Genomic DNA, 44,986 nt, shown 5'->3' with positions numbered 1-44,986 from the left:
CATCAAAGTGATAAAAGAGGCAACGGGGTGGACTGCGGTGAAATATCCGGGCTAGGAGTTCAAAAATGATCGAGATCGAAAATAGCAGCGGCAACGTGTATGCAGACTTGCAACTGGCCGACGCCGAGGCGATGCGCGTCAAGGCGCAACTGGCCAGCAAGATTGGCGACATCATCCGGCACCGTCATCTGACGCAACAACAGGCGGCGGAGATCCTCGGCATGCCGCAGCCGAAGTTGTCAGGCCTGCTGCGTGGTCAGTTCCGTGGTGTCAGCGAAGCCAAGATGATCGAATGCCTCAACCGCTTGGGGCGTGATGTGGAGATTGTGGTGCGCAAGGCACCCCGCAGCCACGCGCAAGGGCATACGCAGGTTGTGTTCGCCTGATTTCTGGGTTTACCCAGCGTGCAGGGTGGCCATCTTCGATCATTTGGGCGGGCGCAAGTGGCGCGGATCGATGCCCAGCACCTCGCACGCCATGTGCAGGCGGCGGTGGCTCACCGGCTCCCCGGCCACGAACAGTTCCACCGCGCGCTGCGCCCAGCGCGTGTCGCGCCCTTGGTGGGTGGATGACGACATTGCACCGCAGCGGTCGTGGCGGTTGGCGTTGAAGCTGGCCGCGTACTGGCGCAGCTGCGCGCGGTGCTCCTGCGCAGCCTGGGCCTGTGCGGCTTGTTCCTCGGGCGTGAGCACGGCGGGCGGTGGCTGCAGACGCACAATCACCCGCGCTGCGGCCAGCGCATAGGCGCTGGGTGGTTCAGGCGTTGCCGTTGCCGGGGGCGTGTAGAACTCGGCCTTGAAGAAGTTGCGCTGGGGCTTGGCCAGCACCCATTGCGCGGCCTGCATGGGCGACAGGCCCGCCGTGGCGGCCTCGGCCTGCAGCTGCACGATGTCGCGCCGCGTGAGCGGGTCCTTGCCGTTGCGCTGGCGCTGCGCGTTGAGCTGGCCGACGGTGTCGGCGTCGATCTCGGTGGTGGTGCTGGTGGTGGGTGCCGCCGTGGGTGTTGCTGCCTGCGCTGGCGTGGTGACTGGTGCTGGCGCCGCCGATTGAAGTGGTGGCGGTGCATCCGCATCTTGCTGGACAGCCAAAGGGGAAGGGGGGAGGGCGGTTGCCGCAGGTGCAGCCATGGCCGGGCTGGCTGCTGGCAGTGCCTCGCGCACGCCTTCTTCCTTCCCTTCTGATTCAAACCCTTGTTCCCACCCTTCTTGGTACGCGCCATCTGCGTGGGGGCCAAGCGGCTCCTGCGCGGGGGGCGCGCAGCTGGCGCCTGGGGGGTGTGCGCCATCTGCGTGGGGGGCTGGTACCGGGCCTGAGCCGTACGCGGCGTCGTGCGGTGCGCCGTCGGTGGGCAGTTGCTCCAGTCGCACCTGGTAGATGCAGGTGCCGCTGTGGTGGACGCCAACCAGGCTCAAATAGCCCAGTTGCTGCAGGCGCGTGAGGTGTTCGGTGACGGTGCGGCGCGACCAGCCGCTTTCGCGCGCCAGCGTGCCGACGCTGCAGAAGCACTGGCGCCGATCCTTGCTGGCGTGCATGCCCACGGTGAGCAGCACCGAGCGGCTGGTGCCGTTCAGGCCGTTGCAATGCAAGATGCGGCGCACCAGGTCGATATTGATGAATTGCTGCCGTGGCGCGGCCACGGGCGTGCGGGTGTCAGCCATGATGAGGCTCCGTTTTGAACTGGTTGTAGTCCTCCTGCCCCACACCGACGCCAATCGGTGGTGGGCGGGCACGTGCGGGGTTGGCGTGCCGGCAAAACGGAACCGGTGAGCCTTGCGGCTCCCCCACACGGCCCGACCCAGAAAGCGGGGCCATGCGCGCAACGCATGGGGAAATGTGTAGTGCTGTGCCGTGCCCCACATGGGCGGTGGCGGTGTTGCGCCGTTTTGCTTACGAGACGCCAATCCCGGTGCGGCGGATTTTAGCGGAAAGCCCCCACTACCGGACACAGGCTGCACAACGTTCCCTTGTCCAACCAACAAGCAGTGAGATACTTGTGCCTCCGTTGGCCTAAGAGCGTTCCCGTGTGAGTGCCGTATCTCTGCGCCTGCCTGATGAAATTTCCACCTGCCTGCAACACCTGGCCGACGCGACTGGGCGCAGCAAGACTTTCTACATGATCAGGGTCACTCATGACCACCTGGACGATCTGGAAGACCTCTACTTGGCTGAACAGCTGCTACTAAACGCACATGCGGGAAATTCCAAATTTTTATTGATGAAATTATTAAAAAATTTTATTTTTGAAAATGCTATTCGTTGTATTTTGTGTAAATTTATTTGGTTTCTATTGATATGTTTTTCGTTCGTAAAGCATTTCTGTTTTTTGTTCTTGGGTTTGCTGCACCAGTCTCTGCCTTGGATTTTTACGAAAATCATTTATCAGGAGAAATATTTGCTACTGGTGAAGTTGAGAAAGATGATGCAGAAAAAATTGTGAAGATAATTAACCTTGAATATAAGCAAAAGCATAATATTGTTAGGGATTTAGTCACTATAAGTTTTGATTCATTAGGAGGGAATTTAATTGGTGGCTTGCGGCTTGGCTATGCTATACGCCAGCTTGGAGTGCATACAAATATTAAATATAATCAATCATGTATGTCTGCATGTGCGCTTGCGTTTTTGGCTGGGCAGGAAAGAACGGTAGAAGGAAGTTTTGGAGTCCATGCTGCCAGTTTCGATAAAAAAAATAAAACAACCAAAGATATTGATCAGATTAACTCCGTTCAAAAATTAAGTGCCATAATAAATTCTTATGTTAATGAAATGACTGGACGCAGCGACGTTGCTTTTCGAGCTCTTTCTACATCAGCATCTGATATTTCAATTTTGAGTGATGCAGAATTGGTGTCAATGAATGTAATTACAATTGCGCGTCGCCCAAGCCAGTTTGGTCGCCCTGGGTTTAAATGTCCAGCATATCATAATTTTACTGTTTTAAGTACTGTTTGTGTTCATATGGACATTTCCATGATGGATAAAGAACTTAATGATCTTTATTTAAAAATTCAAAAAGAAAGTTTTAATCGTGAACTGGAGGTCGAGCAAAATCATTGGAGGCGGTATCGAAATTCTTGTATTAACAATGGTCAACCCAATGGATATGCAAGTGTTGTGTACTGTATTCGTGAGGCTTACACAATAAGGCGCGATCAATTAATGTCTATTTGGTTGAGTATAACCACAAAAAAAAGTGCCCCAGTCTCGCAAAATTGGAAACCGATAACAGAGTAAAAATGTTTTTATCTATTTGATTCAAGCCACTCTGGAACGGGTTCATTGCGGCTTTTGTAGCCTTTTATTTTTTCGAGTTGAGTAAAATCTGTAGTTGCGCTTAATATGTTTTTTCCATTGCGTGTTAATTTAGCATACATAGAAAAATCTTTAAAGTGGCAAATTTCGTATAAATTAATGTCTTTTTCGCAATATTCTTCTCGCCCATATCTTTGATTAAATTTTACCTTTAGTATAGGATTGTTATAAACTATTTGAACACTTGATACCAAAAAAGATGCCTTGCATTCATTTTTTACATTTTTTATTTCTTCTTTTTCGATTGAGTGTGCACAAAGAGTATTCTCTGCAATTTCTTGAAAAATATTTTTACCTTTATTTTTGTTAGATAATTTACTTGAAAGTTCATCTATTGTAATATATCGGGGCCCAAAATTTTTAGATTCTAATGTAAATACAGCATTAATTTTATTTATTCCCAGTCCTGATATTTCAATCATTTTTTCTTTTTCTTTTAGTAATGCTGAGTTTATATTTTTATAGTTTGCGTGTGGGTATTTTTCTATAACTTCTTTCAGGGTGTCATGAAACTGAATATCGTAAAATATTTCTGCTTTTGCCGTAAATGAGGTTAATACAATAAATATAAAAATTAATAATTTTTTCATGTTTTTGAATTTATTGATTTTCATTTGTTGATCATCATGTTTTCAGGGAAATCTTCTGCCAACACCTGCGTCATGGGCCACGGGCAGTCTTCCGGAAAGCTGTCCAATCCGATCCCGTCGATGGCCTTGGTCACTGCATCGGCCCAAACGCCCGCCAGCCAGTCGGCGTCGGTGAGTGATGCCTTGAGGCTTGGGGTCTGGCGCAGTGCCGCCGCAATGGCCTTGCGCTGTTCCTTGAGCGTGCGTGTCCAACTGCTGCCGCGCCGACCCGGTTGGTGTTGCCACTTCAGCAGGTGCGCCAGCAACACCGCCACCCGGCGGGCCAGCTCGCGTTGTTCCGCTTTGCCCACATCTTCGATCTCTTCGGCCATGTGTTCAATGTCCAGGGCCGAGAGCTGGCCCGAACGCAGCAGCGCGGCCTGTTCTCTGGCCCATGCCACGATGTCGGTTGCGTAGGCTGTACCCACGCCAGGTTTCACAGCAGCTCCAGGTGCTCGGTGCCGGCGCCCAGGTCGGCGTTGCGCGCGCGCTGGCTGTTGAGCTTGATGTTGAGCTTGAGGTCGTTTTGCGAGTCGGCGTTGCGCAGCGCGTCCTCGTACGAGATCAGGCCGGACTCGAAGGCGTCGAACAGCGATTGGTCAAAGGTTTGCATCCCCATTTCACGGCTTTTTTTCATCGTCTCTTTGATCTGGGTGATCTCGCCTTTCATGATTTGGTCGGCAATGAGTCCGCTGTGCAGCAGCACTTCGACCACGGCGGTGCGGCCTTTGCCATCTTGACGCGGTATCAGGCGCTGCGCAATGATGCCTTTGAGGTTGAGCGACACGTCCTTGAGCATTTGCGCGTGGCGCTCTTGCGGAAAGAAGTTGATGATGCGCTCCATGGCCTGGTTGGCGCTGTTGGCGTGCAAGGTGGCCATGCACAGGTGGCCGGTTTCAGAAAACGCAATCGCGTGTTCCATGGTCTCGCGGTCGCGGATTTCGCCCATCAGGATCACGTTGGGCGCCTGGCGCAGGGTGTTCTTGAGCGCGGCCTCCCAGCTGTCGGTGTCCAGGCCAATCTCGCGCTGCGTGATGATGCAGTTCTTGTGCTGGTGTACGAATTCCACCGGGTCTTCCACGGTGATGATGTGGTCGTAGGCGTTCTCGTTGCGCCAGTCCACCATGGCGGCCAGGGTGGTGGACTTGCCCGAGCCGGTGCCCCCCACCAGGATGCAGATGCCGCGCTTGGCCATGGTCACGTTCTTGAGGATCTGCGGCAGGCCCATCTGGTCGATGGTGGGGATTTTGGCCGGGATGGTGCGCATGACGATGCCGACTTTGCCCATTTGGATGAACGCGTTGACCCGGAAGCGCCCGATGCCCGTCGGCGCAATCGCAAAGTTACATTCCTTGGTGCGCTCGAACTCGGCGGCCTGGCGGTCGTTCATGATGGCGCGCGCCAGCGCCTGGGTGTGCTGGCCGGTGAGCGGCTGGGGCGAGACTTTGGTGACTTTGCCATCGACTTTGATGGCGGGCGGAAAGTCGGCGGTGATGAACAGGTCGCTGCCGTTGCGGCTGACCATGAGTTTGAGCAGCTCGTTGACGAACTGGCTGGCCTGGTCGCGTTCCATGGGGCGTGTCCTTGTGCTGGTGCTTAGCCGGGAAAGTTTTCGGGGATCTTGGCCTTGCTGCGCGCCTCGGCGGGCGTGATCTGGCCGCGCTTGACCAGGTCGGCCAGGCTTTGGTCCAGCGTTTGCATGCCAAAGCCGTTGCCGGTCTGGATGGAGGAGTACATCTGCGCCACCTTGGCCTCGCGGATGAGGTTACGGATGGCGGGGGTGCCCAGCATGATCTCGTGCGCGGCCACGCGGCCATTGCCGTCCTTGGTCTTGCACAGCGTCTGCGAGATCACGCCCACCAGCGATTCCGACAGCATGGCGCGCACCATTTCCTTTTCCTCGGGCGGGAACACGTCGATGATGCGGTCGATCGTCTTGGCCGCCGACGAGGTGTGCAGCGTGCCAAACACCAGGTGGCCGGTCTCGGCGGCGGTCATGGCCAGGCGGATGGTTTCCAGGTCGCGCATTTCGCCCACCAGGATGGCGTCGGGGTCTTCGCGCAGGGCCGAGCGCAGCGCGTTGGCAAAACTCAGCGTCATGGGGCCCACCTCGCGCTGGTTGACCAAGCACTTTTTGGATTCGTGGACGAATTCGATCGGGTCCTCAATGGTCAGCACGTGGCCGTACTCGTTTTCGTTGAGGTGGTTCACCATCGCGGCCAGCGTGGTGGATTTGCCTGAGCCGGTGGGGCCGGTGACGAGTACCAGCCCACGTGGTTTGAGCGCCAAATCGGCAAAAATCTTGGGGCAGCGCAGTTCTTCGAGCGTCAAGATTTTGGACGGAATGGTGCGGAACACCGCCGCCGCGCCCCGGTTCTGGTTGAAGGCGTTGACCCGGAACCGCGCCAGTCCTTCAATCTCGAACGAGAAGTCCACTTCCAAGAATTCTTCAAAGTGCTTGCGCTGCGCGTCGTTCATCACGTCGTACACCATGGCATGCACTTGCTTGTGGTCCATGGCTTCGACGTTGATGCGGCGCACATCGCCATGCACCCGTATCATGGGTGGCAAACCCGCCGACAGGTGCAGGTCGGACGCTTTGTTCTTGTAGCTGAAGGCCAGCAGCTGGGTGATGTCCATGCCGATAAATCCGTTGAATTCAAGGTGATGCCCATTATGACGACGATTGCCGACCAACTCCAACACGTGCGCGCCCGCATGGCGCAGGCCTGCGCCCAGGCGGGGCGCGACCCGGCCACGGTGCGGTTGCTGGCGGTGTCCAAAACCTTTGGTGCCGATGCGGTGCAAGCGGCAGCCGCCGCAGGCCAGACCACCTTTGGCGAGAACTATGTGCAAGAAGGTGTGGACAAGGTGCTGGCGCTGCGTGCCGCCGGGGTGGACGGGTTGGAATGGCACTGCATAGGCCCGTTGCAAAGCAACAAGACGCGGCCCGTGGCCGAGCATTTCGACTGGGTACACACCATTGACCGGCTCAAGATTGCCCAACGGTTGAGCGAGCAGCGCCCTGCGGATTTGCCACCGTTGCAGGTGTGTGTGCAGGTGAATGTGGACGGTGGGGCCAACAAATCCGGGGTGACACTGGCGGAGTTGCCGGAGCTGGCGCGTGCGGTGGCGGCATTGCCGCGCTTGCGTTTGCGCGGGCTGATGTGCATCCCCGAACCCGCGCCGGACTTTGCCGCCGCGTGCGAGGTGTTTGGCCGTGCCCGCACCGCGTTGGCGCAATTGCAGCAGGCCGGGCTGGCGTTGGACACGCTGTCGATGGGCATGAGCGACGACCTGGAGGCCGCCATTGCCAGCGGCAGCACGCTGGTGCGTGTGGGCAGCGCCATTTTTGGCCGCCGCAGTTACGCTGCGGGTTGAATGGTGGTGGGGGCGGGCGTGGTGGCGCTGCCGTTGCCCGGTAACGAGAAATAGAAGCTGCTGCCCACGCCGGGCGTGCTCTCGGCCCAGATGCGCCCGCCGTGGCGCTCGATGATGCGCCGGCACAGCGCCAGCCCTATGCCGGTGCCCTCGAACTCGCTGGCGCGGTGCAGGCGCTGGAACACGCCAAACAGCCGCTCGGCGCGCCGGGGGTCAAAGCCGACGCCGTTGTCGTGGACTTCGAACACCGCGCTGCCGTCGGGTGTGGTGTGCCAGGCGATGCGGATCTCGGCCAGCTCGCGCTTGCGCGAGTACTTGAGCGCGTTGGCCAGCAGGTTGTCCCACACCTGGCTGAGCAGCATGTTGTCGCCGGGCAGGGTGGGCAAATCATCGGGCAGCGTCCAGCGCAGTCGCTCGGGCGGGCGGTGCAGCGTGGGGTCGTGCAGCACGCGGTTGATGCTGGACTGCAGCAGCGCGCCCATGGCCACCGGGCGGCGCGTCAGCGGTGCGCGGCCCAGGCGCGAGAACGCCAGCAGCCCCTCGATCAGCTGGCCCATGTAGGTGGCCGATTCGCCCAGCGTGGCCAAGTATTGCTGTGCGGTGGCGTCGGCGTTGCCGCCCAGGTGCTCCTGCAGCATCTCGACAAAGCTGGCGATGTGGCGCAGCGGCGTGCGCAGGTCGTGTGACACCGAGTACGAGAAGGCTTCGAGATCTTGGTTAATGTCTTGCAGCTGCTGCGTGCGTTCCTGCACCCGGGCTTCGAGTTCCTGGTTCCATTGCCGCAGCAGGTCTTCTAGGCGCTTGATCTCGGTCATGTCGCGCATCAGGCAGGCGTAGCCCAGCAGCTCGCCGCTGTCGGGGTCGTGCAGCGCGGTCAGGCTCAGCTGCGACCAGAAACGTTGCCCGCCGTGGTGCAGGCGCCAGCCGGTGGAGTCGCAGTGGCCCAGCAGGGTGGCGCGCTCCAGCGCAACCGGGGTGTCGGGGGCGTCGCCGGGCGGGTCGGTGGCGTCAAAGCACTGCACGCCGTTGCCCAGCACGCTGGGGGCCGGGTGGCCCAGCAGGCGTTCGGCGCTGCCGGGCCAGTCGCTGATGCGGCCGCTGGCGTCCAGGAAGAAGATCGCCGCCTCGCGCAGGTGTTCGGCCATCAGGTGCAGCTGGGCGGCGTGCTGCGGCGTGCCGTGGCCGGGGGTCTGGGCGTCTTGCTGGGCCTGGTGGGTCTGGGCCAGTTCGGTGGCCAGGTGGATGTCGGTGCTGTCTTGCAGGTGCAGGAACACGCCCGTGACGTGGTCGCCCAGCTGGTCGGGCTGGGTACGGATGGACAGGTTGCGCCAGCCCAGCGTGGGGTGCTGGAACTGGTCGTCAAACGCCAGCTCCATGCCGCGCAGCGCCGCCGACAGGTAGGGCAGCAGGGCTTCGAGCAGCGCGGGCGCCAGCAGCTCGGGCAGCGGGTGGAGCTGGCCATCAGTCCAGACGTCGGGGTTGAGCGGCTGGCACCAGGCGCGGGCCTCGCGGTTGGCCAGCACGCAGCGCAGCTGGGCGTCCAGGCAGAACACGGCGCCGGGCCAGTGTTCGATCAGGCGCGCCAGCCGGTCGCCGTGCTGCAGCAACGACACCGCCTCCGGCGCTGCGACCGGGGTGTCGAGCTCGGGGTACAACGTGCTGAAAAACGATTCCGGCAGCTTGTCGTCGGACGGCGGAAATGGCATGCGGCAACTGTACCTTATGCCACAGGCGTTGCGCCCTATTTGAATACCACGGTGCGGTGGCCGTTGAGCAGCACGCGGTGTTCGCTGTGCCACTTGACGGCGCGGGCCAGCACCTGGCTTTCGGTGTCGCGGCCAATGGCGGTCAGGTCGTCCACGTCCATGCTGTGGTCCACGCGTGCCACGTCCTGTTCGATGATGGGGCCTTCGTCCAGGTCGGCGGTGACGTAGTGGGCGGTGGCGCCAATCAGTTTCACGCCCCGGTCGTGGGCTTGGTAGTAGGGTTTGGCCCCTTTAAAGCTGGGCAAAAAGCTGTGGTGGATGTTGATGGCCTTGCCCGCGAGTTGACGGCACAGGTCGTCGCTGAGGATTTGCATGTAGCGCGCCAGCACCACCAGCTCGGCGCGCTCCTGTTGCACGATCTCGAGCTGGCGCGCTTCCACCTGCGCCTTGGTCTCGGGCGTGACGGGCAGGTGGTGGAACGGCACGTTGTAGCTGGCGGCGAGCTGGTAGAAGTCGCGGTGGTTGCTGATGATGGCCCGGATATCGAGCGGCAGCAGGCCGCTTTTCCAGCGGAACAGCAGGTCGTTGAGGCAGTGGCCCTGCTGGCTGACAAAAATCACCGTGGGCATAGGCTGGTGCAGCGGGTGCAGGCCGGCCTGCATGGCGTGCTCGCGCGCAAACAGTTGCACCGCGCGTTCCAGGTCGGCGGGGGCCAGGCGCTGGCACACAAACTGCACCCGCATGAAGAACAGACCGGTGCCGTGGTCGTTGTACTGCGCGGCTTCTTCGATGTTGCCGCCCTGTTCCAGCAAAAAGCCCGACACGGCGTGCACGATGCCAGGCTTGTCCTGGCAGGAGAGGGTAAGGACGTAAGTGGCGTTCATGGTGCGGCCATTGTCGCAGCACGGCGCGCGGTTTTTTGGGTGTAGGATGAAAGCCTCGTGTTGCAACCACCAGGAGTGTCGTATGGGCAAGAAATCTTCCGCCGTCGCTTTCAGCATGGACATCGGCATCAGCGACAAGGACCGCGCCGCCATTGCGCAGGGCTTGAGCCGTTTGCTGGCCGACACCTACACGCTGTACCTGACCACGCACAACTTCCACTGGAACGTGACGGGGCCGATGTTCAACACCCTGCACGTCATGTTCATGGCGCAGTACACGGAGTTGTGGAACGCGGTCGATCCGGTGGCCGAGCGCATCCGCGCGCTGGGGCATGTGGCCCCGGGCTCCTACGCGCAGTACGGTGAACTCAGCTCGCTGCCCGACGCGCCCGCGCAGCCGCCCAAGGCGCTGGAGATGGTGCGGATCCTGGCCCATGGCCATGAGGCGGTGGCGCGCACCGCGCGCAGCCTGTTCCCGCTGGTGAGCAAGGCCGACGACCAACCCACCGCCGATTTGCTGACGCAGCGCCTGACGGTGCACGAGCAAACCGCCTGGATGCTGCGCAGTTTGCTGGAGGAATGAGGCCCTACTGCACCAGGATGGGGTTCTGCGCCAGCGTGGCGTAGCCTTCAAGCAGGGTTTCCACTTCCTCGCGCGTGGGGGTGTCGCGCTGCCAGGCCTGGATCTGCTGCTGGAACATCTCGGCCCACGAGCCGTCGAGGTAGAGCCCCTTGCCGGAGCGTTTGTCCACGATCTCGAAGCCGTGGCGCAGCAGGTGCGGTGTGGCGTGGTCGGCGTCGGTGCTGGCGTCGGCCAGTTCGGTCACGCCAGCGGCTTCGTCCACCAGGACGTGGACCACGGCGAACGCGTCGGAATCGTAGAGCATTTGCATGGCGGATCAACCTTTGGAAAACGCAGACCCCGCCGGCTGGCGGTTGCCGCTGGATATGGGGCGCTGCAGTGGCGGATTCAAGGCCCGGGTGCAGCACCTGCGCCGCTGAGCTGCTGGTCCACTACGTCGCCATTGCCTTGGCGGATGCGCAGCCGCACCGGGATGTGGTGCAGCGCCGGGGCGAGCCAGACCTCGACCGTCTGGTCGCTGGCGTGGCGCGGCTGGCGCGTGAGCTTGATGGCGTCGTAGGTGCCGGCGGGCAGGGTCAGGCGCTCGTGGCCTTGGGCCTGGAAGTGCCAGGTCTCGCTGTCGGCGCCACCGGCGACCGGGACGGGCCAGGTGCTGCGCGCGGGCGCTTGTGTTGCCGCTGCGCGGTTGAGCTGGGTGGCGAGCTGGAAGAACACGCTGAGCCGGTCTTGTACGCCCACCGGGGCGGGCTGTGGCGTGCCGTTGCCCGCGCGCAGGGTGCGCTGCTGCGGGTCGAACCAGGTTTCGCGGGTCTTGCGCGCCTGGTCGATGAAGTGTTCGGGTTGCAGCCCGGCCGGGGTCAGGGCGCCGGTGCTGGTCTGTGTGCGCTGCAGCCACAGCGCGTGCAGGGCCATGTGGGCGCGGTAGTGTTGGCCGTCGTGCTGCCAGTGCAGCTGGCTTTCGGCCTGGTACGACAGGCCCTTGGTCTGCCCCTTGACTTGGTAGTGCCAGCGGCCGGGTGGTGGCAGGTGCTGCGCGTGGGCGCTGGCCTGGGGCGTTGGTGCCGCAGCCTGGGCCGCTGGTACCAGCGTCAGCACCAGGGCGCTGGCGGCCAGCACGCCCCAGAGCTGGCGGCGCCGCATGGTGGGGTTGTGGTCACGCATGGGTGTATCCCAGGTCGGCGCTGAGCTGGCGGGTGCAGCGCAGCAGGGCCTGTGCCACGGGGCTCTCCCAGTCGCAGTCGAAGGTGGCCACCGAGCCCAGCACCACCACGCCCAGCACGATGCGGCCTTGGGCGTCGAACACCGGCGCACAAAAGCCCGCCACGCCGTTGAGCAGGCTGTGTACCACCCGCGCCAGGCCCCGGCGGCGCACTTCGTCGAACAGAGCGTCGGCCTGGGCCGGGGTGTGCGGCACCTCGGGGTGCGGGTGGCGTTGCGCCTGCGCCAGTTCCTGCGCCAGCAGCGGTTGCAGTTTGGGCGCGGCGTGCGATTGCACCGCCATGAAGGCGGCAAAGCAGCGCCCGGTGGCGGAGCTCAGCAGCGGCATCACGTCGCCCAGGCGCAAGCTGACGGGCACGGACTGCGGCGCCTCGGCCCAGTGCACGATGGTGGGGCCGTGGTTGCCCCACACGCCCAGCGCCACGATGTGGCCGGTCTCTTCCAGCAGCGCGTCCACGCGCTCGCGCGCCAGCCGCACCGCGTCGAGCCGACTCAGACCGGCCAGGCCCAGCCGCAGCGCCGCCGGGCCCAGGTCGTAGCGGGTGTTGCGTGGATCCTGTTGTACCAGCCCCAGGCGCTGGAAGCTGACCAGGTAGCGGTGCGCCTTGGCCGCGCTCATGCCGGCGCTGGCGGCCAGGTCGCGCAGCATCAGCGGGCCCTGGGCCTGCGCCATCACGTCCAGCAGCGCAAAGCCGACTTCCACCGACTGGATGCCCGCGCGGGCGTGCCCGCCTGCGTGCGCAGCGTCGTCGGCAGCGGGGTGGGCGTCGGGGTCGGGGTGGGCGTTGGAGGGTGTGGGCATGGGGCGAACAAAACGGGGCAGCGGCAACAACGCACCAACAAACGGCACAGGCTGCCTACCCAGTGAGGATAGCGCAGCCTGTGGCGGGGTGCAGCGGCCACACCGCCCGCAGGGAGCAGTGGCCGTGCGGCAGCGGATCAGAGCTGGGTCGGGTCGGCGGCCATGGCGTCGAACTTCTTGAAGTACTCGCGCGCCAGTGCCACCACCTGGTTGTCGGTGGGGTGGTCGCTCGGCACCGAATCGACCATGGCCTCGGCCACGGCCTTGTGGTGCTGCTGGCACCAGGCGTGGAACTGGTCGCGCGCCATGCCGGGGCCGGTCAGCAGCACCTCGTGCGTGCCCACCAGCGCGGCGGCGATGTCGGCGTAGAACTGGCCATCGTCGTGGCCCTTGCCCTGGTGCTTGTGGTGGCTGCGCGACTTGATGCGCTGGCTTTCGACGTGTTCCTTGTCGAACATCAGGACGTGGGCTTCGCTGTGGTCGAGCCAGACGACGGCGTGGAAGGTGGCCATGGGAATCTCTTTCGGTGGTGATGAGAAAACGGGCGATGCGCGCGCAGGGCGCGGGCTTACATCTTGGGCGGCGGGGCTTCGCCGTGGTTGCGCTCCCACACGCCCTGGCACTGGATGCAGCGCAGCGCCACCGGGTTGGCCTGCAGGCGCGCCGGGGTGATGTCCACGCCGCAGTCGCTGCACTGGCCGTATTCGCCGCTGGCAATGCGCTGCAGCGCGGCGTCGATGGCGTTGAGCTCGGCGGCCTCGCGCTCTTCCAGCGCAAAGGTCAGGTCGCGCTGGGCGTCGTCCTGGGCCCAGTCGCCGGTGGCCAGGGTGCGGGCTTCGGCGGCGGCTTCGGCGCGGCCCACGGCGCCCCCGCGCTGTTCGCGCAGCTGGGCCAGCAGGCCCTCGCGCATCTGTTGAAGTTGGGCGCCCAGGGCGTCAAAGGAGGTGGTGGTGGTCATGGGGCTTCTCCGCATCGGGCCAGCGGCAACGGGCGCCGCTTGGCGGGGGTGGTGTGTTGAGGGTACGGTTCTATTGTGCCTTGAAGAAAGTGCAAAGTTTTGCGCGGTATCAAGGCTGTGGCATCCTTGCCGCCTGTGCCAGCCCGGGTGCTGGCGGAATTGCTGAACACACAGGAGCTTGAGCATGGACACCCCCGATTTGAGTGCGTTTGCCCAGTATGTACCGGGTTTTGAGTTTTTGCAGAACCTTACGCGCCAGGCCGTTGCCGGTGGTGGTGCGCCCGCTGCGCCTGGGGGCTTGCCGGGTTTTCCTCCGCTCAACCAGTGGATTGCGCCCACGGTGAGCGTGGAGGAGCTCGACAAGCGCATCCAGGAGCTCAAGGCGGTGCACTTCTGGCTCGACCAGAACACCAAGGCGCTGAGCGCCACCATCCAGGCGCTGGAGGTGCAGCGCATGACGCTGGCCACGCTGCGCGGCATGAACGTCAACTTCAGCGACATGGCCGAGGCCTTCAAGATGAAGCCTGTTGCGCCCACGCCCGCCCCGACGCCCGCACCCACGCCAGCCCCCACCGCCGCACCGGCGGTGGACACGGTGGCGGCGGCGCTGGATTCGATGTCCTCCATGTCGTCGGCCTGGATGGCGGCGGCCACGCCGCTGTTTGCCGTGCCCACCGGCGCCACCGCCCCGGCGGCAGACCCGGCGCCCACGCCCGCCCCGACGGCTGCGCCCACACCCGCACCTACGCCCACCCCGACCCCGGCGCCGACCCCAGCCCCCACCGAGCCGGTGGCTGCTGCCCCGGTGGTGGACGCGATGCAGTGGTGGAACGCCCTGACCGAGCAGTTCCAGACCATTGCCAGCCACACCCTGCAAGACATGGCGGTGCAGGCCAGCCAGGCGGCGGTGCATCTGGCGCAGCTCGACCCGGAGGCCGCATCATCGGCCAGCACCGCCGCTGCGGCCCCCGCCGATACCGCCCCGGCGCCCAAGAAGACGCCTGTGCGCCGCAGCCCCAAGGCCAGCGCCGCCCCGGCCGCAGCGGCCACCCCCACGGCCCCGCGCCGCAAGCGCGCCGCCGCCCCAGCCCCGCAGGACAAAGTGAAGGACGACAACGGGCCAGGCCCACTGCTGTAACACAACCGGCCTGGGGCGGTCTTTGAGGTCTGGGGCGCTGCCGCTTCAGGCCTGGGCAAACCCCGGCTGCAGGGTCTCGTGGTCGTGCCCGTCGGCGTCGAGGCGGAAGTTGCCCACCAGGCGGCGCATGTCCTGCGCTTGGTCTTGCATCACGCTGGCGGCGGTGGCTGATTCTTCCACCAGCGCGGCGTTCTGCTGCGTCAGCTGGTCCAGCCGTGCCACGGCGGTTTGCACCTGGGCAATGGCGCCGGCCTGGCTGGCCACGGCCTGTTCCACGTCGGCAATCACCTGCGAGGCGGCCTCGATGCGGTCGCCAATGTGCTGCATGGCCTCGCCCGCCTGCGACACCAGGTCGGAGCCGCTTTCGATCTGGCGCACCGAGGATTCGATCAGCTGGCGGATGTCGCGCGCGGCGCTGCTGGCGCGTTGGGCCAGCGAACGCACCTCGCCCGCCACCACGGCAAAGCCGCGCCCCTGTTCGCCCGCGCGGGCCGCTTCCACGGCGGCGTTGAGCGCCAGGATGTTGGTCTGGAACGCGATGCCGTCGATCAGGCCGGTGATCTCGCCAATCTGGCGCGAGCTGGCGTGGATGCCTTGCATGGTGCCCACCACCGACGACACCACTTCGCGGCCCTGATGGGCGGCTTGGGTCGCTTCACGTGCCAGCGTGCTGGCTTGGCGCGCCGACTGCGCGCCCTGCTCGGCGGCAGAGCCGATCTCTTCCATCACGCTGGCGGTTTCCTGCAGGTTGGATGCGGTGTGCTCGGTGCGCTGGCTCAGGTTGAGGTTGCCGTGCGCGATCTCGCTGGAGGCCAGCTGCAGGTGGTGCGAGGCGTTCTGGATGTCGCGCACCATGGTCTGCAGTTGTTCGCGCATGCGCCCGATGGCGTTGAGCACGCGGCCCATCTCGTCCTGGCGGCCCATGGGCACGGCCACCGACAGGTCGCCCTGCGCGATGCGTTCGGTCACGTCCATGGTCTGGTTGACCGAATGCATGATGGCATGCACGGTGTGCCACAGCACGCCCAGCACCAGCGCCAGCCCGGTCAGCAGGCCCAACAGGGCCAGCGCCATGCTCAGGCGCAGCGAGGCCACCCGCGCATGCAGCCGGGTGTTGAGCACGTCCAGCACGCTGCGTGACAGGTCGTTTTGCAGCTTGGAGGCGGTGTGCAGCGTCTCGCGCATTTTTTCGAGCGGAAAGTTCACGTCCAGCACCACGGCCGCCAGCAGCTGCTGCACCATCACCTCTTGCTGTTGCAGTTGCTGGCGCGCGGCCTGGGTCTGTTCGCCCAGCGTGGCGTCGCTCTGGCCGGCCTGCTTGAGGTGCTGGCGCATGGCGTACACGTGTTCGCGGTAGCGCGCGGCGGCGGCGCCCATGGCGCCGGTGTCTTCCACCAGCGAGGCGGCGGCCAGCGCGCTGAGTTCGGACAGCGCATCGCTCACGCGCATGGCGTCCTGCAGGCCCGCGCGCACCAGAAAGTGGATGCCGTGGTCGGGGTCGAGCAGCAAGTGCGCTTCGGCGTTGAGCGCCAGCATCTGGCCGTAGATCTGCTGCTGTAGCGTCAGATGGCCCTGCATCCATTCGTTGAATGCGGGCGCGCCGGCAGCGGCGGTTTGTGTCAAGGCCTGGAAGGCTTGTTGCACCGCCTGCACGCCTTGCTGGTGCTGGGCCTGCAGCGGGCTGTCGGGCAGGGCGGCGGCCACCTGTTGCAGGCGCTGCTGCATCTGGCTGGCCAGCTGGGTGCGGGTCTGTTGCTGTTCGGGCTGGCCGGCCATGGCGGCCCCGGCCTCGCGGTGCGCCTGCACGTCGGCCAGCACGGCGTGCCAGGCCTGGTTGGCCGCCAGCGCCGACAGTTCGGCCTGCGCTTGGGCCACATCGTGCCAGAGGTAGCGCCCCAGCCAGAGGGTGGGCACACCGGCCAGCAGCACGCACAGGACAGCCACCAGACGCAGACGGGTGCGTATGGTGAGCGGGGTGGTTGTGTTCAACAGGGACATGGGGGCGGCGCGCTCACGGGTCAAGCAGATGCCACCGAGTCTAAAAAGCCAATGTGGCCTCAACGTGGCAAAAGTATGTCAATATGATGACATTCGGTGTCATTTATGCACTTTTGACTGCCGCTTTGGCCATTGCAGGCCGCCCTGTGGCCATCAGACGCCGCGCGCGCGTTCCGCCTTGAAGCGTGCCCGGAAGGCGCTGAACTGGCCTGCGTCCAGCGCATCGCGCACCTCCTGCATCAGGGCCAGGTAGTAGTGCAGGTTGTGGATGGTGGTGAGCATGGGGCCCAGCATTTCGCCACAGCGGTCCAGGTGGTGCAGGTAGGCACGGCTAAAGCCGTCACGCCCGCCGTTGTCCCAGCTCACGCCGCTGCTGCCTGCGCAGGCGTAGCAGGTGCAGGTGGTGTCCAGCGGCTGTGGGTCGGCCTTGTGGCGGGCGTTGCGGATCTTCAGGTCGCCAAAACGGGTGAAGATGGTGCCGTTGCGCGCGTTGCGGGTCGGCATCACGCAGTCGAACATGTCCACGCCTTGGGCCACGCCTTCCACCAGGTCTTCCGGTGTGCCCACGCCCATCAGGTAGCGTGGCTTGTGTGCGGGCAGGCGGTGGGGCGTGTGCGCCATGATTTGCAGCATCAGCTCTTTGGGCTCACCCACGCTCACGCCGCCCACGGCGTAGCCAGGGAAGTCCATCTCCACCAGCGCCTCCAGCGATTCTTGGCGCAGGTGCTCGAACATGCCGCCCTGCACAATGCCAAACAGCGCATTGGGGTTGCCCAGCCGCTCGAATTCGTTTTTGGAGCGCAGCGCCCAGCGGCGGCTCATTTCCATGCTGTGGCGCGCTTCGGCCTCGGTGGTGATGTGGCCGCTGCCTTTCTCGCCCTGCCAGTAGGGCGTGCATTCGTCCAACTGCATCACGATGTCGCTGTTCAAGATGGTTTGGATCTGCATGCTGACCTCGGGCGACATGAACAGCTTGTCGCCGTTGACCGGGCTGGCAAAGTGCACGCCTTCCTCGCTGATTTTGCGCATCGCGCCCAGGCTCCACACTTGGAAGCCACCCGAGTCGGTCAGGATGGGCTTGTCCCATTGCTCGAACTGATGCAGCCCGCCAAAGGCTTGCATGATGTCCAGCCCCGGGCGCATCCACAGGTGGAAGGTGTTGCCCAAAATGATTTGCGCGCCCATGTCGTGCAGGCTTTGCGGCATCACGCCCTTGACGGTGCCGTAGGTGCCCACGGGCATGAAGATGGGCGTTTGCACCACGCCGTGGTTGAGGGTCATGGTGCCACGGCGGGCGTGGCTGTCGGGGTCGGTGGTGAGCAGGTCGAACTTGAGCATGGTGCGGCAATTGTCCCCGATCAAACCGTGTTGCGCCGTTGCCCGGACGGGACCCGGGGTGGCGCTGGCGGCGGTCGGCCAGGTTTTTTGGGCCCGGGGTGCAAAAAATGTTCCACATCACCACAATTGTCATTACCATGATTTATGACCCTGATTTTCACGCTGGCCATTGCCGTGGTGGTGATCGTGCTGTTGTTCGATTACACCAACGGTTTTCACGACGCTGCCAACATCATTGCCAGCGTGATCGCTTCGCGTGCCATGACGCCGGTGCAGGCGGTGGCGCTGGTGGCGGTGTTCGAATTTTTGGGGCCGTTGCTGGGTGGCACGGCCGTGGCCAACACCATCGGTTCGTTCGTCAAGCTCGACAGCCTGCCGCCGGTGCAGGCGCTGCTGGTGGTGTTGTGTGGGCTGCTGGGTGCCATTGTGTGGAACCTGTTCACGTGGTGGCGCGGTATTCCATCGTCGTCGTCGCACGCATTGGTGGGTGGGCTGGCCGGGGCGGTGATCGTTTCGGCTGGCGCGGGGCATGTGGTGTGGGGTTTTGAGGCACTGGCGCAGGGCCACGTCACGGGCGTGATGAAGGTGCTGCTGGCGCTGGTGCTGTCGCCGCTGGTGGGGTTCTGGGTGGGGTACGGGCTGCACCGGCTGACGCTGGTGCTGTTGCGCCGCGCCCGGCCCAGGTTCAACCGGTCGCTGCGGCGCGCCCAGGTGGTCACGGCGGCGGGGCTGGCGTTCTCGCATGGCGCCAACGACGCGCAAAAGAGCATGGGCATTCTGACGCTGGTGCTGCTGATGGGCGGCTTCATCGACCGTTTTGCCGTGCCGTTGTGGGTGATGCTGGCCTGCGCGGTGGCCATGACGCTGGGCATCCTGTCGGGCGGCTGGCGCATTGTGCGCACGCTGGGCTTTGCCATCTACAAGGTGCGCCCGCTGCACGCGCTCAACTCGCAGCTCACGTCGGCCAGCGTGATTCTGGGGGCGTCGCTGCTGGGGGCGCCGGTGTCCACCACGCACGTGGTGGCCACGTCCATCATGGGCATCGGGGCGTCGGAGCGGCCCAAGGCGGTGCGCTGGGCCAAGGCGGGCGAGATTGCCACCACCTGGGTGGTGACCATCCCGGGCGCGGCGCTGTTTTCGGTGGTGTTTTACGCGCTGGGCCACACACTGCTGGCGCTGGCCGGAGGGGGTTAACCGATGAGTCATGCACAAGTGCCCAAGCGGGCGTCGTGGTGGACGCCGCTGCTGGAGCGTTTCTTTCCGCAGATGCCCGACTTCTTTGCCATGCTGCACGCGCAAAGCGAGCAGGTGGAGGTGTCGGTGGCGCTGCTGGTGCGCTACATGGAAACCGCCGACCCCGCCTTTGGCGAGCAGATCAAGGAGGACGAGCACGCGGCCGACAAGGTCAAGGTGCACAACATCCACACCCTGAACGAGTCGTTCTCCACCCCCATTGACCGCGAGGACATCTACCGCGCCATCACACAGCTCGATGCCATCATCAACTTTTGCAAGGACGGCGTGGCCGAGATGGATGCGCTGGGCGTGCTGCCCGACCGCTACACACTGGAGATGGCACAGCTGCTGCACCAGGGCACGGTGTCGCTGCGCGACGGCTACGCCAAACTGGGGCACCACCCGGCCCAGGCCGCCCACGACGCCGACCACGCCCGGCGCGCCGAGCGCCAGGTGGAAAAACTCTACCGCGTGGCGCTGGCCGAGCTGTTCCAGGGCGACGATTACGTCCACATGATGAAGAAGCGCGAGATCTACCGCCACCTCACCAACGCCGCCGAGTGCATGGCCCAAAGCGCCAACACCCTGCACGACATCGTGGTGAAGATGGTGTGATCGCCGTCGCCCCCGTGCTTCAACGCACGCGCTGCAGCACCATGCTGTCGCCGTAACTGAAGAAGCGGTAGCCCTGCGCAATGGCGTGACGGTACAGCGCCATGATGTGCCCGTAACCGGCAAACGCGCTGACCAGCATCATCAGCGTGCTTTTGGGCAGGTGGAAGTTGGTGACCAGCACATCCACCACTTGGAACGCAAAGCCTGGGGTAATGAAGATCTGCGTATCGCCTTGCGGTGTGCCGGAGCGAGCCCAACTCTCCAGCGTGCGCACGGTGGTGGTGCCCACGGCCACCACGCGCCCACCGCGGGCGCGGGTGTCGGCAATGGCGCGCTGGGTGGCTTCGGGCACGTGGTACCACTCGGCGTGCATCACGTGTTCGGCAATGTTGTCGCTCTTCATGGGTTGGAAGGTGCCCGCGCCCACGTGCAGCGTGACGCTGGCGCGTTGCACGCCGCGTTTGTCCAGCGCGGTCAGCACCCTGTCGTCAAAGTGCAGCGCAGCGGTGGGGGCTGCCACGGCACCGGGGTGTTGCGCAAACACGGTTTGGTAGCGGCGTTCGTCTTCGGCGGTGTCGGTGTGTTCTATGTAGGGTGGCAGCGGCACGTGGCCATGCTGGGCCATCAGCGCATGGGGCTCGCCACTGAAGCGGAAGCGAAACAGCGGGCCGTGCTCTTCGGGCCAGCGCCCCAGCAGCGTGGCGGTAAAGCCGCCCACCATGTGCAGCACCGCGCCCAGGGCGGGCTTCTTGCTGACTTTCATGTGCGCCACCACCTCGTGCGTGTGGCCGGGGCCGTGCAGCACGCGCTCCACCAGCAGCTCCACCTTGCCGCCGCTGGCTTTCTCGCCAAACAGGCGCGCCTTGATGACCTGGGTGTCGTTGAACACCAGCAAGTCGCCCGCGCGCAGCAGGCTGGGCAGGTCGCGGAAAGTGCGATCCACCGGAGCCAGGCCGGAGCCATCCAGCAAGCGCGAGGCGCTGCGCTCGGCAGCGGGGTGTTGCGCGATCAGCTCAGGCGGCAGCGCAAAGTCGAAGTCGCTGGCGGTGAAGGTGCGAAGCGGGCGTGGTGCGCCCAAAAATGCGGTGTCGGTGGTGGTCGTCATGGCGCGTGGATTGTCCCACGCCCCGATAATGCCGCTTCTGCGTCCCACCAAAAGAGAGTTGCCATGCCGCTTGTTGTGTTCAACCAAAAAGGGGGGGTGGGCAAGTCCACCATCACCTGCAACTTGGCCGCCATCAGCGCCAGCCAAGGTTTGCGCACCTTGGTACTGGACTTGGACCAGCAGGGCAACTCCAGCTCGTACCTGCTGGGCCAGCCAGCGCAGCCGGGTCAGTCCACGGTGGCCGATCTGTTCGACCAGGCGCTGACCTTTACCTTCAAGCCGCTGCTGCCGCGCGACTTTGTGCTGCCCACGCCGTTCGAGAACCTGCACCTGCTGGCCTCCAGCCAGCGTCTGGACGAGCTGCAAGGCAAGCTGGAGCTGCGCCACAAGATCTACAAGCTGCGCGAAGCGTTGCAACAACTGGCCGCCGACTACGACCGCATCTACATCGACACGCCGCCTGCCCTCAACTTCTACACCCGCTCGGCGCTGATGGCCGCCAGCGGCTGCCTGATCCCGTTTGATTGCGACGACTTCTCGCGCCGCGCCTTGTACACGCTGCTGGAGAACGTGCAGGAAATCCGCCTCGACCACAACCCCGGGCTGGCGGTCAAGGGGATTGTGGTCAACCAGTTCCAGCCCCGCGCCAACCTGCCGCAGCGGCTGGTGCAGGAGCTGATAGCCGAAGGGCTGCCGGTGCTGCAGCCCTACCTGCCCGCGTCCATCAAGGTGCGCGAATCGCACCAGGCCGCCAAGCCCATGATCTACCTGGACCCCCAGCACAAGCTGACGCAGGCGCTGGTGGCGTTGCACGACGGTCTGGCCTGAGGGCTGCCCGGGCGTGCTGCGCCCGGCCTCGTCTTGGGCTCAGGGCTGCGTGTTGCCGCTGCCCGGGGCGCTGGTGGGCGCGGGTGTGGGCGCCTCGGTTGGCGTGGCGCCGTGGTGGGGGCCGTGCTGCTGGATGAAGTGCTGGACCTCGTGCTGCAGCTCGGTGGCAATGGCGTGCAGCTGCTGGTTGTAGTGCGCGGCGCGTTCGCCCAGCGGTTGCCACAGCTGGCTGTGGGCGTGCAGCCAGTCGTTCACGCTCTTGGCGCTGAACAGGGCGTGCGCGTGTTCGGCGTGGTCGTCCAGCGAATGCTTGAGCAGTTGCATGTTCAACTGTGCCAGCCTCTCCACGCTCGAGACGTGCTTGAGCGTGAGCTCGTGCAAGGCGGCCAGGCGGGCCTTCTGGGCGGCAACCAACTGTTCGGGGCTGAGCATGCGGGGGTTCTCCAACAAAGACAAACGCCCGAATGTAGGCCTGGCGCGTGACATTTTGGTGGCAACCGCGTTATCGTGTGCCGATTGGCCTGGAACGTCAGCGCGCTGTCAAAAAAATATGTCTAAAACCCCTGAAATCAGGGGAAAACCCTTATTTGTCGCGCTCGCAACCATTCGTACACTAATCTTAACCTCCGTTACCCAGGCTTTATCCACATGAAAAAACTCATCAAGTTGACGGCTGTGGCCGCTGGCCTGACCTGCGCCGCCCTGTCGGCCCAGGCGCAAACCGTTACGCTGAAGGTACACCACTTCCTCAATGCCACCACGGTGCAGCACACCAAGATGCTGCGTGGCTGGTGCGACAACCTTGCCAAGGACTCGGGCAACAAGCTGCAGTGCAACATCTTCCCGTCCATGCAGCTGGGCGGCACGCAGCCGCAGCTGTTTGACCAGGCCCGCACCGGCGTGGCTGACGTGGTCTGGACGCTGCCGAGCTCCACCGCCGGACGCTTCCCGAAGATGGAGGTGTTCGAGCTGCCCTTCACCATGACCACCGCCGAGGCCACCAGCGCCGCCGCGTGGGACTACTACGACAAGAACGCCCGCGACGAGTTCAAGGACGTGAAAGTGGTCGCCATGCACGTGCATGGCCCGGGCGTGATCTTCAGCGCCAAGAAGCCCATCACCACCATGGCCGACATGAAGGGCATGAAAGTGCGCGCCCCCACCCGCATGGTCAGCAAGCTGATTGCCAGCGTGGGTGGCGTGCCGGTGGGCATGCCGGTGCCGGGCATCCCGGACGCGCTGTCCAAGGGCGTGCTCGATGGCGCCGTCACCACCTACGAGGTCAGCCCCTCCATCAAGCTCAACGAGTTGACCAAGCACGTCACCGAGACCGACCGCAACCAGCCCGGCCTGTACACCACGCTGTTCGTGGTGGCCATGAACAAGGCCAAGTACGAGTCGCTCACGCCTGAACTCAAGAAGGTGGTGGACAAACATTCCGGCCGCGACCTTTCGGTGTGGATGGGCAAGATCCTGGGCGACAACGACGTGCCGGGCAAGGACAAGTTCATCGCCGCCAAGAACACCGTGAACGTCATCTCCGCCGCCGAGCTGGAGAAGTGGAAGCAGGCTTCCAGCCGCATCGACGACGAGTGGATTGCCACCGTGGCCAAGAAGGGTGCCGATGGCAACGCGTTGCTGGCCGACGCGCGCGCCCTGATCCAGAAGCACACCGCCGCCGCCAAGTAAATTTCCGCCGATCCATGTGCCCGAGGGAGGCTGTGTCCAGCCTCCCTTTTGCGTGTGAGATCCCTTCAACCCCCCCACTGGAGTACTGTTTTGAAAATACTCAACTGGATCGCGGAGCTGTGTGCCATTCTGGCAGGCCTGCTGCTGACCGCCATCACCCTCATCACCTGCTACAACCTGCTGCTGCGCAACACCACTGGCGGCGACATGGTCGGCGCCTTCGAGCTGACCGCCATGGCCACCGGCGTGGCCATTGCGCTGTTCATGCCGCTGTCGCAGGCGCGCCAGGGCCACATCATTGTGGACTTCTTCACCAGCAAGTGCAGCGACAGCGTCAACGGCTTCCTGGACCGCATTGGCGCGCTGATGCTGGCGCTGGTGTTCACCTTTGTGGGCTGGCGCACGGCGGTGGGCGGCCTCAGCGCCTACGAATCGGACTCGCAGACCATGCTGATGGGCCTGCCCGAATGGATTGTGTACGCGGGCATGGTGCCCGGTTTTGCCATCACCGCCGTCATTGCGCTGGTGCAGGTGGCCACTGGCTTTGAAGCCAAGAACGAAGAGGTGAACGCATGACCCCGCTGGCATTGGCAGGTTTGATCTTCGGCAGCATGCTGCTGTGCATGGCGGTGCGCTTCCCGATTGCGGTGAGCATGTTCATTGCCGGCGCCATTGGCTACATCGGCCAGACCGGCTGGGAGCCGTTCTCCAACTTCATGAACACCCAGGCCTTTGCGCGCTTTGCGGGCTACGACCTGTCGGTGATCCCGCTGTTCATCCTGATGGGCTACTTTGCCACCAAGGGCGGCATCAGCAAGGACTTGTTCGCGTTTGCCGCAGCGGCCATGGGCCGCTTCAAGGGCGGCATGGCCATGGCCTCGGTGCTGGCCTGTGCCGCGTTTGGTGCCGTGAGCGGCTCCTCGGTGGCCACCGCCGCCACCATCACCGGCGTGGCGTTGCCTGAAATGAAGCGCCACGGCTACTCGGGCCGCCTGGCCACGGGTGTGCTGTCGGCCGGCGGCACGCTGGGCATCCAGTTCCCGCCGTCGGTGGTGCTGGTGGTGTACGCCATCCTGACCGAGCAGAACATCTCCAAGCTGTTTGCCGCTGCGGTGGTGCCGGGCCTGATCGCCATGTTCGGCTACATGGTGGCCGTGGCCATCTTTGTGCGCGTGGTACCGGGCCAGGCCCCTGAGGTGACCGACGACCGCGAGCGCCTGGACATGGCCAAGGTCATGGGCGTGCTGCCGATCCTGGTGATCTTTGCGCTGGTGTTCGGCGGTATCTACGGTGGTTTCTTCACCCCGACCGAGGGCTCCGCCGTGGGCGCGGCCTCCACGCTGCTGATCGCCACGCTCAAGCGCGAGATGACGTTTGCCAAGCTCAAGGAATGCTTCATGGGCACCGCCGCCAGCGCGGCCATGATCTTCCTGATCTTCATGGGCGCCGACACCATGAACGCCGCCCTGGCCATGACGCAGGTGCCCGGCCAGCTGGCCGAGGTGGTGGGCAGCTGGGGCTTGCCGCCGCTGCTGGTGATTTCCGCCATCCTGCTGTTCTACGTGGCGCTGGGTGCGGTGATGGACGAGATGTCCATGCTGCTGCTGACCGTGCCGATCTTCTTCCTGATGGTGATGGGCCTGGACTTTGGCATGCCCAAGGACATGGTGGCGCTGTGGTTCGGCATCATGGTGCTGATGACGGTGGGCTTTGGCCTGATTGCGCCGCCCATGGGCCTCAACGTGTACATCGTCAACGGCATGGCCAAGACCGTGCCCATGAACGAGAGCTACAAGGGCGTGATGCCGTTCCTCATCAGCGACGTGATCCGCACCCTGCTGTTCCTGTTCTTCCCGATCATCCCGCTGTGGCTGGTCCAGTTCGTGGGTTAAGGTTGTGGCCTCGGGGCGTGCCTGCGGGCCGCGCCTCCCAGCAACTTTGACCGGGGTAGCCACAGCGGTGGCTACCCCCTTTTTTGCGATCCGCCTTGCCTTTTTTGTCCGATAACCCCCCACCAGGAGAGCCTGTCATGACTTCCTCTGCTACCCCCCAAAACGAAGCCATTGCCGATTTTTCGCAATGCCACGTCGGCATCGTCAAGAAGCTCGACATGCTGGCCGAACTGCCCGCGCTGCTGGTGCCCGCGCAGCGCGCGCGCGACATTGCCGAGCGTGCGGTGGAGTTCTTCCGCGAAGCCATCTTCGAGCACCACCTGGACGAGGAGCGCGAGCTGTTCCCGGCCGTGCTGCACGACGCCGAGAAGGGCGTTGAGCGCGACCGCGTGCAGATGATGGTCAAGCGCCTGACCGACGAGCACCGTGAGCTCGAAAAGCTGTGGAAGAGCCTGGAGTCGGGCCTGAAGAAAGTGGCCAAGGGCCAGCACAGCGACGTCAACGGCGCCGACATCGAGCGCCTGGTGCGCCAGTACCACGCGCACGCCGAGTTTGAGGAAACCGAATTCCTGCCGCTGTCGCAGACCATCCTGGGGCGCAACTCCAACCACATGGCGGCGCTGGGCCTGTCGCTGCACATGCGCCACCACGCGCACCACCACCCGCTGCTGGCCAACTACATCTGACGCCAAGGGAGCGCACGCATGCCTGCTGCCGAGCACTCTGCCGAGCCGGTGTTGAGGCGTTACTTCACGTACCGCCTCAACACCCTGAGCAAGCTCAACAACCTGGCCAGCCAGGCCATGTACCGCGCCGCCTGTGGCCTGTCGCTGGCCGAGACGCGCTGCCTGGCGGCGGTGGGTTCGTTTCCGCAGATCACCGTGACCCGGCTGGCGCTGGAGACCAACCTGGACAAGACGCAGGCCAGCCGCACCGCCTACGCCCTGGTGGCGCGCGGCTTCATGCAGCGCAGCAAGGTGGTGCGCGCCGCCGACAAGGTGGACGCGCGCAGCGTGGGCCTGTCGCTGACGGTGGCGGGCAAGGCCCTGTTTGGCAAGGTGATGGCCGCCATCGAGCGGCGCAACCAGGACCTGATGAAGTGCCTGGACGAGCGCGAACAGGCGCTGCTGCTCGAATTCTTTGACCGCATGCTGCAACACTCGGCCCCCTGTGGCGGCCCGGTGGCGGCGCATGCGTGAACACTGGTTTTATTTTTGGAGATAGGTATGGATTACTTCAGTATGGCGTTTTTGATAGCGGTGTTGCAGATCATCGCCATCGACATTTTGCTGGGCGGTGACAACGCGGTCGTGATCGCGCTGGCCTGCCGCAAGCTGCCCGAGGAGCAGCGCAACAAGGGCATCTTCTGGGGCGTGGCCGGGGCCATTGGCCTGCGCGTGGTGCTGATCTTCTTTGCACTGCAACTGCTCACGCTGCCGTTCCTCAAGGTGGTGGGCGCGCTGCTGCTGTTCTGGATCGGCGTCAAGCTGCTGCAACCCGAGGACGACAGCCACGGCAACGTGGAAGGTGCCACCACGCTGGCCGGCGCCATCAAGACCATCGTGATTGCCGATGCCGTGATGAGCCTGGACAACGTGATTGCCGTGGCCGGTGCCGCCAAGGGCGACATGGGCCTGGTGGTGTTCGGTATCCTGATCAGCATCCCGATCATCGTCTGGGGCAGCAAGTTCGTGCTCACGCTGATGGACCGCTTCCCCATCGTCATCACCCTGGGCGCGGCACTGCTGGGCTGGATTGGTGGTGGCATGTTCGTGGGTGACGTGATGGTCAAGCCCTATGTGGAACACCTGCCGTCGTGGCTGCACTACGTGACCGGTGCTGCCGGTGCTGCCCTGGTGGTGGTGGTGGGCACGCTGCTGGCCAAGCGCGCGCAAGCCTCTGCCGAAAAAGCCCCGCTGGTCGATCTGGCCGGCAAAGACTCGTCCTCGCACTGAAAGGAAAACACACCATGACCAAGATTTTGTTGCCCGTGGACGGTTCGGACTTTGGTGCCCAGGCGGTGGCCAAGTGGCTGCCGGGCGTACAGGCCAGCGCGCCTGAGCTGCACCTGCTGAGCGTGCAGCTGCCGGTGGACGGCCACGCCAGCAGCTTCGTCAACGCCGAGGAGCTCAACGCCTACCACCGCGAGGAAGGCCTGGCTGGCATGGCCGCTGTGCGCCAGGTGCTGGACGCTGCGGGCGTGGCTTACCAGCAGCACGTGGTGGTGGGGCACCCGGCGGACGTGATCTGCCGCTTTGCCACCGAGAACGGCATCGACGAGATCGTGATGGGCAGCCACGGCCGCACCGGCCTGATGAAGCTGCTCATGGGCTCGGTGGCGTCCGAAGTGTCGGAACGCGCCCCGGTCAAGGTCACGCTGATTGCGGCCTGAGCCTACGCCTGAAGCCCACAAGCAAAAGCCCCGCCACCTGGTGGTGAACGGGGCTTGAACCGACCGAAGCGGCCCCTTGCAGGGCCGCTTTTTTCATCAATCTGTGCGGGAAACCCCGGCCTTCATGCCGGGGAGGGATAGCGCGGCTTGCACAGCAAGCCCCTGTTTCCGCTCCTTTTTAGGTTGGCTATCTTCTGGGTGGATGGGGTGGTTTTCGTGTAAATTGCACACATGGACATCAAGCGCGCATACCGCTTTAGGTTTTACCCAACGCCCGAGCAAGAGGTCATCCTCGCCCAGACGTTTGGTTGCGTGCGCTTTGTCTACAACCACATGCTGCGCCTGCGCAGCGAGGCGTGGGAACAGCGGCAGGAACGGATGGGCTACCACGACACGTCTGCCGCGTTGACGTTGCTCAAAAAGCAGCCTGAATACGCGTGGCTCAACGACGTGTCCAGCGTGCCGTTGCAGCAGGCGCTGCGGCATTTGCAAACGGCGTTCGGCAACTTCTTTGCCAAACGCGGGCGCTATCCGCAGTTCAAGCGCAAGGGCAGCCACCAGTCGGCGGAATACACCGCCAGCGCGTTCCGCTGGGATGGTCAGGCGCTCAAACTGGCGAAGATGGACGCACCGTTGGATGTGCGCTGGTCGCGCCAGATTCCGCAGGGTGCGAAGGTGACGACCATCACGGTATCGCAAGACGCGGTGGGCCGTTACTTCGTTAGCCTGCTGTGCGATGACGTAGTCTGCGCCAAACCCGAAGTAGCAGAAAAAATTGGCATTGACTTGGGCCTGACTCACTTCGCCATCCTCTCCACGGGCGAGAAGATTGCCACGCCCAACGCTTTCCGTAAGCACGAGAAGAAGCTGGCCAAACTCCAGCGCCGACTCGCCAAAAAGAAGAAAGGCTCTAAAAGCCGCACCAAAGCGCGGCTCAAAGTTGCCAAACTGCACGCCAAGATCGCCGACATCCGCAAGGATTTCACGCACAAGCTCTCGACCCGACTGATCCACGAAAACCAAGTGGTCGCCGTTGAGGCGCTGGGCGTCGGCAACATGAAGAAGAACCGCAAGCTCGCCAAGTCCATCGGTGATGCTGGCTGGGCCGAGTTCGTGCGCCAGCTTGAATACAAGGCCAAGTGGTACGGCAGAGAAGTGGTCAAGATCGACCGCTGGTACCCGTCGTCCAAGCGTTGCAGCGACTGCGGGTACACGGCACAAAAGATGCCCTTGAATGTGCGGCATTGGACATGCCACGACTGTGGCAGCAGCCACGACCGGGACATCAACGCCGCACGCAACGTACTGGCCGCCGGGCTGGCGGTGTCAGCCCGTGGAGAAGCTGTAAGTCCTGTGTCTCGTTGAGGCATGGGCGGGGTTCTGTGAAGCGGGAATCCTCGCCATTCATGGCGAGGAGGATGTCAAGCGCCGGTGGCTCAGGCGGCGTCGGGTTGTGCCGACGGTGCGGCCTGGGTGAAGGCTTCGAGTTCGTTGCAGGCGGCTTCCACGGCCATGATGAGCGGCCAGCGGCTCAAATCGACCTTGAAGCGGCGCGCGCTCTCGATCTGCGGCACCAGGTAGCAGTCGGCAATGGTGGGCGTGTCGCCGTAGCTGAAGCGGCCACGGTGTTGGTCGGCGGCCAGCAGGGCTTCGTAGGCGTCAAAACCAGCGGTGATCCAGGTGCCGCACCAGGCGTTGACGGCGTCGTCGTTGGCGCCGAATGTTTTGCGAATGTATTCCAGAATGCGGCGGTTGTTGATGGGGTGGATGTCGCAACCCACAATCGCGGCCAGCGCGCGCACCTTGGCGCGGCCATCGGCGTCGGCGGGCAGCAGGGCCGGGGTGGGGTATTTTTCTTCCAGCCATTCGATGATGGCGGGCGACTGGATCAGCGTTTGCTCGGGCGTGACCAGTGCGGGCACCAGCTGCTGCGGGTTCACGGCCTTGAACTCGTCGGTCAGGTGCTTTTCCTTGCCCAGGTGCACGGCCAGGTATTCGGTCTCGATGCCCTTGAGGTTGAGCGCAATGCGCAGGCGGTGCGAGGTGCCGCTGCGCCAGAAGTTGTAGAGCTTCATTCCGCCGCCCCCACGGTCAGGGCCACTTCGCCCACGCCCGCCACGTGGCCGGTGATCTTGTCGCCCGGCACCACGGCGCCCACACCTTCGGGGGTACCGGTGTAGATCAGGTCGCCCGGTTGCAGGTGGTAGAACTGGGACAGGTCGGCGATGATCTCGCGCACGTTCCAGATCAGCTTGTTGACGTCGGATTTTTGCTTGGTCTCGCCGTTGACTTCCAACGCAATTTCGCCGCTGTCGATGATCTGGCCTTGCATCGGCACGATCTCGGAGCAGACCGAGGATTGTTCCAAGTCCTTGCCCAGATCCCACGGGCGGCCCTTGTCGCGCGCCACCAGTTGCAGGTCGCGGCGTGTCATGTCCAAGCCCGTGGCGTAGCCGTAAATGATCTCGTGGGCGTTGTCGGCGCTGACGCGAAAACCCGCTTTGCCAATCGCCACCACCATCTCCATTTCAAAGTGGTAGTTCTTGGTTTCGGGGGGGTAGGCGACTTCTGAGCCGCTTTGCACCAGCGTTTGGTACGACTTGGTGAAGTAGAACGGGCGCTCGACCGATTTGTCCACCGGACGGCCCATTTCCACCGCGTGGGCGTGGTAGTTGCGGCCCACAAAGAACAGGCGGTTGATGGGGAAGCGTGCGTCCTGGCCACGGATGGGCAGGGATTGAACGGCGGGCGGGTTGAACAGGTATTGGGTCATGATCGCTAAATATGGGAGAGGGTAAACGGCAACAACCGGAGCCACGCGCAGGCGGCTCCGGTGGCAAGGTTAGCGCAGATTAACCACGGTTCTCGTACACGCCCAGCTTGCGGTGCAGCGGGGCTTCATCGGCCACGAACAGGAAGGCCGGTGCGTTGGCGGAGCGGTTGGTCAGCGTGACGGCGGTGTAGCCCGGCACGGCGCAGGTGTCGGCTTCGGCCAGTGTGAAGGCTTGGGCTTCCACGCTCACGTCGGCGCTGCCTTCGATCTGGTGGAACACCTGGGCTGGCGAGCGCGCCGGCAGGCGCAGGGTCTGGCCCGGGCGCAGCATCAGGGCGTAGAAGCCGAGGATGTTTTCCGCATCCTTGCCGGTTTCCGGGTTGATGTAGGTGACTTGCACGCATTCCTGGTCTGGCAGGTCGGCGGCGATGGACTCCAGCGCGGCCTTGGCGTCGGCCCACGGGTAGCGCAGCATGGGGTAGGCCTTGTCGGCACGCTGGAACACGGTGGTCGGAGCCACGCCGCCACGGGCGTAGGACTTGGCGCCCTGGCCCGGTACCACGGTCTGGCTTGGCACTTCCTCGTGGTACGAGGCTTCGATGTAGTACACCAGCGGCAAATCCAGCACGTCCAGCCAGATCACCGGCTGGTCGCCGTCGTGGCCGTGTTCGTGCCACAAGCCGGTGGGGGTGAGGATCAAATCGCCACGGCTCATGGGGCATTTTTCGCCGTTGACCAGTGTCCACGCGCCTTCGCCTTCCACCACCATGCGCACGGCGTTGGGGGTGTGCTTGTGGGCCGGGGCTAGTTCGCCGGGCAGCAGCAGTTGCATGCCCAGGTACATGGCGGCGCTGGCCTGCATCTTTTCCAGGCCGTGGCCGGGGTTGGCCAGCACCAGCACGCGGCGCTCGGCCTTTTCGATCGGGGTCAACTCGCCGGCCTTGAGCAGCAGCTCGCGCAGCTTGGCGTAGGGCCAGTGGGTCGGCTGGGTCTTGCGCGCCGGCACGTGCGGCGGCAGCACGGCGCGCAGGCTGGGCCACAGGGGCACCAGGTTGTGCTGGGTCAGTTCGTCGCGGTAGTCCTGCGGCAGGTCTTCCAGACGGCCCAGGGTGTCAAAACGGCCAGTGTCTTGCATCTTCGTGTCCTTTAACGTGACAGGTGACGGGTATCAGCCTTGTTGCAGGCAGTTGTTGACGTTCCAGCCGTACAGCCACTCGATCGCGTCGTAGAAACGCTCCTGCGTGCGGCCCTTCCACAGGCTGTTGCGGATCAGGCGCTCCACGCCAGCGGCGTGGTACAGGCGGCCCATCTCGCGGCCCGACAGCACGATGCGGCCGGTGCGGGCGATGCGGTTCTTCTGGTACAGCTGCAGCGCGGCGTCCCAGTCGGCCGAGCCATCGGCCTGGCGGGTCACGCGCAGGGCCTCACCCAGCGTCACGGCATCTTCCATGGCCATGCAGGCGCCTTGGGCCATGTACTGGGTGGTGGGGTGGGCGGCATCGCCCAGAATGGTGGTGCGGCCAAAGACCCAGTTCGGGATCGGCTCGCGGTCGGCGGTGGCCCAGCGTTTCCAGGTCTCGGGCAGCTCGATGAGCTGGCGCGCCTTGGGGCAGATGCCCTGGAAGTAGCTTTCCACTTCTTCCTTGGAGCCGTCAGTTACGCCCCATTGTTCCTGCTGGCGGCTGTGGAAGGTCACCACCACGTTGTACTGCTCGCCGCCACGCAGCGGGTAGTGCACCAGGTGGCACTTGGGGCCGGCCCACAGGCTGGCGGCGTTCCACTTCAGGTCTTCGGGGAAGTCGGCCTTGTCCACCACGGCGCGGTACACCACGTGGCCGGTCACGCGCGGCGGGTCGTTCACGTACTGGGTGCGCACCACGCTCTTGCCGCCGTCGGCGCCGATCAGGGCCTGGCCGGTCCAGCGCTTGCCGTTCTGGTCGATGGCGGTGACCACCTTGGTGGCCTCGTCCTGCTCGACCTTCTCGATGCGGGTGTTGGTGAAGAACTCGACGCGGCCGGTCTCGACAGCGCCTTCGAGCAGCGACTTGTGTACGTCCACGCGGTGGATCACGGCGTAGGGGTTGCCAAAGCGCTGGCGGAAGGCCTCGCCGGTCTCGATCTTGCCGACCAGGGTCTCGTCGAGCGCGTCGTGCATCACCATGTAGTCGGTGTAGACGGCGCGGCCACGGGCCTTTTCACCCACGCCCAGGGCGTCGAAAGCGTGGAAAGCGTTCGGGCCGAGCTGGATGCCAGCGCCAATCTCGCCAATCTCGGGGGCTTGTTCAAACACCTGCACCTGGAAGCCCTGACGCACCAGCGCCAGCGCCGCGGCCAGACCACCAATGCCACCGCCGGACACCAGCACGGGAAGTTGAGATTGCTTGTCGCTCATTGGGTTGCTCTCCATGTTTCAAAAGGGGGCACCGACACAACGTCAGTGTACGTACGATCAGTATAGTGACAATTTAACCGAGCTACAAGCCCAGTGCAACAGGGTTTTCCCGAAGGTGTGGCGCTGGTCTTGCGCCATGCGCGCAAATGCCTACACTGTGGGCATGTTAAAACCGACCGCTGTTTCCGTGTTGTTGTGCGTGGTGGCCACGCTGGCCCAGGCGCAAGGTGCGCCAGATGCGCTGCTGGAAGGCTGCAACGCCTTGCCCGACGCGGGCAAGCGGCTGGCGTGCTTCAAGGCGGCGGCGCAGTCGGCGGCTGTCCCGGCAGAGAGCCGCCAGATCATGCCCGGCGGCGCGCTGCCCGCGCGCCCCGGCAACAACGACAAGGACTGGGTGGGCAACGCCACCATGTCGCCCGACGGCTCGCGCAGTTACAGCTCCGACCGCATCAACGGCTACCAGCGCGTGTGCAACCAGTTTGGGTGCCGTTGAGGCGGCGCTGGAGGCCGCTGTGGCGCTTGCAGTGTTGGCGTAAGCATCGCCTGCCTAAAATCAGGGCATGAGTTCAGCACCAGACACCGCGCCCGTCGCACAGGCCACGGTCGATATCAACACCCAGCCGGGGCACGCCATCCGGCGCTTGCACCAGATTGCGGTGGGCGTTTTTTTGCACGAAACCCACACCCACGGCATCACGCCGGTGCAATACGCCGCCTTGCAGGTGGTTCACAACCAGCCGGGCATTGACCAGCGCACGCTGGCGCGCACCATTGCGCAAGACACCTCCACCACCGCCGGGGTGGTGAACCGGCTGGAACTGCGCGGCCTGCTCACGCGCAACACCACGCCCGAAGACCGCCGCGTGCGCCAACTGCACCTCACGCCCGAAGGCGAACAACTGCTGCAAGGCCTGGTGCCCGACATGTTGCGTGCCCAAGAGCTGATGCTGGCCCCGCTGACCGAACAAGAACGCCCCGAGTTCATGCGGATGCTGCTGCGCCTCATCACCGAAAACAACGCCCTCAGCCGTGCGCCCGGTGAAGTGGAAGCCTGACACCCCAGGCCCCGCCCGGTGCTGCTGAAATCCGCCGACGACAAAACCCAGCGGTTGGCGTTTCTGGCCGCACTGGCCCGGCGTTTGCCCGACGGTGAGGCGCGCCAGTGGGCCATCGACCAAGCCTTCCGCACCCGCAAAGGCTGGGAGGGCGAGCAGGTGTCGGCGCTCTACCTCGACCGCTGCTTTGCCGACAGCCCCCACCACGTGTTGCTGCACGACTTGCGCCTGCGCGTGGGCCACGAAACGGCGCAGATCGACCACCTGCTGCTGGGGCGCCACTTCCAGTGCTGCCTGCTGGAGACCAAGCACTACGGCGGCCAGTTGCACATTGATGCCCGTGGCCGCTTTGATGTGTACTACGCCGATGGGCGACACTTTTCACCCGAGCGCCAGCCGTTGGAACAAAGCCAGCGCCACGCGCGCCTGTTGCGGCAGGGGCTGGCGGCTTTGGGCGTGGCCGGGCGCCTGCACCGCAGCCCGGCGTTCCAGCACGTGGTGCTGCTGCATCCGCACACGCGGGCCGATTGGCCCACCCAGGCCCGCTGGGGCCGCAACGCGGGCATCCTCAAGGCCGATCAACTCACGCCCGAGCACCCGCTGCTGGCACAGCCGCAAGGCTGGTGGGGCGGTTTGCGCGGTTGGCTCAACCAGTGCAGCCGTACCACCTTGTTGGACTGGGGCCAACGCCTGCTGGCCGCGCACCAGCCCGAAGACCCTTACCGCCTGCCCGACTTCATCACGCCGCCCGCGCACGCCGTGCCTGCCCACCGCCCGCGCCAACAGCGGCACAATGCCAGCCATTGAGTCACACAGGGCCCAGCGGCCCTTTTTTCTGGATGGAGATTGAACCATGAGCACCCCTTCGACCGTTGAACTGATGCACACCCTGGGCCAGCAGGCCAAGACCGCCAGCGCCCTGATGGCCAAGGCGGGTGCGGCCACCAAAGTGCGCGCCTTGCGTGCGCTGGCCACCTTGCTGCGCGCCAACGTAGACGCGTTGCAAACCGAGAACGCCAAAGACCTGGAACGTGCCCGCGCCGCTGGCCTGAGCGAACCTATGGTCGATCGCCTCAAGCTCACGCCGAAGGTGATCGAGACCTGTGCCGAAGGCTGTGAACAACTCGCGGCCATGCCCGACATCATGGGTGAAATCATCGGCATGAAGCAGCAGCCCAGCGGCATCCGCGTCGGCCAGATGCGGGTGCCGATTGGCGTGTTTGGCATGATCTACGAGAGCCGTCCCAACGTCACCATCGAAGCCGCGTCCTTGAGCATCAAGAGCGGCAACGCCTGCATCCTGCGTGGTGGCTCCGAGGCCATCGACAGCAACCGCGCTTTGGCCGCGCTGGTGCAGCAAGCACTGGTGCAAGCAGGCTTGCCCGCCGAGGCGGTGCAACTGGTGCCCACCACCGACCGCGAGGCCGTGGGCCAACTCATCACCATGCCCGCTTACGTGGATGTCATCATCCCGCGCGGTGGCAAGGGCCTGATCGAGCGCATCAGCCGCGAGGCCAAGGTGCCCGTCATCAAGCACTTGGATGGCAACTGCCACACCTATGTGGACGATCCGTGCGACATCGACATGGCTGTGCAAGTGACCGACAACGCTAAAACGCAGAAATACAGCCCTTGTAACGCGACTGAGAGCCTGTTGGTGGCGCGTGGCGTGGCCGCCGACTTTTTGCCGCGCATGGGGGTGGTGTTTGCGCGCAAGGGTGTGGAAATGCGCGGCTGCCCCGAAGCGTTGCGCCTGTTGGCGACCGTGGCCCCGGCGGCGTTGCTCAAACCCGCCACCGAAGCCGACTGGAGTGAGGAATACCTGGCCCCCGTCATCAGCGTCAAAGTGGTGGCAGGGGTGGACGAAGCCATCGCCCACATCAACCGCTATTCCAGTGGCCACACCGAGGCCATTCTGACCACCGACCACCGCCACGCGCAGCAATTTTTGCGCGAGGTCGATTCCAGCAGCGTGATGGTCAACGCCAGCACGCGCTTTGCCGATGGCTTCGAGTACGGCCTGGGTGCCGAGATTGGCATCAGCACCGACAAGTTCCACGCCCGTGGCCCGGTGGGCGTGGAAGGCCTGACTTCGCTCAAGTACGTGGTGCTGGGCGAGGGCGAAGTGCGCGGCTGAACCCGCGCTGGCACAACGCTTGGGCTGCGTCAGGCCTTTTTCAGGAACCCCGACTTGAGCAGCAGGCTGCCCAGGTCGGTTTTGCAGTCCACGTTGTGGCCATCGGCACCGTCCACCAGGCGAATGCTTTTGATCTTGGTGCCTTTCTTCAGCGTTGCGCCGGCGCCTTTCACCTTGAGGTCCTTCACCAGGATCACGCTGTCGCCGTCGGCCAGCGGGTTGCCGTTGGCGTCGCGCACCACGCCGTCGCCTTCGGTGTCGTCGTCGCTGGTGGCAGCGGCGTTGGCGGGCCATTCAAAGCCGCAGTCGGGGCAGACCAGCTGCGTGCCATCGGGGTAGGTGTTCTCAAGGCCGCATTGCGGGCAGGGGGGCAGGGTGTGGGGCATGGTGTGGGGCTGATTGGGTGGGATGGGTGCCGGGCGTGGGCTACGCCATGGGTGCTTGCTGGGCCGCCAGGCGCAGGTTGCGCTCCAGATCCTGGCACTTGGCCAGTAGCTGTTCCAGATTGACGCGCACTTTCACCTCGTCCACCGCCACGCTGCCCTTGGCCTCGCAGGCGGGGTCGTGGGTGTCGCGCAGGCTGGGCTGGGCCATGGGCAGGCCCTTGGCGTTGACGATGGCGTAGGTCCACGGCGTGTTGGCGCGTCGGCCCCGGCGCACTACGATCGCCACCTCGCCCGTGACCAGGCGCACGTAGCTGCCGGGCAGGTACATGCCCAGTTGCTTGACGAACAGGGCGCCAAATGCGGTCGGCTTGCCATCGGGGCCCAGGTACACGTCGCGCGCCACCATGTGCGGCAGCAGGCCCCGGCGGCTGGCGCGCGGGCTGATGCGGGCCACGAACACGTCGGCGGCTTTCAGGATGCCGTGCGCCATGTCCTGCACCGGCTTGCCCGCCGGGTAGCCAAAGCCGGACTCGTTCTCGTGGTGCTCCTGCACCAGGCGCAGCCATTCGGCGTCGCGCACTTCCAGCTGGCGCAGCAGGGCAGCACCGGTGGTGGGGTGCTGGTGGATGGCCTGCTTGTGCTCGGGCGTCAGCGGGCCGGTGTGCTGGGTCAGGTGGTCTTGCAGCTGCGCCATGCCGATGTTCATGGTCAGCGCGGCGCGGCGCAGCGACGCCAGCTCCAGCTCTGCCATGCCCGCCGCGCTGGCCACCAGCTGGCACAGCACGGCGGCCATCAGGGCGTGGGCGGCGCTGTAGCTGTGGCGTGCCGCCTGGCCGCGGCGTTCGCTCAGCAGCTGCACCAGCACCAGCAGGCTGTCGTCGGGGCGGGTCTGCAGCAGGTGCAGCAGGTGCGTCTCCACGTCCTCCAGCCGCTCCACAAACGCGGGCCGCTCGGTGGGGCGGTGCAGCAGCTGGGTCAGGGCGCGGTGCAGCTCGTGCCAGCCTTCCAGCGGGTCGTCGCTCCAGCCGCCGCGCGGCTCGTCCTCGATCACGTCCAGCCCCTTGAGGTCGGTGGGGGGCTTGATCTCGGCAATGCGCTTGAGCGAGGTTTCCTGGCGCACCAGGCTGTCGAGCTGGGCCGAGTAGGCGGTCTTCCAGATCCGGTACTCGCGCGTCAGCACCGTGGGGTTGCGCGTCAGCGTGAGCTGGCGCTGCTGCTCGCTGGTGACGACCTCGCCCCGGCGCAGCAGCAGCACCTTGCCGTCGGAGTCCCAGATGTTGATGGGCACCGGAACCTTGAGTTCAAGCAGGCCCGGTGGCAGCGGCATCAGCATGGCCCTGGCGCTCCTGGTCAGATGTCGATGTTGCCCGCGCGCAGGGCGTTGGTCTCGATGAAGGCGCGGCGCGGCTCCACCTCGTCGCCCATCAGCATGGTGAACACCTTGTCGGCCTCGATCGCGTCCTCGATCTGCACCCGCAGCAGGCGGCGCACGGCGGGGTCCATCGTGGTTTCCCACAGCTGCTCGGGGTTCATCTCGCCCAGACCCTTGTAGCGTTGGCGGGCGGTGGTGCGCTCGGCCTCGGCCAGCAGCCACTGCATGGCCTGGCGGAAGTCGCTCACGCGCGCCTCCTTCTGGCGCTCGCCTTCGCCGCGCAACACCTTGGCGTCAGTCCCGAGCAGGGTGCCAAAGGTCTGCGCCGCTTCGGCCAGCACGGCATAGTCGGCGCCATGCACAAAGTCTTGCGTGATGACGCTGCTCTTGATGTTGCCGTGGTGGCGGCGGCTGATGCGCAAGATGGGCTTGTCGGTGCGCACGTCAAACTCGGCGCTCACCTCCGCCGGGATGCCGGTGGTGTTGAGTTCACGCAGTTTGGTTTGCAGCGCGGGTGCGCAGGCGGTGGCTTCGTCCAGTGTGTCCAGGTTCAGCGCCACACCGTCGGCGATGGCGCGCAAGGCCTCTGCGTCCATGAAGTTGCCCAGGCGCGCAATCACGGCCTCGCTGAGCTGGTGCTGGCGTGCCAGCGTGGCCAGCGTTTCGCCTTCCAGCACCGTGCCTTGTGCCGCATCGGTCACGATGCGCGCGTCCTTGAGCGCCACCTTGAGCAAATAACCGTCCAGTGCGGCGGCGTCCTTGAGGTAGAGCTCCTCCTTGCCGTTCTTGACCTTGTACAGCGGCGGCTGCGCAATGTAGATGTGGCCGCGCTCCACCAATTCGGGCATCTGGCGGTAGAAGAACGTCAGCAGCAAGGTGCGGATGTGCGCGCCGTCAACATCGGCATCGGTGTTGTGGCAGCACAGCCCGCCCATGCCGGCCACAAAGTTCTCGTCGCCTTCGACCGAGAAGTCGTACACCATGCCGTTGCTGGCCGCCACCGGCTCGATGCTGGTAATGGGCAGTGCCATCAGATCGCCACCGATGCGCTCGAAGCGGCGGTTCTTGCCGTTGCTGGCGGGGGAGGCCAGTGTGGTGCGCAGGGCGTCGGCGTTGGCGTGATCACCCCAGACGGGTTCCAGCAACCGCAGGTCTTCCTTGGCACTGACGCTGATCGTCCAGTACGGTTGGCGCGTGATGCACGGCTCGCCCCGCACGCTGCGTTCCACCCCGTCGGGCTGGTAGTGCGACAACGAGGCCACCACACCCAGCGAACCCAGCAGGTACATCAGGCCGCTGGCCAAGTCGTACGACGACGTGGTGAACGACACCAGCCTCTCCGACATGGAGCCATCGCCCAGCAGGTAGCCACGCAGGAAGGCCAGGCGCAGCGGTTCGCTTACGTTGAACACCACATCCGGGATGCGTTTGCTGGCCGAGGTGGTGCCTTCGTCAAAGCCAAACAGATGCTGCCATGCCAGCGCGGCCACACGGTTGACCAGCTTGAGTTCTGCGGTGCGTTCGTGCTGTTCGTACAGGATGGGGCTGTGCCCAAACACATAGCCAAAATGCTCGGTCATCTCGTTGGCAAAACGCTGGTTGCTCGCGCCAATCGCCAGCCGCACGCCGTTGCGCACCGAGCAGGAGCCTTCGGCCACGTAAAAACCCAGCAGGGTCATCAGGTGCGTATCCACCGCCACATGGCGCGGCAGGCCACGGTCGGCGTGGTGCTCGGGGGTGAGCGTCAGGTCGTCGCGGCTGGCAAACCAGGCTGCATCCGCCGCGCCGAGTTCGGACAGGCGCACGCGATCGCGTACCAGATTGGCTCCGGAGGGGCGCCCTGACTGGCTCCAGAGCGCCTGCAGGCGGCTGGCACCGACGGAGACTTTTTGCAGGTACTCGTCCTCGTTGGCCCCCACGGCGCGCAGGTAGGCGGTGTAGTGCTGCACGGTGGGGCGCGAGGTGCCGCGCTCCCAGGCGTAGAAAGTCACCGGCTGGCGGATGCCGACGGCGCTGCACAGCTCGGCGTTGCTGACACCGCTGGCGCGGCGCTGTGCGGCCAGTTCGTCGCGCACATCGTCGGGAATGTCCACCCGGGGGCTGGTCAGGTCGTCACCTTCGCCGTGGCGTGCCAGTACTTGGGCCCGGAACCAGTCTTCCACCGCCGGACCGCGCAGCCAGATCTGCTGGGCCGCCTCGGGCACCGCCCACAGGCGTTGCAGCAGATCCAGCTGGGCGGGGGCTTGTTCTGGCAGACGCAGGCGTTGCGGGGCCACCACCTGGTCGCCCACGCGCAGCTCATCGCCGCGCTTGAGCTTGACGGCGCCGTCCTCATGCACAAACACGCTGTGGCTGGAGGTCACGCGCACCGTGCGGCCATAGCTGGTGCGCACGCTGTACAGGGTTTCGTCCAGCGGGTGGCGGATCACGGCCTTGATGGGCTTGAACCGCACCTCGTGGTTGTCCACGCCAAAGCACAGTACCTCGCCCAGCGGGGCGTCTTTGACTTTAGCCACACCGTGTGCGTTTTCAACCGCACCGTGCTGTACCAGTGCTGCATCGATGAAGGCACCGATGCGCACCATGCGCGCCCCTTGGTCGCCGTCGCGCACAAAGACGTGGTCATCACCGTCCACGCTCATGATGATGATGCGGTGGTAGCGCAGCTTGTCGATGTTGAAATCGTCGGCGCCACTCTTGGCCTTGGGCGCAAATTCATCGGCGCTGGTCTTGCCGATGCCAGTGCCCAGGGCGGTGATGAGGGTGAGGATCTCATTGCTGGACAGCAGCTTTTCGTAGCGGGCCTTCTCGACGTTCAGGATCTTGCCGCGCAGCGGCAAAATGGCTTGGAACTTGCGGTCACGCCCTTGCTTGGCCGAGCCACCCGCCGAGTCGCCCTCCACGATGTAGATCTCGCACAACGACGGATCTTTTTCTTGGCAGTCGGCCAATTTGCCGGGCAGGCCCATGCCGTCGAGCACGCCCTTGCGGCGTGTCATCTCGCGCGCTTTGCGGGCGGCCTCGCGGGCGCGGGCGGCTTCCACAATCTTGCCGCACAGCAGCTTGGCATCCTGCGGGCGCTCTTCCAGGTACTCGGTCAAGGCTTTGGCCACGATGTCTTCCACCGGGGCGCGCACCTCGCTGGAGACCAGCTTGTCCTTGGTCTGGCTGCTGAACTTGGGTTCGGGCACTTTGACCGACAGCACACAGCACAGGCCTTCGCGCATGTCGTCGCCGCTGACCTCGACCTTGGCCTTCTTGGCCAGCTCGTTTTGCTCGATGTACTTGCCGATCACGCGCGTCATGGCGGCGCGCAGACCCGTCAGGTGGGTGCCGCCGTCGCGCTGCGGGATGTTGTTGGTGAAGCAGAGCACGTTCTCGTTGTAGCTCTCGTTCCACTGCATGGCCACTTCCACGCCGATCTCGGTGCCGGGGATGCCGCCGTAGCTGTCCGCCGGGCGCGTGCCGGTGGCGTAAAACGCGGTCGGGTGCAGCACCTTCTTGCCCGCGTTGATGAATTCCACAAAGCCCTTGACGCCGCCGGCGCCGGAGAAATCATCCTCCTTGCCGCTGCGCTCGTCCTTGAGACGAATGCGCACGCCATTGTTCAAAAAGCTCAGTTCGCGCAGGCGCTTGGCCAGGATTTCGTAGTGGAAATCGTGGTTCTGCTGGAAGATGTCGGTGTCGGGCAAAAAATGGACTTCGGTACCGCGCTTTTCGGTGGAGCCGGTCACACGCATCGGTGACACCTCCAGGCCGTTTACCTGCTCCAACAAACGGTTTTGCACAAAACCGCGCGCAAACTCGATTTGGTGCACCTTGCCATCGCGGCGCACCGTCAGGCGCAGCCACTTGCTCAGCGCGTTGACGCAGCTCACGCCCACGCCGTGCAAGCCGCCCGAGACCTTGTAGCTGTTCTGGTTGAACTTGCCGCCCGCGTGCAGCTCGGTCAGCGCAATTTCGGACGCGCTGCGCTTGGGCTCGTGCTTGTCGTCCATCTTGACGCCGGTCGGGATGCCGCGGCCGTTGTCGGTCACGCTGATGGAGTTGTCCGAGTGGATGGTGACCACGATGTCGTCGCAATGCCCGGCCAGTGCCTCGTCGATGGAATTGTCTACCACCTCAAACACCAGGTGGTGCAAACCCGTGCCATCCGACGTGTCGCCGATGTACATGCCGGGGCGCTTGCGCACCGCTTCCAGCCCTTCCAAAATTTGGATCGCACCTTCGCCGTAGCCGTCCGATGCGCCCGCTTGGTGCGCGTCAATGGTGGGCTGTTGGGTGGTGAAAGCGTCGGTGGCGGTGGGCTCGGAGCTGGTGGAATGCGGGTCGGTCATGGTCGGGGGTACGGTATCGCTGGTGAGAGGGTAAAACGGCGCGACACCGCCACGAGGGGGCGGGCCGCACCGGTCGGCAAACGCCGTCAGATGCGCATCGGCATCACCACGTACTTGAAGTCGGGCTGGTCGGGGTTGGTGATGAGCGCCGAGGAGTTGCCATCGGCCAGCTCCAGCCGCACCATGGCTTGGCCCATGTTGCCCAGCACGTCGAGCAAGTAGGTCACGTTGAAGCCAATTTCAATGCTGGGGCCGCTGTACTCGATGTCGAGTTCGTCCACCGCCTCTTCTTGGTCGGTGTTGTTGGACACCACGCGCAGCACGCCCGGCTCCAGCAGCAGGCGCACGCCCTTGAACTTGTCGCTCGTCATGATGGCGGCACGTTGCAGCGCCGCTTGCAGTGCGGTGCGCCCCAGCAGAATCACGTTGGGATGGTTGCGCGGAATGACGCGGTTGTAGTCCGGGAACTTGCCCTCCACCAGCTTGGTGACGAACTGCATGCCGTCCAGCGTGAAGCGGGCCTGGTTGGCGGCAAACTGCACCTGCATCGCACCTTCCTTGTCGCTGAGCAGGCGTTGCAGCTCCAGCACGGTCTTGCGCGGCAAAATCACTTCTTGGCGCGGCATTTCCACGTCGAGCTCGGCGCTGGCAAAGGCCAGGCGGTGGCCGTCGGTGGCCACCAGGCTCAGGCGTGTGCCCTCGGTCACGAACAGGATACCGTTGAGGTAGTAGCGGATGTCGTGCACCGCCATCGCAAACGAGACCTGGCCCATGAGCTGGCGCAGCGTCTTTTGCGGCAGGCTGAACTCGGGGCCGAAGCTGGGCGCCTCCTGCACCAGCGGAAAGTCCGCCGCCGGCATGGTTTGTAGGGTAAAGCGCGATTTACCGCCCTTGAGCAACAGGCGCGATTGCTGCGACTCCAGGCTCACCAGCTGGTCGGCGGGCAGGGTGCGCAGGATGTCGATGAGCTTGCGCGCGCCCACGGTGGTGGTGAAGGCCTCGTCGTCGCCGCCCAGGTCGACCTCGGTCTGGATCTGGATCTCGAGGTCGCTGGTGGTGAGCTGCAGCAGGCCGCCGGCGGTCTTGCGCAGCAGCACGTTGGCCAGCACCGGCACGGTGTGGCGGCGCTCCACAATGCCAGCCACCGCCTGCAAAGCGGCCAATACCTTGTCTTGGGTCGATTGGAAAACGATCATGTGTGTGGACTTCTCAAGCGGATAAAAGGGTCGGGAAAAAACGGAGTGCGGGTGGTCTGACATTGTCCCGCGTTTTGGTGTCGGTTCGGGGGTCTAGCCGCGCAAGGTCTGCTCCAGCACGTGCAACTGGTGGTTGAGCTCGCTGTTTTTCTTGCGCTCGGTGGCCACCTTGCGCACCGCGTACAGCACGGTGGTGTGGTCGCGCCCCCCAAACAGCTCGCCAATCTCGGGCAGGCTCTGGATGGTGAGCTCCTTGGACAGGTACATCGCCACCTGGCGTGGAAACGCGATTTTGGCCGGTCTGGCCTTGGAGTGCATGTCGGCAACCTTGATCTTGTAGAAGTCGGCCACGGTTTTCTGGATGCCCTCGATGCCGATGTGTCGGTTCTGGGTCGCCAGCAGGTCCTTGAGCGCCTCGCGCGCGAGCTGGATCGAGATCTCCTTCTGGTTGAAGCGCGCGTAGGCCAGGATCTTGCGCAGCGCGCCTTCCAACTCACGCACGTTGGAGCGCACGTTCTTGGCCACGTAGAACGCCACGTCCTCGGGCATGCGCGCGCCTTCGGTGTCGGCCTTGCTCATCAAAATGGCCACGCGCATGTCCAGCGCCGGTGGCTCGATGGCCACCGCCAGCCCGGAGTCAAAGCGCGACACCAGGCGCTCGTGGATGTCGGCCAGCCCCTTGGGGTAGGTGTCGCTGGTCATGACGATGTGGCTTTGCTTGGTCAGCAGCGCCTCAAAGGCGTTGAAGAACTCTTCTTGCGTGCGTTCCTTGTTGGCAAAGAACTGGATGTCGTCGATCAGCAGCAGGTCCAGCGAATGGTAGCGCCGCTTGAACTCGTCGAAGGTCTTGCGCTGGTAGGCGCGCACCACGTCCGACACGAATTGCTCGGCGTGGATGTAGAGCACGCGCGCCTGCGGGTTGTCGGCCAGCAGCTGGTTGCCGATGGCGTGCATCAGGTGCGTCTTGCCCAGCCCCACGCCGCCGTAGATGAACAGCGGGTTGTACATGGCACCGGGGCGCTGTGCCACGTGCCCGGCGGCGGTGCGTGCCATGTGGTTGGCCGGGCCCTCGACCAGGGTGGCAAAGGTGAGCGCGGGGTTGAGGCGGTGGCGGTGCTCCTCGCCCTTGGGCTGGGGCGCGGCGGCCACGTCGGGCAGTTCGGCAAACACCGCATCTTGTGGACGACGCGCGGGCAGCACGCGGCCCGGCACGGGTTCGCGCTGGGCAATGGCCAGCTCCAGCGCCACCGGGCGCCCGGCCACCTCGTGCAGCGTGGCGGTGATCTTGCTGGCGTACTGGGCCCGGATCCAGTCCATCTTGAAGCGGTTGGCCACCAGCAGCGTGACCTTGTCGCCGTCGAGCGAGACCTTGGCCACCAGCGGGCGGATCCAGGTGCTGAACTGCTGGTCCACCATCTCCTGCGCCAGACGGTCTACGCAAGCCTCCCACAAGTCGGGGCCTTCGGGTAAAAGGCTGGGCTGGCGCATGGACATGACGGGCGGCGGGGCAGAAAAAAAGGGAGGGAAGGGGGACGCCGGGCTGTGGACAGTAGGCCAGAACAGGGCACCGATTGTAGTGCCCCGGTGCAAGTTATGCACAGGCTTTGTGGATAACTTCAGGGCAATCGCATTTA

Annotated in this window: 45 protein-coding genes and 1 pseudogene; 21 read left to right on the top strand and 25 right to left on the bottom strand. The window is 64.3% G+C overall.

Features of this window, described 5'->3' with window-relative positions; all coding sequences use genetic code 11:
- Nucleotides 1-65: 65 nt before the first annotated feature.
- A complete protein-coding gene (locus CON76_RS00950; RefSeq protein ID WP_101101201.1) occupies nucleotides 66-386 on the top strand; it encodes a helix-turn-helix domain-containing protein in 321 nt (106 codons plus the stop codon).
- Between the two features lie 39 nt (nucleotides 387-425).
- On the opposite strand, the gene CON76_RS00945 is transcribed toward CON76_RS00950, so the two are convergent.
- The gene (locus tag CON76_RS00945) at nucleotides 426-1,658 is read right to left on the bottom strand and encodes a helix-turn-helix domain-containing protein (protein WP_169928945.1); all 1,233 of its coding nucleotides are present in this window, start codon (nucleotides 1,656-1,658) and stop codon (nucleotides 426-428) included.
- Nucleotides 1,659-2,023: 365 nt separating this feature from the next.
- Here CON76_RS00945 and relB point away from each other — a divergent pair.
- Together relB and CON76_RS12680 are read left to right on the top strand one after the other, a co-directional pair.
- Nucleotides 2,024-2,197: pseudogene (gene relB, locus CON76_RS13375) on the top strand (type II toxin-antitoxin system RelB family antitoxin); the annotation flags it as partial.
- 80 nt (nucleotides 2,198-2,277) lie between these two features.
- Nucleotides 2,278-3,234: a lysozyme inhibitor LprI family protein gene (locus tag CON76_RS12680; RefSeq protein WP_205758150.1), complete on the top strand. Its 957-nt coding sequence runs from the start codon at nucleotides 2,278-2,280 to the stop codon at nucleotides 3,232-3,234.
- Between the two features lie 8 nt (nucleotides 3,235-3,242).
- On the opposite strand, the gene CON76_RS12675 is transcribed toward CON76_RS12680, so the two are convergent.
- From CON76_RS12675 to CON76_RS00925, 4 genes are read right to left on the bottom strand one after another with little or no spacing between them, the layout of a single operon-like run.
- Entirely contained in the window at nucleotides 3,243-3,926 is a 684-nt protein-coding gene (locus tag CON76_RS12675; protein WP_145995286.1) for a hypothetical protein, read from the bottom strand.
- On the bottom strand, nucleotides 3,923-4,369 hold the full coding sequence (locus tag CON76_RS00935; protein WP_101101206.1) for a DUF29 domain-containing protein: 447 nt from the start codon (nucleotides 4,367-4,369) through the stop codon (nucleotides 3,923-3,925). The genes CON76_RS12675 and CON76_RS00935 overlap by 4 nt, the downstream gene beginning before the upstream one ends.
- An 8-nt stretch (nucleotides 4,370-4,377) precedes the next feature.
- Nucleotides 4,378-5,514 carry a PilT/PilU family type 4a pilus ATPase gene (locus CON76_RS00930; RefSeq protein ID WP_101101197.1) on the bottom strand — a complete coding sequence of 379 codons (1,137 nt, stop codon included), beginning with the start codon at nucleotides 5,512-5,514 and terminating at the stop codon, nucleotides 4,378-4,380.
- A 23-nt stretch (nucleotides 5,515-5,537) separates the two neighbouring features.
- Nucleotides 5,538-6,581, bottom strand: coding sequence for a type IV pilus twitching motility protein PilT (locus CON76_RS00925; RefSeq protein WP_101101195.1), 1,044 nt, complete (start codon nucleotides 6,579-6,581; stop codon nucleotides 5,538-5,540).
- Between the two features lie 36 nt (nucleotides 6,582-6,617).
- On the opposite strand from CON76_RS00925, the gene CON76_RS00920 reads away from it, so the two are divergent.
- Nucleotides 6,618-7,322 carry a YggS family pyridoxal phosphate-dependent enzyme gene (locus CON76_RS00920; RefSeq protein ID WP_101101193.1) on the top strand — a complete coding sequence of 235 codons (705 nt, stop codon included), beginning with the start codon at nucleotides 6,618-6,620 and terminating at the stop codon, nucleotides 7,320-7,322.
- On the opposite strand, the gene CON76_RS00915 is transcribed toward CON76_RS00920, so the two are convergent.
- Nucleotides 7,307-9,028, bottom strand: coding sequence for a sensor histidine kinase (locus tag CON76_RS00915; RefSeq protein WP_101101191.1), 1,722 nt, complete (start codon nucleotides 9,026-9,028; stop codon nucleotides 7,307-7,309). The two genes, CON76_RS00920 and CON76_RS00915, sit on opposite strands and share 16 nt — an antisense overlap.
- Nucleotides 9,029-9,063: 35 nt before the next feature.
- On the bottom strand, nucleotides 9,064-9,912 hold the full coding sequence (purU, locus tag CON76_RS00910) for a formyltetrahydrofolate deformylase (protein ID WP_101101205.1): 849 nt from the start codon (nucleotides 9,910-9,912) through the stop codon (nucleotides 9,064-9,066).
- 82 nt (nucleotides 9,913-9,994) lie between these two features.
- On the opposite strand from purU, the gene CON76_RS00905 reads away from it, so the two are divergent.
- Entirely contained in the window at nucleotides 9,995-10,495 is a 501-nt protein-coding gene (locus CON76_RS00905) for a Dps family protein (protein ID WP_101101189.1), read from the top strand.
- A 4-nt stretch (nucleotides 10,496-10,499) separates the two neighbouring features.
- On the opposite strand, the gene CON76_RS00900 is transcribed toward CON76_RS00905, so the two are convergent.
- The 5 genes from CON76_RS00900 to CON76_RS00880 form a co-directional block, all read right to left on the bottom strand.
- Entirely contained in the window at nucleotides 10,500-10,805 is a 306-nt protein-coding gene (locus CON76_RS00900) for a BTH_I0359 family protein (RefSeq protein ID WP_101101187.1), read from the bottom strand.
- A gap of 77 nt (nucleotides 10,806-10,882) precedes the next feature.
- The gene (locus CON76_RS00895) at nucleotides 10,883-11,656 is read right to left on the bottom strand and encodes a DUF3108 domain-containing protein (protein ID WP_101101185.1); all 774 of its coding nucleotides are present in this window, start codon (nucleotides 11,654-11,656) and stop codon (nucleotides 10,883-10,885) included.
- Nucleotides 11,649-12,515: an IclR family transcriptional regulator gene (locus tag CON76_RS00890; RefSeq protein WP_101101183.1), complete on the bottom strand. Its 867-nt coding sequence runs from the start codon at nucleotides 12,513-12,515 to the stop codon at nucleotides 11,649-11,651. The genes CON76_RS00895 and CON76_RS00890 overlap by 8 nt, the downstream gene beginning before the upstream one ends.
- Before the next feature lie 137 nt (nucleotides 12,516-12,652).
- Nucleotides 12,653-13,027, bottom strand: a complete 375-nt coding sequence (locus CON76_RS00885) for a hypothetical protein (protein ID WP_101101181.1) — start codon at nucleotides 13,025-13,027, stop codon at nucleotides 12,653-12,655.
- 56 nt (nucleotides 13,028-13,083) lie between these two features.
- Complete coding sequence (locus tag CON76_RS00880; RefSeq protein ID WP_101101179.1) at nucleotides 13,084-13,473, bottom strand: TraR/DksA family transcriptional regulator; 390 nt, start codon at nucleotides 13,471-13,473, stop codon at nucleotides 13,084-13,086.
- Nucleotides 13,474-13,657: 184 nt separating this feature from the next.
- Here CON76_RS00880 and CON76_RS00875 point away from each other — a divergent pair, with 184 nt between their 5' ends.
- Entirely contained in the window at nucleotides 13,658-14,611 is a 954-nt protein-coding gene (locus CON76_RS00875; RefSeq protein WP_101101177.1) for a PhaM family polyhydroxyalkanoate granule multifunctional regulatory protein, read from the top strand.
- A 45-nt stretch (nucleotides 14,612-14,656) separates the two neighbouring features.
- Here the strand turns inward: CON76_RS00875 and CON76_RS00870 are convergent, their stop codons facing one another.
- Nucleotides 14,657-16,609, bottom strand: coding sequence for a methyl-accepting chemotaxis protein (locus CON76_RS00870; protein WP_145995285.1), 1,953 nt, complete (start codon nucleotides 16,607-16,609; stop codon nucleotides 14,657-14,659).
- Between the two features lie 153 nt (nucleotides 16,610-16,762).
- The gene (gene tgt / locus CON76_RS00865) at nucleotides 16,763-17,947 is read right to left on the bottom strand and encodes a tRNA guanosine(34) transglycosylase Tgt (protein ID WP_101101173.1); all 1,185 of its coding nucleotides are present in this window, start codon (nucleotides 17,945-17,947) and stop codon (nucleotides 16,763-16,765) included.
- A 144-nt stretch (nucleotides 17,948-18,091) separates the two neighbouring features.
- Here tgt and CON76_RS00860 point away from each other — a divergent pair, with 144 nt between their 5' ends.
- Together CON76_RS00860 and CON76_RS00855 are read left to right on the top strand one after the other, a co-directional pair.
- Entirely contained in the window at nucleotides 18,092-19,141 is a 1,050-nt protein-coding gene (locus tag CON76_RS00860; RefSeq protein WP_101101172.1) for an inorganic phosphate transporter, read from the top strand.
- Nucleotides 19,142-19,144: 3 nt separating this feature from the next.
- Complete coding sequence (locus CON76_RS00855) at nucleotides 19,145-19,798, top strand: DUF47 domain-containing protein (protein WP_101101170.1); 654 nt, start codon at nucleotides 19,145-19,147, stop codon at nucleotides 19,796-19,798.
- A 19-nt stretch (nucleotides 19,799-19,817) separates the two neighbouring features.
- On the opposite strand, the gene queA is transcribed toward CON76_RS00855, so the two are convergent.
- A complete protein-coding gene (gene queA, locus CON76_RS00850; RefSeq protein WP_101101168.1) occupies nucleotides 19,818-20,903 on the bottom strand; it encodes a tRNA preQ1(34) S-adenosylmethionine ribosyltransferase-isomerase QueA in 1,086 nt (361 codons plus the stop codon).
- A 63-nt stretch (nucleotides 20,904-20,966) separates the two neighbouring features.
- Between queA and CON76_RS00845 the strand changes: the two genes are divergently transcribed.
- Nucleotides 20,967-21,731 (top strand): ParA family protein, encoded by a 765-nt coding sequence (locus CON76_RS00845; protein ID WP_101101166.1) that lies wholly within the window; start codon nucleotides 20,967-20,969, stop codon nucleotides 21,729-21,731.
- A gap of 39 nt (nucleotides 21,732-21,770) precedes the next feature.
- Here CON76_RS00845 and CON76_RS00840 read toward each other — a convergent pair whose 3' ends face one another.
- Nucleotides 21,771-22,163, bottom strand: a complete 393-nt coding sequence (locus CON76_RS00840; protein WP_169928944.1) for a phasin family protein — start codon at nucleotides 22,161-22,163, stop codon at nucleotides 21,771-21,773.
- 216 nt (nucleotides 22,164-22,379) lie between these two features.
- Here CON76_RS00840 and CON76_RS00835 point away from each other — a divergent pair, with 216 nt between their 5' ends.
- The 8 genes from CON76_RS00835 (at nucleotide 22,380) to tnpB (ending at nucleotide 29,069) form a co-directional block, all read left to right on the top strand.
- Nucleotides 22,380-23,420 carry a TRAP transporter substrate-binding protein gene (locus CON76_RS00835; protein ID WP_101101162.1) on the top strand — a complete coding sequence of 347 codons (1,041 nt, stop codon included), beginning with the start codon at nucleotides 22,380-22,382 and terminating at the stop codon, nucleotides 23,418-23,420.
- Between the two features lie 90 nt (nucleotides 23,421-23,510).
- On the top strand, nucleotides 23,511-23,996 hold the full coding sequence (locus tag CON76_RS00830; protein WP_101101160.1) for a TRAP transporter small permease: 486 nt from the start codon (nucleotides 23,511-23,513) through the stop codon (nucleotides 23,994-23,996).
- Nucleotides 23,993-25,312 (top strand): TRAP transporter large permease, encoded by a 1,320-nt coding sequence (locus CON76_RS00825; protein ID WP_101101158.1) that lies wholly within the window; start codon nucleotides 23,993-23,995, stop codon nucleotides 25,310-25,312. Before CON76_RS00830 ends, CON76_RS00825 begins: the two co-directional genes overlap by 4 nt.
- A gap of 137 nt (nucleotides 25,313-25,449) precedes the next feature.
- The gene (locus CON76_RS00820) at nucleotides 25,450-25,998 is read left to right on the top strand and encodes a hemerythrin domain-containing protein (protein WP_101101156.1); all 549 of its coding nucleotides are present in this window, start codon (nucleotides 25,450-25,452) and stop codon (nucleotides 25,996-25,998) included.
- Between the two features lie 18 nt (nucleotides 25,999-26,016).
- The gene (locus CON76_RS00815) at nucleotides 26,017-26,511 is read left to right on the top strand and encodes a MarR family winged helix-turn-helix transcriptional regulator (protein WP_101101154.1); all 495 of its coding nucleotides are present in this window, start codon (nucleotides 26,017-26,019) and stop codon (nucleotides 26,509-26,511) included.
- A gap of 27 nt (nucleotides 26,512-26,538) precedes the next feature.
- Nucleotides 26,539-27,267, top strand: coding sequence for a TerC family protein (locus tag CON76_RS00810; protein ID WP_101101152.1), 729 nt, complete (start codon nucleotides 26,539-26,541; stop codon nucleotides 27,265-27,267).
- A gap of 14 nt (nucleotides 27,268-27,281) precedes the next feature.
- On the top strand, nucleotides 27,282-27,704 hold the full coding sequence (locus CON76_RS00805) for a universal stress protein (RefSeq protein ID WP_101101150.1): 423 nt from the start codon (nucleotides 27,282-27,284) through the stop codon (nucleotides 27,702-27,704).
- Between the two features lie 231 nt (nucleotides 27,705-27,935).
- The gene (gene tnpB, locus CON76_RS00800) at nucleotides 27,936-29,069 is read left to right on the top strand and encodes an IS200/IS605 family element RNA-guided endonuclease TnpB (RefSeq protein WP_101101148.1); all 1,134 of its coding nucleotides are present in this window, start codon (nucleotides 27,936-27,938) and stop codon (nucleotides 29,067-29,069) included.
- 71 nt (nucleotides 29,070-29,140) lie between these two features.
- On the opposite strand, the gene maiA is transcribed toward tnpB, so the two are convergent.
- The 4 genes from maiA to CON76_RS00780 all read right to left on the bottom strand — a co-directional run bounded on the left by maiA (nucleotide 29,141) and on the right by CON76_RS00780 (nucleotide 32,869).
- Nucleotides 29,141-29,779: a maleylacetoacetate isomerase gene (gene maiA / locus CON76_RS00795; RefSeq protein ID WP_101101146.1), complete on the bottom strand. Its 639-nt coding sequence runs from the start codon at nucleotides 29,777-29,779 to the stop codon at nucleotides 29,141-29,143.
- A complete protein-coding gene (locus CON76_RS00790; protein WP_101101144.1) occupies nucleotides 29,776-30,477 on the bottom strand; it encodes a fumarylacetoacetate hydrolase family protein in 702 nt (233 codons plus the stop codon). The genes maiA and CON76_RS00790 overlap by 4 nt, the downstream gene beginning before the upstream one ends.
- A 79-nt stretch (nucleotides 30,478-30,556) precedes the next feature.
- Nucleotides 30,557-31,612 (bottom strand): cupin domain-containing protein, encoded by a 1,056-nt coding sequence (locus CON76_RS00785; RefSeq protein ID WP_101101142.1) that lies wholly within the window; start codon nucleotides 31,610-31,612, stop codon nucleotides 30,557-30,559.
- Between the two features lie 33 nt (nucleotides 31,613-31,645).
- The gene (locus tag CON76_RS00780; RefSeq protein ID WP_101101140.1) at nucleotides 31,646-32,869 is read right to left on the bottom strand and encodes a 3-hydroxybenzoate 6-monooxygenase; all 1,224 of its coding nucleotides are present in this window, start codon (nucleotides 32,867-32,869) and stop codon (nucleotides 31,646-31,648) included.
- A 163-nt stretch (nucleotides 32,870-33,032) separates the two neighbouring features.
- Between CON76_RS00780 and CON76_RS00775 the strand changes: the two genes are divergently transcribed.
- From CON76_RS00775 to CON76_RS00760, 4 genes are all read left to right on the top strand, one after another.
- A complete protein-coding gene (locus tag CON76_RS00775) occupies nucleotides 33,033-33,362 on the top strand; it encodes a hypothetical protein (RefSeq protein ID WP_145995284.1) in 330 nt (109 codons plus the stop codon).
- Nucleotides 33,363-33,429: 67 nt separating this feature from the next.
- Nucleotides 33,430-33,924, top strand: coding sequence for a MarR family winged helix-turn-helix transcriptional regulator (locus tag CON76_RS00770; protein ID WP_101101135.1), 495 nt, complete (start codon nucleotides 33,430-33,432; stop codon nucleotides 33,922-33,924).
- Nucleotides 33,925-33,942: 18 nt separating this feature from the next.
- Nucleotides 33,943-34,731 (top strand): nuclease-related domain-containing protein, encoded by a 789-nt coding sequence (locus CON76_RS00765; protein ID WP_101101133.1) that lies wholly within the window; start codon nucleotides 33,943-33,945, stop codon nucleotides 34,729-34,731.
- A 46-nt stretch (nucleotides 34,732-34,777) separates the two neighbouring features.
- Nucleotides 34,778-36,061, top strand: a complete 1,284-nt coding sequence (locus CON76_RS00760) for a glutamate-5-semialdehyde dehydrogenase (RefSeq protein WP_101101131.1) — start codon at nucleotides 34,778-34,780, stop codon at nucleotides 36,059-36,061.
- A 29-nt stretch (nucleotides 36,062-36,090) separates the two neighbouring features.
- On the opposite strand, the gene CON76_RS00755 is transcribed toward CON76_RS00760, so the two are convergent.
- From CON76_RS00755 to dnaA, 5 genes are all read right to left on the bottom strand, one after another.
- Entirely contained in the window at nucleotides 36,091-36,447 is a 357-nt protein-coding gene (locus tag CON76_RS00755) for a zinc ribbon domain-containing protein YjdM (protein ID WP_101101129.1), read from the bottom strand.
- Between the two features lie 40 nt (nucleotides 36,448-36,487).
- A complete protein-coding gene (locus tag CON76_RS00750) occupies nucleotides 36,488-37,780 on the bottom strand; it encodes an HD-GYP domain-containing protein (RefSeq protein ID WP_101101127.1) in 1,293 nt (430 codons plus the stop codon).
- 17 nt (nucleotides 37,781-37,797) lie between these two features.
- Nucleotides 37,798-42,156 (bottom strand): DNA gyrase subunit B, encoded by a 4,359-nt coding sequence (locus CON76_RS00745; RefSeq protein WP_205758149.1) that lies wholly within the window; start codon nucleotides 42,154-42,156, stop codon nucleotides 37,798-37,800.
- Between the two features lie 86 nt (nucleotides 42,157-42,242).
- A complete protein-coding gene (gene dnaN / locus CON76_RS00740) occupies nucleotides 42,243-43,352 on the bottom strand; it encodes a DNA polymerase III subunit beta (protein ID WP_101101126.1) in 1,110 nt (369 codons plus the stop codon).
- Nucleotides 43,353-43,445: 93 nt separating this feature from the next.
- Nucleotides 43,446-44,846, bottom strand: a complete 1,401-nt coding sequence (gene dnaA / locus CON76_RS00735; protein WP_101101124.1) for a chromosomal replication initiator protein DnaA — start codon at nucleotides 44,844-44,846, stop codon at nucleotides 43,446-43,448.
- Nucleotides 44,847-44,986: the final 140 nt, after the last annotated feature.

This window comes from Macromonas bipunctata (genome assembly GCF_002837135.1).
GTDB lineage: Bacteria > Pseudomonadota > Gammaproteobacteria > Burkholderiales > Burkholderiaceae_C > Macromonas_A > Macromonas_A bipunctata.
The sequence above is the reverse complement of the archived record's forward strand: the minus strand, read 5'-3'. Positions and strand labels throughout refer to the sequence as shown.

Excerpts from the sequence above, each read along its gene's own strand:
- CON76_RS00775 (WP_145995284.1), top strand. The coding sequence starts at position 33,033 with ATGTTAAAACCGACCGCTGTTTCCGTGTTGTTGTGCGTGGTGGCCACG.
- CON76_RS00950 (WP_101101201.1), top strand. The coding sequence starts at position 66 with ATGATCGAGATCGAAAATAGCAGCGGCAACGTGTATGCAGACTTGCAA.
- purU (WP_101101205.1), bottom strand. The coding sequence starts at position 9,912 with ATGAACGCCACTTACGTCCTTACCCTCTCCTGCCAGGACAAGCCTGGC.
- CON76_RS00905 (WP_101101189.1), top strand. The coding sequence starts at position 9,995 with ATGGGCAAGAAATCTTCCGCCGTCGCTTTCAGCATGGACATCGGCATC.
- CON76_RS00750 (WP_101101127.1), bottom strand. The coding sequence starts at position 37,780 with ATGCTGATGCCGCTGCCACCGGGCCTGCTTGAACTCAAGGTTCCGGTG.
- CON76_RS00770 (WP_101101135.1), top strand. The coding sequence starts at position 33,430 with ATGAGTTCAGCACCAGACACCGCGCCCGTCGCACAGGCCACGGTCGAT.
- CON76_RS00755 (WP_101101129.1), bottom strand. The coding sequence starts at position 36,447 with ATGCCCCACACCCTGCCCCCCTGCCCGCAATGCGGCCTTGAGAACACC.
- CON76_RS00900 (WP_101101187.1), bottom strand. The coding sequence starts at position 10,805 with ATGCAAATGCTCTACGATTCCGACGCGTTCGCCGTGGTCCACGTCCTG.
- CON76_RS00860 (WP_101101172.1), top strand. The coding sequence starts at position 18,092 with ATGACCCTGATTTTCACGCTGGCCATTGCCGTGGTGGTGATCGTGCTG.
- CON76_RS00780 (WP_101101140.1), bottom strand. The coding sequence starts at position 32,869 with ATGAGCGACAAGCAATCTCAACTTCCCGTGCTGGTGTCCGGCGGTGGC.
- CON76_RS00930 (WP_101101197.1), bottom strand. The coding sequence starts at position 5,514 with ATGGAACGCGACCAGGCCAGCCAGTTCGTCAACGAGCTGCTCAAACTC.
- CON76_RS00785 (WP_101101142.1), bottom strand. The coding sequence starts at position 31,612 with ATGCAAGACACTGGCCGTTTTGACACCCTGGGCCGTCTGGAAGACCTG.
- CON76_RS00760 (WP_101101131.1), top strand. The coding sequence starts at position 34,778 with ATGAGCACCCCTTCGACCGTTGAACTGATGCACACCCTGGGCCAGCAG.
- CON76_RS00840 (WP_169928944.1), bottom strand. The coding sequence starts at position 22,163 with ATGCTCAGCCCCGAACAGTTGGTTGCCGCCCAGAAGGCCCGCCTGGCC.
- CON76_RS00945 (WP_169928945.1), bottom strand. The coding sequence starts at position 1,658 with ATGGCTGACACCCGCACGCCCGTGGCCGCGCCACGGCAGCAATTCATC.
- CON76_RS00825 (WP_101101158.1), top strand. The coding sequence starts at position 23,993 with ATGACCCCGCTGGCATTGGCAGGTTTGATCTTCGGCAGCATGCTGCTG.
- CON76_RS00745 (WP_205758149.1), bottom strand. The coding sequence starts at position 42,156 with ATGACCGACCCGCATTCCACCAGCTCCGAGCCCACCGCCACCGACGCT.
- CON76_RS00815 (WP_101101154.1), top strand. The coding sequence starts at position 26,017 with ATGCCTGCTGCCGAGCACTCTGCCGAGCCGGTGTTGAGGCGTTACTTC.
- dnaN (WP_101101126.1), bottom strand. The coding sequence starts at position 43,352 with ATGATCGTTTTCCAATCGACCCAAGACAAGGTATTGGCCGCTTTGCAG.
- CON76_RS00790 (WP_101101144.1), bottom strand. The coding sequence starts at position 30,477 with ATGACCCAATACCTGTTCAACCCGCCCGCCGTTCAATCCCTGCCCATC.
- CON76_RS00920 (WP_101101193.1), top strand. The coding sequence starts at position 6,618 with ATGACGACGATTGCCGACCAACTCCAACACGTGCGCGCCCGCATGGCG.
- CON76_RS00890 (WP_101101183.1), bottom strand. The coding sequence starts at position 12,515 with ATGCCCACACCCTCCAACGCCCACCCCGACCCCGACGCCCACCCCGCT.
- queA (WP_101101168.1), bottom strand. The coding sequence starts at position 20,903 with ATGACGACCACCACCGACACCGCATTTTTGGGCGCACCACGCCCGCTT.
- tgt (WP_101101173.1), bottom strand. The coding sequence starts at position 17,947 with ATGCTCAAGTTCGACCTGCTCACCACCGACCCCGACAGCCACGCCCGC.
- CON76_RS00915 (WP_101101191.1), bottom strand. The coding sequence starts at position 9,028 with ATGCCATTTCCGCCGTCCGACGACAAGCTGCCGGAATCGTTTTTCAGC.
- CON76_RS00875 (WP_101101177.1), top strand. The coding sequence starts at position 13,658 with ATGGACACCCCCGATTTGAGTGCGTTTGCCCAGTATGTACCGGGTTTT.
- dnaA (WP_101101124.1), bottom strand. The coding sequence starts at position 44,846 with ATGTCCATGCGCCAGCCCAGCCTTTTACCCGAAGGCCCCGACTTGTGG.
- CON76_RS00925 (WP_101101195.1), bottom strand. The coding sequence starts at position 6,581 with ATGGACATCACCCAGCTGCTGGCCTTCAGCTACAAGAACAAAGCGTCC.
- CON76_RS12675 (WP_145995286.1), bottom strand. The coding sequence starts at position 3,926 with ATGAAAATCAATAAATTCAAAAACATGAAAAAATTATTAATTTTTATA.
- CON76_RS00885 (WP_101101181.1), bottom strand. The coding sequence starts at position 13,027 with ATGGCCACCTTCCACGCCGTCGTCTGGCTCGACCACAGCGAAGCCCAC.
- maiA (WP_101101146.1), bottom strand. The coding sequence starts at position 29,779 with ATGAAGCTCTACAACTTCTGGCGCAGCGGCACCTCGCACCGCCTGCGC.
- CON76_RS00805 (WP_101101150.1), top strand. The coding sequence starts at position 27,282 with ATGACCAAGATTTTGTTGCCCGTGGACGGTTCGGACTTTGGTGCCCAG.
- CON76_RS00870 (WP_145995285.1), bottom strand. The coding sequence starts at position 16,609 with ATGTCCCTGTTGAACACAACCACCCCGCTCACCATACGCACCCGTCTG.
- CON76_RS00880 (WP_101101179.1), bottom strand. The coding sequence starts at position 13,473 with ATGACCACCACCACCTCCTTTGACGCCCTGGGCGCCCAACTTCAACAG.
- tnpB (WP_101101148.1), top strand. The coding sequence starts at position 27,936 with ATGGACATCAAGCGCGCATACCGCTTTAGGTTTTACCCAACGCCCGAG.
- CON76_RS00810 (WP_101101152.1), top strand. The coding sequence starts at position 26,539 with ATGGATTACTTCAGTATGGCGTTTTTGATAGCGGTGTTGCAGATCATC.
- CON76_RS00895 (WP_101101185.1), bottom strand. The coding sequence starts at position 11,656 with ATGCGTGACCACAACCCCACCATGCGGCGCCGCCAGCTCTGGGGCGTG.
- CON76_RS00855 (WP_101101170.1), top strand. The coding sequence starts at position 19,145 with ATGAGTCATGCACAAGTGCCCAAGCGGGCGTCGTGGTGGACGCCGCTG.
- CON76_RS00845 (WP_101101166.1), top strand. The coding sequence starts at position 20,967 with ATGCCGCTTGTTGTGTTCAACCAAAAAGGGGGGGTGGGCAAGTCCACC.
- CON76_RS00835 (WP_101101162.1), top strand. The coding sequence starts at position 22,380 with ATGAAAAAACTCATCAAGTTGACGGCTGTGGCCGCTGGCCTGACCTGC.
- CON76_RS00820 (WP_101101156.1), top strand. The coding sequence starts at position 25,450 with ATGACTTCCTCTGCTACCCCCCAAAACGAAGCCATTGCCGATTTTTCG.